This window comes from Acinetobacter sp. YH01024, from assembly GCF_013420195.1.
Taxonomy (GTDB): Bacteria; Pseudomonadota; Gammaproteobacteria; order Pseudomonadales; family Moraxellaceae; genus Acinetobacter; species Acinetobacter amyesii.
Genome location: NZ_VOYQ01000004.1, coordinates 115,343 through 157,293 on the forward strand (window position 1 = coordinate 115,343; position 41,951 = coordinate 157,293).

At 40.0% G+C, this 41,951-nt stretch carries 40 protein-coding genes and 2 pseudogenes (1 of these 42 cut by a window edge); 27 read left to right on the forward strand and 15 right to left on the reverse strand.

Features of this window, described 5'->3' with window-relative positions:
• The 4 genes from FTT88_RS03600 to yccS all read right to left on the reverse strand — a co-directional run.
• On the reverse strand, nucleotides 1–202 hold the beginning of the coding sequence (locus FTT88_RS03600; protein WP_180004993.1) for a YdcF family protein. 569 nt of this gene lie to the left of the window's left edge; only the first 202 of its 771 coding nucleotides appear in the window; its start codon is at nucleotides 200–202; its stop codon lies off the left edge, out of view.
• A gap of 104 nt (nucleotides 203–306) precedes the next feature.
• Complete coding sequence (locus FTT88_RS03605) at nucleotides 307–3,009, reverse strand: sulfite reductase flavoprotein subunit alpha (protein ID WP_180004994.1); 2,703 nt, start codon at nucleotides 3,007–3,009, stop codon at nucleotides 307–309.
• Between the two features lie 188 nt (nucleotides 3,010–3,197).
• Nucleotides 3,198–3,758, reverse strand: coding sequence for a YcxB family protein (locus FTT88_RS03610; RefSeq protein ID WP_180004995.1), 561 nt, complete (start codon nucleotides 3,756–3,758; stop codon nucleotides 3,198–3,200).
• A gap of 85 nt (nucleotides 3,759–3,843) precedes the next feature.
• On the reverse strand, nucleotides 3,844–6,012 hold the full coding sequence (yccS, locus tag FTT88_RS03615; protein ID WP_180004996.1) for a YccS family putative transporter: 2,169 nt from the start codon (nucleotides 6,010–6,012) through the stop codon (nucleotides 3,844–3,846).
• Between the two features lie 135 nt (nucleotides 6,013–6,147).
• Here yccS and FTT88_RS03620 point away from each other — a divergent pair, with 135 nt between their 5' ends.
• From FTT88_RS03620 to FTT88_RS03665, 10 genes are all read left to right on the forward strand, one after another.
• The gene (locus FTT88_RS03620) at nucleotides 6,148–7,350 is read left to right on the forward strand and encodes a multidrug effflux MFS transporter (RefSeq protein WP_180004997.1); all 1,203 of its coding nucleotides are present in this window, start codon (nucleotides 6,148–6,150) and stop codon (nucleotides 7,348–7,350) included.
• Between the two features lie 644 nt (nucleotides 7,351–7,994).
• On the forward strand, nucleotides 7,995–9,293 hold the full coding sequence (locus FTT88_RS03625; protein WP_180004998.1) for a DcaP family trimeric outer membrane transporter: 1,299 nt from the start codon (nucleotides 7,995–7,997) through the stop codon (nucleotides 9,291–9,293).
• Nucleotides 9,294–9,927: 634 nt separating this feature from the next.
• Nucleotides 9,928–11,169, forward strand: a complete 1,242-nt coding sequence (gene gltS / locus FTT88_RS03630) for a sodium/glutamate symporter (protein ID WP_168379287.1) — start codon at nucleotides 9,928–9,930, stop codon at nucleotides 11,167–11,169.
• Nucleotides 11,170–11,228: 59 nt separating this feature from the next.
• Nucleotides 11,229–12,692: a sodium:alanine symporter family protein gene (locus FTT88_RS03635; RefSeq protein ID WP_180173669.1), complete on the forward strand. Its 1,464-nt coding sequence runs from the start codon at nucleotides 11,229–11,231 to the stop codon at nucleotides 12,690–12,692.
• Between the two features lie 242 nt (nucleotides 12,693–12,934).
• The gene (locus tag FTT88_RS03640) at nucleotides 12,935–13,927 is read left to right on the forward strand and encodes a patatin-like phospholipase family protein (RefSeq protein ID WP_180005304.1); all 993 of its coding nucleotides are present in this window, start codon (nucleotides 12,935–12,937) and stop codon (nucleotides 13,925–13,927) included.
• 386 nt (nucleotides 13,928–14,313) lie between these two features.
• Entirely contained in the window at nucleotides 14,314–14,490 is a 177-nt protein-coding gene (locus FTT88_RS03645) for a hypothetical protein (protein ID WP_171262670.1), read from the forward strand.
• Between the two features lie 282 nt (nucleotides 14,491–14,772).
• Complete coding sequence (locus FTT88_RS03650) at nucleotides 14,773–15,294, forward strand: acyl-CoA thioesterase (RefSeq protein ID WP_078191431.1); 522 nt, start codon at nucleotides 14,773–14,775, stop codon at nucleotides 15,292–15,294.
• Between the two features lie 197 nt (nucleotides 15,295–15,491).
• Nucleotides 15,492–16,088, forward strand: a complete 597-nt coding sequence (locus tag FTT88_RS03655; RefSeq protein ID WP_111885574.1) for a TetR/AcrR family transcriptional regulator — start codon at nucleotides 15,492–15,494, stop codon at nucleotides 16,086–16,088.
• Complete coding sequence (locus FTT88_RS03660; protein ID WP_180005305.1) at nucleotides 16,085–17,290, forward strand: MFS transporter; 1,206 nt, start codon at nucleotides 16,085–16,087, stop codon at nucleotides 17,288–17,290. The genes FTT88_RS03655 and FTT88_RS03660 overlap by 4 nt, the downstream gene beginning before the upstream one ends.
• Nucleotides 17,290–18,183 carry a LysR substrate-binding domain-containing protein gene (locus FTT88_RS03665; protein ID WP_078192238.1) on the forward strand — a complete coding sequence of 298 codons (894 nt, stop codon included), beginning with the start codon at nucleotides 17,290–17,292 and terminating at the stop codon, nucleotides 18,181–18,183. The genes FTT88_RS03660 and FTT88_RS03665 overlap by 1 nt, the downstream gene beginning before the upstream one ends.
• Nucleotides 18,184–18,651: 468 nt before the next feature.
• On the opposite strand, the gene FTT88_RS17285 is transcribed toward FTT88_RS03665, so the two are convergent.
• Both FTT88_RS17285 and FTT88_RS17290 read right to left on the reverse strand, forming a co-directional pair.
• Nucleotides 18,652–19,203: a DUF4349 domain-containing protein gene (locus FTT88_RS17285; RefSeq protein WP_257223135.1), complete on the reverse strand. Its 552-nt coding sequence runs from the start codon at nucleotides 19,201–19,203 to the stop codon at nucleotides 18,652–18,654.
• A 224-nt stretch (nucleotides 19,204–19,427) separates the two neighbouring features.
• The gene (locus tag FTT88_RS17290; protein WP_257223136.1) at nucleotides 19,428–19,559 is read right to left on the reverse strand and encodes a hypothetical protein; all 132 of its coding nucleotides are present in this window, start codon (nucleotides 19,557–19,559) and stop codon (nucleotides 19,428–19,430) included.
• 215 nt (nucleotides 19,560–19,774) lie between these two features.
• Between FTT88_RS17290 and FTT88_RS03675 the strand changes: the two genes are divergently transcribed.
• Entirely contained in the window at nucleotides 19,775–20,383 is a 609-nt protein-coding gene (locus FTT88_RS03675; protein ID WP_180005326.1) for a glutathione S-transferase family protein, read from the forward strand.
• A gap of 175 nt (nucleotides 20,384–20,558) precedes the next feature.
• On the opposite strand, the gene FTT88_RS03680 is transcribed toward FTT88_RS03675, so the two are convergent.
• From FTT88_RS03680 to FTT88_RS03690, 3 genes are all read right to left on the reverse strand, one after another.
• Entirely contained in the window at nucleotides 20,559–21,062 is a 504-nt protein-coding gene (locus tag FTT88_RS03680; RefSeq protein ID WP_180005306.1) for a hypothetical protein, read from the reverse strand.
• Between the two features lie 298 nt (nucleotides 21,063–21,360).
• Nucleotides 21,361–22,965 (reverse strand): bifunctional 3-(3-hydroxy-phenyl)propionate/3-hydroxycinnamic acid hydroxylase, encoded by a 1,605-nt coding sequence (locus tag FTT88_RS03685; protein ID WP_180005307.1) that lies wholly within the window; start codon nucleotides 22,963–22,965, stop codon nucleotides 21,361–21,363.
• 343 nt (nucleotides 22,966–23,308) lie between these two features.
• Entirely contained in the window at nucleotides 23,309–23,530 is a 222-nt protein-coding gene (locus tag FTT88_RS03690; protein ID WP_078191424.1) for a hypothetical protein, read from the reverse strand.
• 568 nt (nucleotides 23,531–24,098) lie between these two features.
• Between FTT88_RS03690 and FTT88_RS03695 the strand changes: the two genes are divergently transcribed.
• From FTT88_RS03695 to FTT88_RS03715, 5 genes are all read left to right on the forward strand, one after another.
• A complete protein-coding gene (locus FTT88_RS03695; protein WP_180005308.1) occupies nucleotides 24,099–25,112 on the forward strand; it encodes a GTP-binding protein in 1,014 nt (337 codons plus the stop codon).
• 65 nt (nucleotides 25,113–25,177) lie between these two features.
• The gene (locus FTT88_RS03700; protein WP_078191423.1) at nucleotides 25,178–25,708 is read left to right on the forward strand and encodes a YaeQ family protein; all 531 of its coding nucleotides are present in this window, start codon (nucleotides 25,178–25,180) and stop codon (nucleotides 25,706–25,708) included.
• Between the two features lie 114 nt (nucleotides 25,709–25,822).
• Nucleotides 25,823–26,446: an MgtC/SapB family protein gene (locus FTT88_RS03705; protein ID WP_180005309.1), complete on the forward strand. Its 624-nt coding sequence runs from the start codon at nucleotides 25,823–25,825 to the stop codon at nucleotides 26,444–26,446.
• Nucleotides 26,447–26,526: 80 nt separating this feature from the next.
• Entirely contained in the window at nucleotides 26,527–26,865 is a 339-nt protein-coding gene (locus FTT88_RS03710) for an FKBP-type peptidyl-prolyl cis-trans isomerase (protein ID WP_180005310.1), read from the forward strand.
• 127 nt (nucleotides 26,866–26,992) lie between these two features.
• On the forward strand, nucleotides 26,993–28,849 hold the full coding sequence (locus tag FTT88_RS03715) for a diguanylate cyclase domain-containing protein (protein WP_373683078.1): 1,857 nt from the start codon (nucleotides 26,993–26,995) through the stop codon (nucleotides 28,847–28,849).
• A gap of 143 nt (nucleotides 28,850–28,992) precedes the next feature.
• Here the strand turns inward: FTT88_RS03715 and FTT88_RS03720 are convergent, their stop codons facing one another.
• Nucleotides 28,993–29,439: a GNAT family N-acetyltransferase gene (locus FTT88_RS03720; RefSeq protein ID WP_180005311.1), complete on the reverse strand. Its 447-nt coding sequence runs from the start codon at nucleotides 29,437–29,439 to the stop codon at nucleotides 28,993–28,995.
• Nucleotides 29,440–29,875: 436 nt separating this feature from the next.
• Here FTT88_RS03720 and FTT88_RS03725 point away from each other — a divergent pair, with 436 nt between their 5' ends.
• Nucleotides 29,876–30,364, forward strand: coding sequence for a hypothetical protein (locus FTT88_RS03725; RefSeq protein WP_168379275.1), 489 nt, complete (start codon nucleotides 29,876–29,878; stop codon nucleotides 30,362–30,364).
• On the opposite strand, the gene FTT88_RS03730 is transcribed toward FTT88_RS03725, so the two are convergent.
• The 3 genes from FTT88_RS03730 to FTT88_RS03740 are packed head-to-tail and all read right to left on the reverse strand — an operon-like array spanning nucleotide 30,346 to nucleotide 32,690.
• Nucleotides 30,346–30,909, reverse strand: coding sequence for a TetR/AcrR family transcriptional regulator (locus tag FTT88_RS03730; protein ID WP_180005312.1), 564 nt, complete (start codon nucleotides 30,907–30,909; stop codon nucleotides 30,346–30,348). The two genes, FTT88_RS03725 and FTT88_RS03730, sit on opposite strands and share 19 nt — an antisense overlap.
• 50 nt (nucleotides 30,910–30,959) lie before the next feature.
• Complete coding sequence (locus FTT88_RS03735; protein WP_180005313.1) at nucleotides 30,960–31,850, reverse strand: alpha/beta fold hydrolase; 891 nt, start codon at nucleotides 31,848–31,850, stop codon at nucleotides 30,960–30,962.
• A gap of 54 nt (nucleotides 31,851–31,904) precedes the next feature.
• Nucleotides 31,905–32,690: a crotonase/enoyl-CoA hydratase family protein gene (locus FTT88_RS03740; protein ID WP_180005314.1), complete on the reverse strand. Its 786-nt coding sequence runs from the start codon at nucleotides 32,688–32,690 to the stop codon at nucleotides 31,905–31,907.
• Nucleotides 32,691–32,912: 222 nt separating this feature from the next.
• On the opposite strand from FTT88_RS03740, the gene pnuC reads away from it, so the two are divergent.
• The 4 genes from pnuC to FTT88_RS03760 all read left to right on the forward strand — a co-directional run bounded on the left by pnuC (nucleotide 32,913) and on the right by FTT88_RS03760 (nucleotide 34,926).
• Nucleotides 32,913–33,497 (forward strand): nicotinamide riboside transporter PnuC, encoded by a 585-nt coding sequence (gene pnuC / locus FTT88_RS03745; RefSeq protein WP_180005315.1) that lies wholly within the window; start codon nucleotides 32,913–32,915, stop codon nucleotides 33,495–33,497.
• A 77-nt stretch (nucleotides 33,498–33,574) separates the two neighbouring features.
• Nucleotides 33,575–33,874, forward strand: coding sequence for a hypothetical protein (locus FTT88_RS03750; RefSeq protein ID WP_180005316.1), 300 nt, complete (start codon nucleotides 33,575–33,577; stop codon nucleotides 33,872–33,874).
• A 221-nt stretch (nucleotides 33,875–34,095) separates the two neighbouring features.
• On the forward strand, nucleotides 34,096–34,251 hold the full coding sequence (locus FTT88_RS03755) for a hypothetical protein (RefSeq protein ID WP_180005317.1): 156 nt from the start codon (nucleotides 34,096–34,098) through the stop codon (nucleotides 34,249–34,251).
• A 177-nt stretch (nucleotides 34,252–34,428) separates the two neighbouring features.
• Nucleotides 34,429–34,926 carry a DUF2505 family protein gene (locus FTT88_RS03760; protein ID WP_180005318.1) on the forward strand — a complete coding sequence of 166 codons (498 nt, stop codon included), beginning with the start codon at nucleotides 34,429–34,431 and terminating at the stop codon, nucleotides 34,924–34,926.
• 47 nt (nucleotides 34,927–34,973) lie between these two features.
• On the opposite strand, the gene FTT88_RS03765 is transcribed toward FTT88_RS03760, so the two are convergent.
• Entirely contained in the window at nucleotides 34,974–36,254 is a 1,281-nt protein-coding gene (locus FTT88_RS03765) for an MFS transporter (RefSeq protein ID WP_180005319.1), read from the reverse strand.
• A gap of 740 nt (nucleotides 36,255–36,994) precedes the next feature.
• On the opposite strand from FTT88_RS03765, the gene def reads away from it, so the two are divergent.
• The 5 genes and pseudogenes from def to FTT88_RS03795 all read left to right on the forward strand — a co-directional run bounded on the left by def (nucleotide 36,995) and on the right by FTT88_RS03795 (nucleotide 41,037).
• Nucleotides 36,995–37,477 (forward strand): peptide deformylase, encoded by a 483-nt coding sequence (gene def, locus FTT88_RS03770; protein ID WP_180005320.1) that lies wholly within the window; start codon nucleotides 36,995–36,997, stop codon nucleotides 37,475–37,477.
• 571 nt (nucleotides 37,478–38,048) lie between these two features.
• Nucleotides 38,049–38,879 (forward strand): annotated as a pseudogene (locus FTT88_RS17495) (GGDEF domain-containing protein).
• 18 nt (nucleotides 38,880–38,897) lie between these two features.
• The gene (locus FTT88_RS03785; RefSeq protein WP_180005323.1) at nucleotides 38,898–39,350 is read left to right on the forward strand and encodes a hypothetical protein; all 453 of its coding nucleotides are present in this window, start codon (nucleotides 38,898–38,900) and stop codon (nucleotides 39,348–39,350) included.
• A 64-nt stretch (nucleotides 39,351–39,414) separates the two neighbouring features.
• Nucleotides 39,415–39,876 (forward strand): annotated as a pseudogene (locus tag FTT88_RS03790) (glutaminase); the annotation flags it as partial.
• Nucleotides 39,877–39,996: 120 nt separating this feature from the next.
• Nucleotides 39,997–41,037 carry a molecular chaperone DnaJ gene (locus FTT88_RS03795; RefSeq protein WP_180173671.1) on the forward strand — a complete coding sequence of 347 codons (1,041 nt, stop codon included), beginning with the start codon at nucleotides 39,997–39,999 and terminating at the stop codon, nucleotides 41,035–41,037.
• 126 nt (nucleotides 41,038–41,163) lie between these two features.
• On the opposite strand, the gene FTT88_RS03800 is transcribed toward FTT88_RS03795, so the two are convergent.
• Nucleotides 41,164–41,640, reverse strand: a complete 477-nt coding sequence (locus FTT88_RS03800) for a hypothetical protein (protein ID WP_180173672.1) — start codon at nucleotides 41,638–41,640, stop codon at nucleotides 41,164–41,166.
• A gap of 74 nt (nucleotides 41,641–41,714) precedes the next feature.
• Here FTT88_RS03800 and FTT88_RS17500 point away from each other — a divergent pair, with 74 nt between their 5' ends.
• Complete coding sequence (locus tag FTT88_RS17500; protein WP_180005079.1) at nucleotides 41,715–41,900, forward strand: DUF559 domain-containing protein; 186 nt, start codon at nucleotides 41,715–41,717, stop codon at nucleotides 41,898–41,900.
• Nucleotides 41,901–41,951: the final 51 nt, after the last annotated feature.

A 41,951-nucleotide genomic window follows, 5' to 3' on the forward strand; every position in this document is an offset into this window, starting at 1 on the left:
ATGCAGCATGCCAGAGCCTTTCGAGTTTGGGAGATTGATCTAAAATATTGTGGATTTGCGTTGCAAATAGTCCAGATAAAAGAAAAATACACCCAATGACTAAGGGTAAAAGGATGCCTAAATGAATTTTATCTAATGTAAGTAACCAAATGGCATCTACGCAGAGCAGCAAGCCTACACAAAGCAGTAGTATTCTTTTCATGCAAAAAATTAAAGCAGTATTCGTATTTGGCCTAAGTATAGCGTGAAAAAAACCAGACACGAGGTCTGGTTTTTAGTTGGGGCTATTTACTAGTAAACATCTTATTAGTAAACATCACGGCGGTAACGTCCAGCTTGGCGCAGTTCAGCCACGACATCTTCACCTAATATATCAATTAATGCGTGGTCAACGTCCGTTGCCATACCATTGATACTACCGCAAACGTAAATCACGGCACCTTGTTCTACCCATGATTTAAATAAGGTCGCTTGGTCACGTAGCTCATGATGCACATAGCGTTTCTCCGCTTGATCACGAGAGAAGGTGAGGTCTATGCGTTGTACTAAGCCCGTGTTTTGCCATGCTTCAATGATGTCTTGATAAAAGAAATCATGTGCGCGTTGGCGCTCACCAAAAATCAGCCAGTTTTGCGTATAGTCCTGACGAACGCGTGCATGTAATAAGCTGAGTAAACCGGCAATACCGGTACCGTTACCAATACATATCACAGGACGATTATCTGCAATTAGATGGAATGATTCATTGGTGCGAATACGCAGTTGTAGTGTGCTGTTGATCGCTGCATGTTGTGATAACCAACCAGAGCCTAAGCCGAGCTCACCATCCGCATTCGATTGCTGACGCACCACTAAGCGTAATACTTGCTGACTTGGAATACTGGCAATGGAGTATTCACGAGTTGGAAGCGGTGGAAGCTGTTCGAGCAAATGATCAAGGTTGGCAAATGGTTCAACATCCGTATTTAGGTTACGATCCCATAATGCATCTTCAATGCGTTGCTGAGTAGAATCAACCACTTGCTGACTTTGAATCTGATACTTTTGCATGAAGTTTGCAATACGTTCAGCACTATTACCCGGCTGAATCTCTGCAATATCACCCGCTTGCCAGTTGGCTTCATGTTGCGGTTTTAACTCAATATTAAATGCAGGTGCACCTAAACTGTTCGGGTTGAGTAGATCACGTTTGCTCAATGTCCATGCATCAAAAGTTTTTTCAATTTGCATGTGCTGAAGTTCAAGTTTAGTCGCTTTGGCTAAAGCGCTATTCCATGCTTGAATGGCTTGGGTATCGCCATTATTGACTTCAATCGTGTCAAACAGGGGCTTTGCAGCATTGCTTTGCATCCAGCGATTAATCGCATGACCAAAACTACAGAAAGTATCCGGATATTCTTCAGAACCTAAAGCTAATACGGCAAACTGAACATGACTCAAATTGAGGCGTTGTGTCATCAGTTTACGTTCAAAGCTTGAAGCGAGGTCAGGTGCTTCGCCAGTGCCATAAGTACTTGCAACAAATAAAACCTGAGAGGCTTGCGTTAAGTCATCAGCAGAAAGTTGCTGAACAGGTTTCACTGTGACAGGCTGACGAGCCTCTTGTAAGCTTGTTGCTGTACGCCATGCCAATTGTTCAGACAGACCTGTTTGTGATGCATAGCAAATTAACCAAGGCTGTGCATTGGGATCGATGGCAACTGGTGCTAAGCTTTGACGAGCTTGCTGTGTGAGTTTTTTCTGTTTACGACGTTTGAGATAGAGCATCCATCCTGTGACAAAGAACAGCGGCATCATGAGGGATGCAATAACCACAAAGAACTGATAAATCGGTCCGAAGAAACTACCACGATGCACAGGTAACATGCTGGTCATGATTTTTTCATTCAACTTTTTATCTTCGTATAACTCGATATCGGTGAGTGCAGCCGTTTGGTAGTTATAAGTCGCTTTGTTGCGAGCACGCTCATGTTGAGGGACGGCATCGACGAAGTTAATTTCTAATTCACCATTGGCTTTTTTCGGAATATTAAAAGTGACACTTGAGTATTCACGACCAATATTTTGATTAAAGCCATTCCAACTTTGCGTAAGAGCAATATTTACTTGTTCTGGTTTTAGACCACGTTTTTCTCCGCGACCTTCAGCACCATGTTTATTTTCTTGAGCGCCGTGTTCAGAGGGACTCGACGTTGCAGGGTTTCTTTCAGAACGTGCTTGGTGTTCACCACGAGTTTGTTCTGCCTCAGTGGCTGGTTTTTCACCGCTTTGCTTTGCACCCGCTTGTTCAGCAGGTTGCCCATTGGTTTTTTGACCTTCTTGTAACTGGGGCTGTGGACGTTCAACGCCCATGACTTTAAACATGCCATTACGCCACCAGTCATAAGACCAATACAAACCTGTACAGGCCAAAATGAGATAGAAAATAATCACCCATGTGCCGACGACAGCATGTAGATCCCACAGGAAATTACGTCCTTTGAGCTTTGGTTTAACTGCAAGCCATTGTTTAACAGAATGTCTCTTTGGCCAACGCAGATATAAACCACTCAATACAAAATAAATCAGCATCAGTGTACATGCGCCGGTAATTTGTTTACCAACAGGGCCAACAGTTAAATTACGGTGTAGCTGCTGTACAAACTGGAAGAATTTTTGACCTTTGATTTCAGGTAAAACTTCGGCTGTATAGGGGTTAACCATCATGTTATAGCCACGACGAGCACCTTCTTTGACAATATTCACGGTACTTGAGGCGGTAGCATCTGAGGCAATAGAGATGCTATTAATTTTCATGTCAGGATCAGACTGACTAAAGTGCTGATAAAGCTCAGCAGGGGTTAGTTTAGACTGCTGTTGAGCCTGAACCACATAACTGTCCTGATTGATTGCTTTAAGTATTTGCTGTTCATAGGAATAAATGGCACCTGTAACCCCCATGAGCGAGAGTATTAAGCCGGCACTAATCCCCAAGAACCAGTGAATCTGGAAAAGGGTTTTCTTAAACATGATGAATTTAATATTGATAAAAGGTTGCTGAATTGCGACAAATTATAAACGATGATGTAGTAGAGAATGTGGAAAAAGTAAGTAATATTCATTCTCATTATTGTAATTATCAATAATTATTCAAAAATTAAACACATAAAAAAACCTCCAAAGAGAGGAGGCTTTTTATAAACAAATGTCTGTTAGGCTTAAATTGGTTTAGCAGGGCCTACAGTTTCATTTAAATGTTTACGAATGGTCGAAAATGGAAACTTCTTGCTATCCATACGTTTAGGCAAGATGTATGCGCCGTCTTGACCCTTTACTTTAAAGTTCAAAAGGATGAAGTCTTTGGTGTCATACCATTCATGAATGTCTTTCCAACCGACAGTCATCGTCCCCATGTTTGCGCCCATACGTTGCTGCATAGAGATCCCATGCGGCTGAACACCCATACGGATGCCTTTAATTTCTTGAACAGGAACTTCGTTCAGTTTGCGTTTCGCATACCATTCGATTCCGAATTTACGCACAAGGAAGTAAATCACGACACAGACAATAGCTACCCAGCAAAATACTGTTGAATAGTTCTTAATAAAGATGAGGCCCAAGAGTGCCAGTGCAAGAATTGCACCCATAATTAGCCATGCTTTTTTGCCAATTTTGAAGTTACTGCGAGACAGAACAAGTTGAGCATAACGTTGTTCTTCTTCAGAAATTTCATAAGCCACTGGCTCTAGCGTGTAGGCGTATAAATTTTTTGCGGTCATAGTGAAAGTAACAGATTTAAAACTGTAAAAAGTTTAGCATTATTTATACCAATTCAGTGAGTATATTGTTCCAAAATCATCCAAATTATAGCGAAGCCAGTTCAGTCGATGCTTGATCATGCTCATGACTGAGATTTTGTTTCAATTGGCTAAATTGGTTCAACACGTTAAACATCAACGAAAGCTGTTGTAGCACGATCAAGGATTTTTGATCTTCCTCACTATTTTGTGACAACCGCTGACGGATTTCTTGCAACATATTTTGCGCCGTTAAGTCCGGTACTTCGTCTCGCAGTAATGCACCTTGAATGTCATCCGTGGCTTTATCCAGCAAATTTAAGACCTGTTGATCTTGAATTTTTTCACGATGCGCACCTAAGGCTGCGATATAACTAATAAAGGTATGATTGAGACACAAAAACTCAAAGGCCAAAGCTTTTTGAGTCGGATCGGTATCGGGTTCGGTAGCTAAGGTGGAAATCAGTGAAGCTACTTCTGCATCGGTATTATGGGCTGCACGACGGACCACACGATAATTCAACCCGTTATTACGACCAGATTTGTATTGTTCAACCACTTCGGCCAAATAATCACACTGCGCTTGAATAGAACGGCTGATGGTCCGAGGTAGGCGACGAAACTTCCAGTCAGGGAAAATGAAACTCACACCAAACCATGCCAAGGCACAACCAATCAGTGTATCAATCATACGCGGCATTGCTGCGGCAAAACCCATTCCATCTAAGTTAAAGTTGATCAGCGCCAAAATGGTAATAAATGCAGTGGCTTGTGCATATTGCTTACTGCGTAATTCAAAAAACAGCACGCCACTTAAAATGAGTAGCAGTAACTGACCTTCGACAGAAGGAACAAAATATAAAATCGCATAACCTAAAATAATTCCGACCAAGGTGCCAATGATACGTAAATAGAGGCGGCGCTTGGTGGCGTTAAAGTTCGGCTGGCTGACAAACAGGGCAGTCAATAAAATCCAATAGCCATAACTGATATTGGTGACTTGGACAAAAATATAACCAATAAATAACACGGTCGATAAACGCACAGCATGACGGAACAGCACCGACTCAGGGCTCAAATGTTGTTTGAATCGAATGACGATGTCGTCCCAGCCTTTTAAATCATCATCTTTTAAACGATTTTCAATCAGGGCTTGTCGGTCAATATAACGCTCGGTTTCGACATTACGTAATTGCGCATCGATGCCTTTTAGGTTTTGGTATAAAGCAAATAAAGAATTGATCCAAACTTCATCGTATTTTTGTTCTTCACGCAGCTTTTCGAGTGACAATTTTAGATTGTGGAATGCATGTTTAAAACGTTGATTATGATGATAAGGTTTTCGCTGTAAGATACTGATACTCAAATCTTTACAAGCTTTACCTTGAATCGAAAGCACGCGTTGAAAGCGAAATAAAATATCACTATGTTCAAAAATACGGGTCAATTTTTGATAATCAATATGCGCGGAATCGGCACGTTCATGAATGTCTTGCGCGACAAAATAATATTGCAGGCTACGACGCGTATCTTTTTGTCCACGGTCACCTTTTAAACGCGTTAATAAGGCTGTTTTCATATCGTTGAAAATGCCAATTAATTTGCCATTTTCTAGCGATAGCTCGATCAAACTTTGCTGATAACTTTCTGGTGTCATATCGACATCAAACAAGTTAGATTTTGCAAATAAGAAGTCACCTAGGGACGAATAGCTTTGTGCCAATTTGTCCTGAACTTGACGCACAGGAAACAGCAGAAAGCTCAAAGTTGAAAGCAGTCCGTACCACATCGCACCGATGACCAATAAACCTGCTTGTGTATACCAATTTTCAAAAAGTTCAACCCCAAGCATGGAATACACGGAGATCACCAAACAGCCATAAGAAATGGTGGCGTAGCGACGACCCAATGAACCCAAAAGAATCCAACCGATACAAGACACAATCAGGCCCAATGCAAATAAGATCGGATGCGGGAACAACAGATAAATGGATACCGCAGTAACAAAGAACCCAATATAAGTATAAATTTGATTGAGCACGCGGACTGAAAAGCGGTCATCGATATCACTTAGACCTGCGGCAACCACACCCAAGGTGAGGGGAATGGTCATCAATTGCTGATCTAAAAAATATGGGACAAAGGCTGTTCCTGCGAAGGCAATGACCATGCGCAAGTTATACATAAAGGTCGTGTTATAGGTTGCTTGTTTCAGTCGTGCGAGCCAGGCGTTCAAAATTTTTCCTTTGCTAAAGCGATGGGGCAGTAAGCAATGTGTATCGTGTGAATTTTCACATTGAAGCCAAGAAATAATACTATGTGCAGTGTAAACTTGTCTGCAAAACTTGCTTGCAATAAATGAATTATTCTTATGAAAAGCGTCGAATCACAAAAGGAATTTTCTCAACGCTGGATCGTCTTATTGGTGTTGCTGACTGCTTTGGGGCCACTTTCAATCGATATGTATTTGCCTGCTTTACCTCAAATGGCCGACGATTTTGGTGTCACAACCCAACAAGTGGCCAATAGTCTTCCAGCGTATTTCTTGGGTTTGGCGATTGGCCAGTTAATTTATGGGCCAGTCAGCGACCGCATTGGGCGTAAAACACCGCTATATTTCGGTTTGGTTTTATATATTTGTGCTAGTTTTCTGTGTGTCTTTGCCAATAGTGAATGGAGCTTGATCGCTGCTCGTGTTTTGCAAGCGTTGGGTGGCTGTGTCGGTGTAGTGATTGCCCGTGCTGCAATTCGTGATCGCTTAAGTATGCAAGCTTCTGCTCAAGCCTTTGCCAGCATGATGATCGTGACAACAATTGCACCAATCATTGCACCTACTTTAGGCGCATGGGTTTTGCAGGTGTTTGAATGGCAATACATATTTGCGGTATTGGCGCTTGTCGGTATTTTTTGTCTTTTCTGCGTACATTTTTTCTTTCAAGAAACCCTACCTGTTGAGCGGCGCTTAAAATTAAGTCTGAAACAAGTCTTAGGCTTATATAGTGCCATTTTGCAGGATGAAAGCTTCCGTAAACCAATGCTCACAGGCTGTTTTTCTGGCGCAATTTTATTTTGTTATATCACTGGCTCATCTGCCATTTTGATGGATGGTTATGGTCTGAGCCAACAGCAATTTGCTTATGTATTTGGTGCGAATGCTTTAGGGATTATGGTGTTTTCAACCCTCAATAAGAAACTTGCAAATCGACTGGATGTTCGCCATCGTTTGCAATTGGGTAATGCACTTCAATTGTGTGGTGTGCTGATCTTATTGGCGGCAGGATTATTTAATCTTTCATCTATCGTTGTTGTAATGTTGGGCATGTTCTTATGTGTTGCATCAATCGGCTTCACTGGTCCAAATGCAATGGCTTTGGCGATGTCTGAACAAGGCTCACGAGCTGGCACAGCCAGTGCAATCATGGGAAGTATGCAATTTGCGTGTGGTCTATTGGCCGGAGTGTTTTTGAACTTTTTAGTATGGTCAGCGCTGATCAATATGGCCCTGATTATGCTGCTATTTGTGGTTGTTGCAATGTTCACCATGCGTAGTTTAAAAGCTTCAGCCATGGGGTGAACTAAATGCAGGTGATGACGTTTAGCAGGTCTGACTTAAACGTCGGTCATCAACGTACGTGTATTATTGATCAAATATCCGCGTCACTCATTATAAATGTTCATCATCCATAACGATGAATGAGGGCGCTATTTATCGCACCTTGAGCTCAATTGCTGTTTACTCGAAACATATATCTAAGTAATCATGCATTTGAAAATAAAAAGAGAAACTGTAGATCGCTGTTGTCCCACCTTTATGAAATAGAGCAACTGATAAATAAGTATTATTTGCATTAAACACAGTGCTTTATGCTGGATAAATCCATATTGAATGTCTCTATCGGCAATATGTCGGATTTTATCGTTTTTATGACATACCTATAGGGTATGGATTTTTACCTTTAAGGTATGGGGGTTGAGCTTTTTTGCCATCTGAATCGGCTAAGTCTGAATTTTAACTAAATATTTCAGTCTATTTTCAGTGATGGATTCAGCGTTTTTGCTTTTTGCTTTCAAGTATTTCGTTATTAAGGGCTGCAAGTTGGGACTTTAATGCGACTAAAGCACGGATATGCAGCTTGAAATTTGTCCGCTCAAATAGGCGAATAACAAAGCGCCCAGAGTTAGGGCATACAACAATGACAGGACAATAGAGAGCTTAGGATGAAAACTCAAACTGTATTCCACCCAATGAAAACCCTTGTTGTTGCAATGAGTTTGGCTACGGTCTCAATGGCTCATGCAGGCAGCAATACTTCTGAAATTGAACAATTACGTGCAGAAGTTGCAGAACTGAAAAGTTTGATTAAAGCGCAGCAGCAAGTTCAACAACAGCAACAAACAGAGATTCAGCAAGTTAAAGCGCGTCCTGTTGCACCACCACCGCCACCAGCTACTCCAGCTGCAAGCTTGAAATCTAAAACAGGTGCAGATGTAAGCCTTTACGGTTTTGTTCGTGGTGATGCGAACTACATTATTGAAGGTGCGGATGATGACTTTGGTAATGTTTCAAAAGTTGGTGCTGGCGGTACAAATCCAGCTTTAGTAAATGATAAATTACGTGCAACAGCAAAAACTACACGTTTTGGTTTAGATTTTACAGCACCGGTCGGTGGTGATAATAAAGTGGGTGGTAAAATTGAAGTCGACTTTGCGGATGCAAGTGGTTCAAATGATGGACTTCGCTTACGTCACGGTTATTTAACCTTTAACAACTGGTTATTTGGTCAAACGACATCTAACTTCTTGTCTAGCCATGCGCCAGAAATGATTGATTTCAATACAAACTTGGGTGGTGGTACTACACGTATTCCTCAAGTTCGTTATAACTACAAGTTAGCTCCAGATACTCAATTATTTGTTTCTGCGGAAGAAGGGGATAGTAAAGGGACTGTTGCTGCAGATCCGACTTATCGTCTTCCAAACTTAACTGCCAAAGTGACTCAAGGTTTTGCTGCAGGTAAAGGTACCGCTTCAGCTCGTGCATTGGTTGAAAACTACAAATCTAAAGTTGCAGATGATACTGAAACAGCTTGGGGTGTAGCAGCGGGTGCATCTTATGCAGTGACTGATCAATTGAAATTGAATGGTGATGTTTCGTATACAGAAGGCAACAGTAACTATTTATATGGTTCTAACTCGGCTTACTCTGTTATAGATGGCAACATCGAGCAAAACAAATTTACTGCTGTACAAGTGGGTGCAACTTATAAGTTTAATGAAAAACTACGTTCGACTTTAGCTTACGGCGCGCTATTTGCGGATGATGGCAGCGCGTATGCGAAAGATGCATCTAACTCAAATGCGAACGAAGAAGCACAGCAAGCTTGGATTAACTTTATTTACGCACCTGTAAAACCAGTTGAACTTGGCTTGGAATATGTAAACGGTAAACGCAAAAACTTTGCTGGTGAATCTTATAACGATGACCGCGTTGGCTTAATGGCTAAATATAGCTTCTAAGCTCAAATCATCGATCAGAATCGATCAAAAAAGCCTGACTTAGTTCAGGCTTTTTTTTGTTTAAACAGAGGATGTATTAACACAAATGAACTCACAGCACTAAACAGATAGATTCATTAAATCGCCTGAGTCATGATGTCGTACTGGTTAAAGCAGGCGTTGAACCACGTACAGTGTATAGATCACGCTTAAATCTTTAATATTTTATATAGATAAAAAATACGAATGCATTTAAATAAAAACAATTGGATATAACTTTAAATTATAGAAAAATTAACTTTTTGTAATAAAAAGTACTGAAATTTTATTGTTCAGGCTGCATAATGTGCGACTTTTCAGAAATAGTGCGAAACAGTACAGACATACACAATGTTCTGTCATTAAATTTGCTTCATTTGAGGCTGTTTCTCAATTTAAAACTTTTAGCGATTTGTTAGTCATTTTGAGTTGATTTTTAAAGCTCAGACTTACTTATTTGAATCAGATGATGAATATTTTTCAAACTCTTTAGCTTGAGTCGTTTAATTGCATTATTGATTTGAAATTACAAAATGTAGTTGTATTTCAGACCATAAAGGCAGCTAATGCTGATAGAAGAGCTTTAAAAATATTCAAATAATTTTGGACAAATTATATGGAATTTAGTTTTAATGCGTTTTATACCTTAATCGCAGCGGTAATTGTGCTTTTGTTGGGACGGTTTCTTGTTAATCGTATTGGTTTTTTAGGCCGATATAACATTCCAGAGCCTGTTGCCGGTGGTTTAGTTGCAGCGATTATTTCTTTAGTAGTGCACAGTCTTTGGGGCTATAGCATTACAACGAGTAGTGAATTACAAACGAGTTTCATGCTGATTTTCTTTGCATCCATTGGTTTAAGTGCAAACTTTGCCAAATTAAAAGAGGGCGGAATCGGCTTGGTCATCTTTATAGTCGCTGTTGCTTCATTCATCATGGTGCAGAACCTCGTAGGTATCAGTCTTGCGACGGTGCTAGGTATTGACCCTCTGATTGGCTTGATTGCAGGTTCTATTACCCTTACTGGTGGTCATGGTACTGCAGGCGCATGGGGTGAAATTTTAGAAGTTCAACATGGCATTCAAGGTGCATTAGCCTTAGGTATGGCAAGTGCGACATTTGGTTTGATTATTGGCGGCATTATCGGTGGTCCACTGGCTAAGCTATTAATTAACCGCTATCAACTTGCAACGCCTCGTACTCATGAACAAATTGAAAAAAGTGATAACACTCCTCTAGCAGATATTAATTCAACAGAATATGTGCCGTTTGAATATCCGCATCGAGTTCGTCTCATTACAGCAGATAATGCGATTACCACATTAGGTTTATTTGCAGGGTGTTTAGCATTTGCGGACTTCATGACCGATTTTAGTAAAGGTACTGTATTTGAATTACCGACATTTGTTTGGGCACTGGCTGGTGGTGTAATTTTGCGAAATGTACTGGAAGGTATTTTCCGTGTACAAATTTTTGACCGCGCTATCGATGTATTTGGTAATGCATCTCTATCTTTGTATTTGGCGATGGCATTGTTGTCATTAAAGTTATGGCAATTGTCCGATCTCGCTGGCCCACTTGTAGTCATTTTGGGTGCACAAACGCTGACGATGGCTTTGTATGCTGCTTTTGTGACTTTCCGTGTCATGGGTAAAAACTACGATGCTGCTGTTTTATCAGCAGGTCACTGTGGTTTTGGTATGGGTGCAACCCCGACGGCTGTGGCAAATATGCAAGCGATTACAAATATGTATGGCCCTTCACATAAGGCATTCTTAATTGTGCCGCTATGTGGTGCATTCTTTGTTGACTTAATTAATGCGACGGTTATTCAATTAATTCTCAAATTTTTCGCTTAATTCTACAAAGGCTCTAATTTAGAGCCTTTGTTTTTGTATTCGCATTTTAGGTATTGATTATGGATGAACAATTAAATGCAACTCTCATGGGCTGGGTCAAAGTTTTTAATGATCCGCTTTGGGATTTCTTAGTCGTATTCTTAGTGGCTGTTGGTATTTTCTATACTTTAATCACTGGCGCAGTCCAGATTCGTCTATTTTTTCATAGTATTAAAGTGATGAAATCTAGCCGTAAAGAAGGCGATGATGAACATGGGATTACACCATTCCAAGCCTTTGTGACGGGACTGGCCAGTCGTGTCGGCGTAGGTAATGTCGCAGGTGTTGCAATTGGTGGGCCAGGTGCAGTGTTTTGGATGTGGTTTACCGCATTTTTAGGCATGAGTTCAGCATTTGTGGAATCTTCACTTGCACAGCTCTTTAAAGTGCGTGATACGCAAAATCAGCAATTCCGTGGTGGACCAGCGTATTACATTACACAAGGTTTAAAGCAAAAGTGGTTGGGTGTGGTTTTTGCCATCGCGCTGATTTCAACCTATGGTTTTGTCTTTAATGCGGTGCAAGCCAATGCGATTACAGGTGCGACCTCACATGCGTGGGGCTGGGATAAAGCCAACATCATTTTAGACTTAGGTGGTTTCGGTTTTGAAATCTCTTGGGTGGGCTTATTCTTGGTGCTCATAACTGCGCTGATTATTTTTGGCGGGATTAAACGGATCGCCAAAGTTGCAGAAAGATTTGTGCCCTTTATGGCTTTGCTTTATCTCGCAGTTGCTTTCTATGTTGCATTTGCTAACTTTGCGATTCTCCCAGATATTTTCCAGTTAATTTTCAGTAAAGCCTTTGAATTTGATGCAGCAGCAGGTGGTTTTTTCGGTGCCATGGTTTCTATGGCAATGATGCAAGGGATTAAACGTGGTTTATTCTCCAATGAAGCCGGTATGGGTTCTGCACCCAATGCTGCGGCAGCATCAGACGTTAAACACCCAGTCAATCAAGGCTTAGTTCAAATGCTCGGTGTATTTGTCGACACATTTGTGGTGTGTACCTGTACGGCCATCATTATTTTGGCGTCCGGTTTGTATGAAAATGCAGGCTTTGAAGGCGTTGCTTTGACGCAAATGGCGCTTGAGAGTCAGATTGGTGCTTGGGGAGATGACTTCCTTGCCATTATCTTGTTCTTATTCGCTTATTCTTCAGTAATCGGTAACTATGCTTATGCTGAAGGTAATGTACAGTTTATCAATAACAATCCTAAAGTGATGTTTATATTCCGCGTATTCGTCCTCATGATGGTGTACTTTGGTTCAATCATGAGTGTGCCCCTGATTTGGAACTTAGCAGACCTCTTCATGGGCGTGATGGCGAGTATTAACCTTTTTGCGATTTTATTGCTGACTCCATTCTTATTGATGTTGATGAAAGACTACACCTCACAGTTAAAACGTGGTGTAAAAGAGCCTGTGTTTAAAATGGATGAACATCCAAAATATAAGGATCGCGTTAATTCCGATATTTGGTAAAGTCAAAAATTAACTTTAAAAAGCTCCGTTGTCGGGGCTTTTTTTGCTAGATAAGAGCTTAAATCCTGATGTGGAAATTCTGCTAGACATTGAAATTTTGACAGCCAATGACTTTCTAGGTTGTATGTCAATATAATGTGCATCGGTCAGAGGCATTAACGAATAATAACAGTGACGTGAATGCGGACTGATTAGACTACTTTTTCTCTTCAAATCTCGAGTTGCATTTGGAATATCTCTCAATGAAAAGCATAACTGTTTTGATGACTGCATTCGCAATCAGCCTTGTGGGTTGTCAAAGTGTGGGCTCAAAAACGGTCAGCGCTGAAACAACCGCACAAATTCGGACTTATACAGCAGCACCTGCACAGGTGGCGAATAACCGCATTGACTTTAAAAAAGTGAAAAAGCAGGAAAAGCGTCCGATTGTTGCTTTGGTTTTAGGGAGTGGTGGGGCACGTGGTTATGCACACATTGGCGCCATTCAGATACTTGAACAGCAGGGAATACACCCAGATTTCATTGTTGGAACCAGTGCGGGTAGCATTGTGGGTTCAATCTATGCATCAGGTAAAAGTGCCAATGAGTTAAGAGATATCGCCTTAAATATGAAAGCCAATGATGTTCGAGAAATACGCTTGGACAAAAAAGGCTTTTTTGACGGTAAAAAAGTTGAAGATTATATCAATGAGCAAGTTGATGACGTGCCTTTAGAGTTGCTAAAAACCCCAATGTATGTGGTGGCAACCGAGTTAAAGAATGGCAAAAAAGTCGTGTTCAACTATGGCAATACGGGGCAGGCTGTTCGTGCTTCGGTGTCGATTCCAAGTATGTTCATTCCCACGATTATTGAAGACACAGAATATGTTGATGGCGGATTGGTCAGCCCTGTTCCTGTGGATGTTGCACGCGATTTAGGGGCAGATATTATTATTGCAGTAGATATTTTGGCACGACCTATTCATACCGAAACGTCTAATGTTTGGGGCTTGTTTAACCAAAATATCAATATTATGCAAAATCGTTTAGCTCAAGAAGAACTCAAGCGAGCAGACATTGTGATTCAACCTGATTTACGTGAAAAAGCACATATATTTGATGTAAAAGGTCGTGAAGCGACGATGCTTGCAGGTGAAGAGGCAACCTTAGAAAAACTTGGAGAGATTTCTCGGGTTTATGCTGAACATCAATATAGCAAGGGACATCATATTCCTTATTTAGCAGCCAAAGACTAGGTTGGTACGATTCGCAAATTTAAATGCATCCTGTTCACCTAGCAGGGTGCATTTTTATTTCAGCAAAGCATTTTAATTTTTGCTCTCAGCTTTTCCCATGCTCAATAGTATCTAGTAATCATTAATATCTTGGATGTTGATTGGTTTTAGGTCTTAATCAAAAGATTTGCCAAATATAAAAATCGTAATAATACGAAAATATACAGTTAATTATTTGAAATTAATTAAAAAAATCATATTAATTGGTTTTACGTAGGTTTTAAGAGTATATACCTATATTAGCGTTTTTATTCATGTGCTTACGTTTACCAATACTGTTGAAGTGTTTAGAATATCATCAGGTTATTAATACTTAAAACCAATAAATATTTTAAAGGTGGCTGTAGATGAAAACGCTTGATGTAGGACAAAAAGTAAAGCTTGCGATGATGGAAGAGAGCGTATTTATTGTCACTCATGTACATGTAGATAACTCTTACACGCTAGAAAGTACCAATGATGGTGGACAAAAAACCAGCTATGACAACGTATCTTTCGAGATGTTAAAAGTCTTAGAAGATTAAGTTTAATGCCGTGCTATGTTGAATCGATGAACAACGCGTTTTAATGAATATGTTTTAAATATAAAACACAGCATAGCTTGGATTAAAAAAAATTGATAGATAGCGCGATAACTACTTGTTTATCGGGTGTATATCGTTATCAATATATATTTTACTGAATGATGGTATGATCACTATAAATAATAATGATGGTTTTTTTGCCGATTTGAACATTTAATTTTGATTAAAATCTATATAATAATCACATTAATCATTGTTATATCACGAGTCTAGAGAAACAAGATGTCCCCATTAGATCAAATTGCGAATGCACTAGACGACCAGTCAGAATTATCGATGTCAGTTTTAATGACTCCTGACATGGCGAATTTTTCGGGTAATGTGCATGGTGGAACGATTCTAAAATTGTTAGACCAAGTCGCGTATGCTTGTGCAAGTCGCTATTCTGGTAGCTACGTGGTGACACTATCAGTCGATAAAGTAAATTTTAAAGAACCAATTCACGTGGGTGAGTTAGTGACTTTCCTTGCAAGTGTGAACCATGTAGGTCGTACTTCTATGGAAATTGGTATTCGTGTTGAAGCGCAGAACATTCAAAAACGTACAGTGCGTCATACCAATAGTTGCTATTTCACAATGGTCGCTGTTGATGATCAAGGTAAACCAAAACAAATTCCGGCATTAAATCTAGATAATGACTGGAAACGTTGTCGCTTCGAAGCTGCGGAACATCGTAAAGTGGCGCGTTTACAGGAAAATCATCATCCTTCTTGCAGTATTTATAAAAAGTCGACACAAAGCTAATCGCTTTGGTGGCTGAATATTTGAAAAGATCGCTTAAGCGATCTTTTTTTATGCTGAAATTCGTCTGGAGAGTGCAGTAGGGATTTGAATTCCGAGTGTGCGACTAAAGTTTTTTTCTTCAAAGCTTAGTTAAAGATAGTCATTCAGTCCAATACCGTTTAATATAAAACGATACGTAGCGTTTCGTTTTTTGAATTATGAGTGAAACTGAAAAAACTTCTCGGCGTAAGCAATGTATCTTACAAGCGGTCACAGATGCTTTGGCGGAAAGTGATTATCGAAGCATGACCATTGAAGACATTGCGGCTCGTGCAGGCGTGGGAAAATCGACGATTTACCGTTGGTGGAAGCATAAGTCCGATCTGGTTTTCGATGCTTTTAAAGCGCACACCGCGTCGGTGTTTGAACTCGATTTATCACAAAGTTTAGAGTTCAATCTAAATCAACAATTGCTCAAACTATCACGGGCTTTAAATCAGCACGTAGGTCGAGCATTGCTGGTTGTATTGGCGGAGCATCGTGAAGCAGCGGGTGAGTTTTTTAAACAGTATTTATTACCTCGACGAGAAGCCACACGTGAGCTGATTCAATTGGCCATTCAACGAGGAGAAATTCGCGCAGATTATCCTTTCGAACTCATGTTGGACATGTTGTACGGCCCGATTCATTATCAGATCATTTTCTTTAATACCCAGCCAGATGAAGACTATATCAAGCGACTGGTGCAGTTGGCGCTAAACCCGATTTTTATGCAGTCCCAAGCCACGCGTAGCAGCGAGACAATGACCTCATGATTACTCAACATCAGGCATCGCTATGGAACAAGTCTTTCGTTTTTTGTCTGTGTAATAACTTGTTTTTATTTAGCTATTACTTTGCACTGCTGACAATATTGCCCATTTATATTATGAAAGAATTGGGTGGTTCGATTCAGCAAGCGGGTATGGCTTTAACGCTGTTTTTGGTGTCATCCATTGCGATTCGTCCCTTTTCCGGCATGATCATTGAGCGTTTTGGTAAAGCCAATTCTGTACGTATTTCAGGCTTTATTTTTGTCGTTTTTGCGCTGAGTTATTTGTGGATTGACAGCATGTGGTCGTTGTTGGTCATTCGTTTTTTACATGGTTTTTGGTTCAGTATATTAACCACGGTCAATGTTCCCATCGTAAATGATTACATCCCAGATCATCGAAAAGGCGAAGGCATGGGTTACTTTGTCATGTCGACCAACTTAGGAGTGGTGATCGGGCCATTTTTAGCGCTGAGTATGATTCAATCCAGCAGTTTTAGTACCTTATTTGCAGTATTAGCCTTATTGGTTGCAGTGGGCTATATTTTTACGTGGTTAGTTCAAATACAAGAATACGTACAGCATAAATCAAGTGATCAAGCGAGCCAATCCGCAGCCATCCAATGGCGTGATGTGATTGAAACACGAGTACTTGCCATCAGTTTTGTGGCACTACTAACTGCGTTTGCATATTCGAGTGTGATGAGTTTTATCACCGCTTATGCAGAGTTGAAGCATTTACTCGCTTATACCAGTATCTTTTTTATTGTCTTTGCTGTGTCGATGTTGATCGTCCGTCCTTGGGTTGGCAAAGTTTATGATCGCAAAGGCCCGAGTGCAGTCATCTATCCATCCTTTATTTGCTTTGCCATTGGTTTGGTGATTGTGAGTTTTCTCACGAATCAATGGGTGCTTTGGATATCGGCCGTTTTTATGGGCATCGGCTACGGTTCAGTTTTCCCATGCCTGCAAACGGTCGCGATTCAAACGGTAGAAAAAGCCCGAATGGGACATGCAATATCCACCTTTTTTGCCTTGTTTGATATTGGCCTTGCTGTCGGTTCGGTCATTATGGGTGTGCTGATTGCATACTTTGGATTTCAGGCAACCTATTTATTTTGTGCAGTGATGGTGCTGTTCACTTTGTGGATGTATCGTCTATTCGTGGCAAACCAATTTAAACGCAGTGCTTTAGGAGCTGAATAATGGAATTACGACATCTACGATATTTTGTTGCGGTTGCCGAAGAGCTAAATTTTACCAAGGCTGCGCAGCGGATGTGTACAGTGCAACCTTCTTTAAGTCAGCAAATTAAAGACTTAGAACAGGAAGTTGGGGTGCAATTATTGATGCGAACCAACCGAAAAGTTGAACTGACTGCAGAAGGTCAGGCCTTTTTAAAAGAAGCGCGTTTGAGTTTAGAGCATGCTGAAAAAGCCATGATAGATGCGCGTCAAATTGCGAAGCTCAGTAAAGAACAACTGAATATCGGCTTTGTTCCTGTGGCTGAAATGAAGGTCTTTCCTTATATCATGCCAAATATTCGAGCTCAGTTTCCTGAGTTAAAAATTCATTTTCATAGTTTAATGGATGTCGATCAGATCAGTGCAGTACGTAAAGGAGAGATTGATATTGCCTTTACCCGTTATGTCGAAGAAAGCCCTGATATAGAATCTGTTCAGATTTTTACTGAGCCTTTGGCGTTGATTGTACCGAAAAATTCGCCTGTAGCAGAACAGCGGCATATCAGCATTAAAAACATGAATAATCAGGATTTTATTATTAGTGATGAACATTCATCACCTGAGCTATACCGAATTATTCAAGATTTCTTTAAGCAAAATAAACTGAATGTGAACTTGGTGCAGCATTCGACCAATATTTTGTTAAATGTCAATTTGGTCGGTATGGGTGTCGGTTGGAGTTTAGTACCGTCTTATGTGATTCCATTGCTCGGTGATAAAATATTGGTTAAAAGTACCGTTGAACCTTTGCCGACCATTGGTTTGTATGCGAGCTATCGAAAAGATCGTAAAAATGATGCAATCGAATTGATTTTAAAAGTCTTAAAAGAGCAGTTCTATATGGGCTTTTTCTAAGCTTTTACATATTGCCGTAAGATCTAAATAACTGATGTTACGCAGTAACATCAGAAGCGCAATTTGATTCAAATATAAAGTACGATACGCGGTAAGGTCATCCGCAAGTGTTTGAGACAGGACAACTTCTAATCAAAAAGTTTTTGCGATACTCTGAATAATTTGACGGTAGTGAACGAGTTTTGCGGTGAGGAGCATTGCTCCGCAAGATGGTTTCCTTGCGAAGCTTCGCTTCTCATTTTGCCGAATGAGAAACAATGTTTCGTAAGAGTACCTCTAGCCGAAGGCTAATCCCTTTATTCAATCCCTAGATATAAGACTTCGTCGAATAGACTTAAAAATGCAAAATTACTTTTACGTGTGTAACATCAGTTAAATAAAAAATTCTGAATTAATAGCTTCGGGATTTTTTTAGTTATCGTATTTTTAATCAAAGACTCAATGATACATAGCCTTTGTCACTCTGATTTATTTAAACCATTTTTGTAAATAGGGTTTCATCACGCGGTAGGCAATCAAACCGATGAGTATAATCAGATAGAGTGGCCAAATCGTAATGAGAACAACCAACAGGCTCAACACAAATTGCCACCCTTTTTGTATACCGTACCATGCTCTTTGCCAGAAACTATCGCCATTTAATTGCGCTACAGCATCAAGGTTAATATCGATATGTTCACGGACAGTGGCAGGTTGAATAAATCCAATCACAATCGTGCTATAGCGGACACGATCTTGAACTTCTAAGCGGGTCAGTCGTAAGATTTCATTGACTTGCGCAGTTGCAACATGGTCGGGCACGACCTGTGTTTGTGACATTTTTTCTTCGAGTAGTTTTAGCTCATAGCGTTTTGCCGAATATTGCTGACGGTTCAAAAAATGCATAAGCGGCAACAGTTGATTGACGAAATGTGCAGCTTTTTCACTTGGCACACGAATGATCATTTCCGCTTGCGGATTTACTTTTTCAAAAATTTTAATTTTGCCGTCAGTAATCGGGTAGGATTGACTCTCTTGCACTATAAAGTCGATATTTTTCTGTTCAATAAAACCGCCTAAACTTAGCGTGAGTTTTTCAATTTCTAAGGCAGTTTAACTACATCTTTCGACTCAAAACTGACATTGGCTTCTCGTACCATTTTACGGGAGGCTTCGGCTGGGTTGACCTGCTCATTTAAAATAGTTTCAGGTTTCTGTGTTGTTGCAGGCGTGGTAGAAGGCTCATTGGATGTGCTTTCCGCTGCTTAATCTTGCTGTGTACTGACTTGAGCAGGTTGTGCATCTGCGCTGGCTTCAGTTGCCATTTCTTCGGTTTTCTTGGAACAGCCTGAAATTAAAATCACCGTTAACATGACAATTAAATATTTATTTTTCATCGATGTAGAACTCAATTGTTTGATTATCAGAAAGTCTGGGTAAATATTTTTTGCTTTAAATATAAATTCAAATTTAGCGTAATTATTAGTCGGGCGTATTGTATCGGAAAGTGTTTAAAGCAGGGATGAACGCAACATAATTCTACATAAAGCCGCGTATAGTCATAGATTGAACAACAAGGATGAAAATAAGGATATCTACAATGAACCCAGCAATGAAACTCTACAGCAATCCACGCTCACGCAGTAATACCATTCTGCCTTTATTAAAAGAATTAGACATCGAGTCAGAAGTTGACATTATTGAAGTGCCATATGAAGAGATGCATCAAGCGGCATATCTCAAGATTAACCCCATGGGCAAAGTTCCTTGCTTGGTCGATGGTACTGCCGTGATCAGTGAAACTGCAGCCATCTTTAGTTATTTAGCCGATAAATTCAGTGACAAAGGTTTAGCACCCGCCTTGGATAATCCAAAACGTGGTGAATATTTGAAATGGATGTTTTTCTGTCATGGTCCGCTGACTGAATATATGGACATGAAAAATGTCGGCATTAGCACAGAGTTGATGGATGAAAAACGTGGCAGTTTGAGTTTTGGTAATGAAAAAATACTTTTAGATTTTATTAAAACAGGGCTTGCGCAGGTCCAGCCATATCTGTTGGGGGATAAAATTAGCGCAGCAGATTTGTATTTAGCTTATTGGATGGTGTATGCAATTTCATTCAAAATATTGCCATATTTAGATGAATTTAAACCTTTTATTCAGCAGATTCAGCAACGTGAATCGGTAAAAGATGTGCATTGGTTTCAGTCGGTTTAACTTGGATGCTTATTTGATTGTTGGCTGAACGTGGTATTGCTATATGTCTATTCATATAACTCTTTCTTTGAGAATTAAAAAGAAAGAGTTTTAAATATCAATCACTAAGATGATAAAGCGATTTTAATTATTGCCTAGATAATGTATGGCATATATTGCGCTAAATTAAATAGACTCAATCGTTGTTGGGTCTATTTAAAAAATCATCGGCTTCATCATCAGATAGAGGTGGGCCTAAATCTCTTTCAAGTTTGGCATATATTTCAAGCAGTCTTTTTTGATGTGGATCCATATCTAAGGCACGATGCTGCTGATATGTTAATTGATCATCAATCCAATCATAATCCTGAATCGTAGACCCGGCGAAACTGGTTTTCAAATGGAGTTTGTAATAACCATAAAAGTTGTGTTTCTTAGTATCTAGACAGAGATAGGCGAAGGTAGACCAACCACTTTCGGGAAATTTAAGGCGAGTTCGGCAGGGCTTCTTTTCTAGTGTAAATGTGGGTGAATAGACTTGGCCTTTTAGAATGATATTTTTATCTTGACCAAAATATTGAGTTTGTAATGCAAATAAAGCAAGAATCACTGTGGTGAGAAAAAAGCTGGCAATGACTGCATAAAAAAATGAAATGTATAAATGGAAGGACAAAAAATTAGATTCTTCGTTTTTGTTCACATCTTTTTCTAAGCGTAATAAATAGCAATTCAAAGAAATAAGAAAACAGAGGCAAAAAACGAAAATAGCTAACCAACTATTGGCATGAAAATGATGTATCTCTACGAAAATGAGTGAACAGATAAAAATAAAGCCCAACAAACTATAAATGAATAATTTCTGAAATCTTTTTTGCATTTTGCGAAGCTTATAATTATGTATTGAACGATTATAGCATGCGATGTTTATAGTGATTATAGAAAAAATCACCATGCTTTATGCATGGTGATTTTTAATTCTTGCAGATCTATTTAGATTATTAAGCATGCAATTTTGCAAACAATTGTTGGCTCACGCTGTCTAAAGTTTGTGGAATTGCAATCGCTGCAACAAAACGGTCTGGGCGAAGAATCGTAACAGATTCAGTGGTTTTACCAAACCAACCACGAATATCGGTACCAATATCACCAATCGTAATCACATTGTCGTACTTGGTGCGATTTTCATTGCTAAGCTGAACAGCAGGCAATACTTGGATAAATTTAACGCCCAATTTTTGCCATTTTTTCATGGTCGCATCTGACAGACCCCATTTCGGATCGACGCCCCAAGCAATGATTGCAAAGTCGTTACCGATGACTTCATCAAGTAGGACTTTTTCACCAGATTCAAGTTGAACATGTGGCTGAATGAACATTTTACCTACAGGTGAGTCTTTAACACCGTTATTGATCAATGCACCGTCGTTGTACTTCGGCATTGGTTTGAAGCGCATTTCCAATAGATATTGCTTGATCGGTTTGATGTAATTGAGTGCATAGGCAATACCATCACGGACGAAACCTTGCCATTTTTTCGGTGGAGCAAGGACATGACCCGCCATTACAGAAAGATCAATCATCGCTTTTGCATGATCTTTACGTTCAACTTGGTACGTATCTAAAAGCGCAGGGCCAGCTTTACCTTGTACAACCATTGCAACTTTCCACGCAAGGTTGAATGCATCACGCATACCACTGTTATACCCTTGACCTTGCCATACTGGCATGATGTGCGCAGCATCGCCTGCAAGTAAAATACGGTCTACACGGAATTTATCTGCAATACGCGCATTGTGGGTATAAACACGCTGACGAATCACTTCAATACCATCAGTCGTTGGAAGCACTTTCGACAATAGTTTGGCAATGTTTTCAGGTTTGCTTAATTCTTCTTGAGTTTCACCAGGCATCACCATAAATTCGAAACGACGAATACCGTGTGGAAGCGCAGCAGATACATAAGGACGCACAGGGTCACAGCATAGGTAAATGTGTGGCGTTGCAAGTGGGTCATTATTGATGTCGATCACGATCCATTGGTTCGGTGCAGTTTTACCATCGAACCCGATGTTGAGGGTACGACGTACCACTGAGTTACCACCATCACAAGCAATCAAATACTGCGCTTGAATTATTTCAGCTTCACCGTCTTTATTTTGAATATTGAGCGTTACACCATTGGCATCTTGGCTAAAATCAGACAATTGACGAGAGAATAAAACATTTGTGGTTTCGTACTGTTTTAAACCTTGTAGTAGTACATTATCGACTTGCGGTTGAATAAAGGCATTACGACGTGAGAAACCAAATTCACGAGTGAGCGGTTGAATGTCAGCGAAACAACGACCTTTAGGGGTTAAGAAACGCATCGCGTGGTTCGGTGTTGTATGTGGTAATACTTGATCCACTAAACCTAATGATTGGATGGTACGTAATGATTCATCATCAATACCAATCGCACGTGGGTAGTCAATCAGGCTGTCCAGTTGTTCAATCACAGTGACTTTGACACCTTGCTTACTTAAGTAGTTTGCAATGGTTAAGCCGACAGGACCTGCGCCCAGAATGGCAACTTCCGTTGTGTAATTTGCTTTATTGCTCATGCGTAAACATCCAATCACTTCACATATGCCACTATTAAGTTCTAAAGCGAGGCTTTCAACAAGCTAGGCATAAGTCGAAACGATGAATCGAATTGTCGTGTTTTTTGCAGGGTTTTATTTTAAGTAAATGATATATATTTATTTATATGAAAATCATCAATCATTTTGAATGATTTATCGATCATTAAAATCTATCAATCAGTGGCTTTGAGCATAAAAAAGCCGAACCATTTTTCAATGATACGGCGACTTTAATTCATTTAGCACAACATTTTATTAGTGAGGGATAAATGTTGAGCAGCAGACTAAATGAATTTAGCGTGTGGAGTACGCTATTCGTCTATTACTGAGCAGGTTGAGCTGGTGCAGAACCTTCAGCATTTGCTTCTGAAGCAGGTTGAGCAGCAGTACCTTCAGCAGCAGTTGTTTCAGTCGCTGGCTGTTCTTGAGTGCTAACCACTACTTTTTCTTGTTCAGGCGCTTCTTGTTTATCTTTGCTCGCAGCAAAACTTGTTGCAGCTGCAGCAGCTAGAGTAGAAGCAAGTAAAATTTGAGTTAATTTCATTTTGAGCATCCTTATATATTTTAGTAAGTCCTGAAAAGATCATCACGTCCATCAGGAGAGAACTCATGCTAAATTGAGAAAACCGAGTGATCAATGCGAGCAACAAAGTGAAACAGACTGGTTAACTGGATGAATACATAACCGTCCATCCTGTGTTTTAAATGTAAAAAAATATCGGAATCTTCATTTAACTTTGCAAGAAAAAATGACCAAATCGACTTCATGATTCATTCATTGTTTACATGATGATTACATCGAAGTCGTAATTAAGCTGAATCCAGAATTTTCACTAAAATCCAAATGTAAGGATTCTTTTCGATATGGCTATTTTTTTAAATATAAGAGTTAACTTTGCCAATAAAATGTGACCAGATATGTCATGCATTCATGCAAATGGAATAAATAGGCTGTTTAACAGCCAGATCATCATTCAATGCCTCGGATACTAGGCTAATCTATGCTTTAGGAAAATGAAGACGGAGAAATGAAGACTAGGCTTGCAGCATTTTTTTGAAATCATTATGGTAAAGGCCATCAATCATTGGCTATTTATTTGAGTGACTCACTTTTGAAATTAGTTTCTACCCACGGTGCGATTCCTGTTCATATTATTTCTGGCTTTTTAGGTGCGGGTAAAACCACAGTTTTACAGCAGTTATTGAAGCAAAAGCCAGCGGGCGAAACTTGGGCCGTACTGATGAACGAGTTTGGACAAATCGGGGTCGATCAACAGATGTTGCCGCAAGATCAGGGCTTTGCGGTCAAGGAATTATTGGGTGGTTGTCTATGTTGTAGCAGTCAACTGCCGATGCAAATTGCGTTGTCACGATTATTGTCAGAGGTGAAACCCGACCGACTGTTTATTGAGCCGACAGGTTTAGGGCATCCGGGACAACTTTTGGAGCAATTGACCGAGCCACATTGGCATCCGCATTTAGCCATGCGAGCATTGGTGACCGTGGTCGATGGCTCACGCTTACATGATCAAGATTGGACGTCACAAAACCTGTATGCCGATCAACTCAAAGTGGCACAAATCGTTGTGGTGTCTCATGTCGATTGTATGAGTGATGCCGATCAAGCTGGTTTGGAACGACTCAAACAAGCATATTTACCGTATCAGCAGCAATGGATCAATGTTGTAAAAGGTGATTTAAAACTGGCAAATATTGATCTCGCCTATGTGGGAAGTCCGCGTAAAATTCAGCCTTTATTGGCGATGCAAAAGCAAACGTTGGTCGATGTACCCACAGAAATTAAACAGTTGCCTTATCATTATGTTGAATCCGCTCAGGGCTATAGTGTCGCAGGTTGGAAACTCCCAAAACGATGGATTTTCGACTTTTTTGAGCTGTTGGACTTACTCTGTGAACAGCAAGATTGGCTAAGAATCAAAGGTATTTTTCAGACAGACCAAGGATGGAAAACCTTTAACTTTAATCCCGATCAGTTTAATTATCAGTCAAGCGAGGAAAGTATCGATAATCGTGTCGAAATTATTTACCAGACTGAACGTGAATGGCTCGAATTTGAAGATCGCTTAATGCAGTGCCGGATTGATGCCGAGAAAGCGGAGAAATAAGTAAATCAGCGCAGCAAAAGCTTGCTAAATCTTATATGCTAGGCGCCAAATTTGAGGACTTTCACATGGCGCTAAAAGCTACAATTTATAAAGCAGATTTGAACATTGCCAATATGGATGTACACCAATATGGTGATTATCAATTGACGATGGCTTTGCATCCTTCTGAAACGATTGAACGTTTGATGGTACGTGTCTTGGCATATGCACGCTATGCAGATGAAGCATTAGAATTTACCAAAGATCTTTTCGAAACAGATGAACCTGCGTTGTGGGAAAAAGATTTAACAGGTCAATTGGTGAAATGGATTGAAGTCGGTTGTCCTGACGAAGACAAAGTCAAAAAAGCCAGTGCACGTTGCCCACACGTTGCTGTGATTACCTATGGTTCTTCAGTAGACGAATGGTATAAACGCAACAGCAAACTGAAAACCCTGAAGAATGTTGAAATTTGGCAATTATCTGAAGCGAGTACAGCTGCCATTCAAGAGTTATGCGAACGAACCATGTCTTTACAATTAAATGTGATGGATGGCGAATGGACTTTGATTGGTGATAAAGCTCAAGCGGTGATTGAATGGACACAATTGCAATAAGCATTTGATGTGATTTAACTCATCACGATGGATGTGAGTTCAGGCTTGCATCCTGACTATAAAATTCGGTATATCTACAAACAATGAGAAAATTTTAAAGATGGGGAGCAGCCGATGTACCCTGATTTTTATTTGTTATTTGTGGCGCTTATGATTGGCGCTGTCATTGGTGCGGAACGTGAGTACCGAAGTAAGTCGGCAGGTCTGCGCACCATGATTATGGTCAGTTTAAGTTCATGTTTATTTACTATCTTATCGTTACGTATCGGCGTTGATAGTCATGATCGAATTGCGGCCAATATTTTGACTGGCCTCGGCTTTTTGGGTGCGGGGGTAATTTTTAAAGATGAAAATCGAATTTCAGGCATTACCACAGCAACTACCATTTGGATGACCGCTGCCTTAGGCATGGCTGCGGGAGCGGGCTATGTCATGCTGAGCTTGATTGGTACGGTGATTGTGCTGATCGTTTTAATTGTTTTGATTTATATTCAAGCGTGGATTGAAGCGAAAAACCAAGCACGGAGTTATCGTATCGTTTGTCACTTTCGACAACAAACGCTGGATGACTATGAAGAGCTGTTTAAAACCTATCAAATGCAAGTGGTTCGTAGTGTGCGACATAAAACTGAACATAAAATCAGTGGGCGTTGGATCTTAATTGGCTCTGCGACAAACCATAGAAAATTAACTCAAGATCTAATGAATGATCAGGATATTCTGGAGCTCAATTTTTAACAGCGTATTTACTACGGCATCCAAAGTAATCCTGTTTATAATAGGGTTTTATTTTGATTGCGGCATTTGAGGTTGAGAGCATGAGCAAAGAATTAGAAATTATTGACTTAGTGGTAGGCGAAGGTAAAGAGGCGGTTAAAGGTGCTTTGATTACAACTCACTATACTGGTTGGTTAGAAGATGGTACTAAATTTGATTCATCATTGGATCGTGGTAATTATTTTGAAACGGTGATTGGTACTGGCCGTGTGATTAAAGGTTGGGATCAGGGCATCATGGGGATGAAAGTCGGTGGTAAACGTAAGTTAATCGTGCCATCACATTTGGCTTATGGTGAGCGTAAAATGGGTAATGTAATTCCTGCCAATTCAAATCTTATTTTTGAGATTGAATTGTATGACGTAAAAACTCGCGATTAATAGATCAATAGTTTTAGATCAATGACATGGACGTTATTGATCAATTGGATAAAATAGATGTTGTTATTTTTGTCTTTTACCGTAGATTAGAATAATTACTCGAGTATAAACGCAGGAATCAAAGCCATTGTATTTACAGTTGCCTTGTACCAGATTGTTCTGGGTTTTTACCTTTATTATTTTTACACTGGCATTTACTGTATCGACTGTTCAAGCACAGTATGAAACTGCGCCTAAATCATTTTATTTAAAGCATCAAAACGAAGTTAACCAAATCTACTTCACAGAAGATACCAGTAGCCTATTGCAAGGCAAATGGTTGTTTTATCCAAATCAATTTTTAACTTCTCCAAGTTCAGTTCTGGTCGGTCAAACGGTCTATCTGCCTACATCATTTAAAGACATCACAGGGGATAGTAAAGGCTTTGGGACATTTACTGGACATTTCCAAATCCCCAAACAATTTATTGGCCGTCGTATCGCAATATTGATTCCAAATCAGTACGGTGCGTATCGGGTATTTTTAAATGGTGATGTGATCGTCCGTTTGGGTGAAGTGGGACAAACTGAAGCAGAACAAAAAACGGAAAATGCTCCACGAATTGCCTATTTTGTGGCACAAGATGAATATTTCACTTTAACCATTCAGGCTTCAAGTTTTAACAGTATGCATGGCGGGTTTGAAAACCCGATGCGCATTGGTATCGCCAAGACAGTAAACCGCCAATTCCAACAACAAATGATGAGTATTGGGATGGTGTCGGGCGCCGTCTTGGGTGTGGGACTATTTACGATCCTATTTTCTGTTTTCCGAGGTTTACGCGGTCGCAATAGCCGAAGTAACTTGGTGTTTGGCTTATTTATTGTCTTTTTAGCACTCCATAATTTATTTTCAGCACCTTATGCCTATACCACTTTTACCGATATCAATTGGTTGTGGGGCACGCGATTAGAATACTTATTTACCTATTTGGCATCGATTTTCTTTTTAAGTTATATCCACTTGCTCAGTCGTCGCTATTTATTTACCTTAAATTATCAGATCGCGATTTTGCTGTTGTCGTTGAATATTTCAGTGACTTTTGTTTCGACGCCTGAAATTTTTCAACCTTTGGCAACTTACAGTTTTGCCTATGTGATCGTTGTTCTAAGTAATTTTGCTTATGGTTTTTACCTAACACTGAAAAAGAAAGAACCGTATTCAAAATTAAATTTAATCGCGGTTATTTTCCTGTGCATTACCTTTTTAAACGACTTTTTGCTGATGATGAATTTGATTGATTCAGTCAATTTATCGTTCATTTCAACCAGTTTGTATGCCTTGTTGATCATGTTTCAGCAATCGCACCATTATGCACAGCAGTCGATGCATACGGAACAGTTGAATAATAGTTTGCTTGAGCTAAACAGTTCACTCGATCAGAAAGTCAAAGAGCGCACCTTACAGCTCCATGAGCTGAATAAAAAATTAGAGCTACAAATTCGTATTGATGCCTTAACGGGGGCATTCAACCGCCGTGCACTGAATGCTGAAATTCAACGCTTATATTCGGAGGTCCGTTTTCATAGCCATCGAACACTGGTCTTTGCCATGTTAGATGTCGATTATTTTAAAAATTATAATGACCACTATGGACATCTCAAAGGCGATGAGGTGTTACAGCAGATCGTGAAAACCATGCAAAATACCCTGCCAAGTTCAGCCTATGTGGCTCGCTACGGTGGAGAGGAGTTTGCCATATTGATGCATGATGTTCCGTATGCGATTGCCCAAGAGCAATTACAATTGGTACTCGAAGCCATGCGTAATGAACAACTTGAACATGTTAATCGGGGTGATGAAAAAAATTACGTCACACTGAGTTTGGGCATGGCATGGATGGATAAGCAAAATGACTTCGAAAGTATCGAAGCTTTAATGAAACATGCAGACTATTATTTATATATGGCCAAACAGGCAGGACGCGATCAACTTAAGCCTTGATACCTAGTCGTAAACGGTTTAAAACTTTGTGGAGGTATCGCTAGTATTCTTTGCCAATCCTTATTTAGATTCATTTATCTTTAAATTCATCTATACAATCATCTTATTTGAAAATCTATCCCTCTACGAACTTTATCTCTCTACTAGCAGAGTTGTTTGACTAATTTAAGAGGTACATCAGCAGGCTCAAAATCCTGATGTGCGACAAAGCCATATTTTTGGTAAAAGGCGAGTGCCGTATGGGTACTTTCTAGACTGATCTCGGTAATATTCTTTTTCCGGACGCAGTGCATCATGTTTAATAATAACGCCTTACCAATGCCTTGGTACTGACGTTCAGGGCAAATATAGTTCAGTAAAATTTGTCCCTGATCACTGACTAAAATAAAGCCGACCACTCGATTGTCACTGACGTAGACCCAACTATCGTTGTAAAGCATCCACATTAAGATATTTGATTGATTTGCCTCCTCAAGCCAAGTTTGAATCACACTTTCATTACGTTGATGGTCCTGGATACATGAACGAATGCTGTTGTGAATCACGTTAATAATTTCGGGTATGTCCTGGATTTGTGCTTCACGTATCATAATTTTTTCTTTTTATAAAAAAACTCCAACAGCCTGCCATTTCAGAAGATATCGCCCTGTGCTTAAAGAGGCTTATTGTTGCGTTTTATGTTTTTTTGCTGCCATTGCGCCGTTGGGTTGGGTTTTTATTTCAAAATTGTTGCAAAATTTACAAATGTATATTTATAAATTAATCATTAAATATGGATAAATAACCACATAAATGCATCTAACTATACTGTTTTTAAAGTAATAATAGATCTTTTAGAAAAGTATACACACTTAATAATTTCAGCAGGTGTAATAGTTTGAAATAAATTAGCAAAGAAAATAGGCCAAATTTCAGCTTTAAAATAATTTTGTATGAATTTTAAACGTTATTGTGCGTTATATTAGTCCATAAAAATATTCGATGATTCAAGATGTGCATGCGCGTCATCGGCAGTAGGTTGTTATTATGGTTAATTTTCTCATTGTGATATGTATTCTGATCGCGTTGTCTGCAGCGGGCATTGTGGTCAAAAAAATCCTAAAAACAGAAAAATATCGTCAAAAATATACGCGCTACCAAGCACCAGAAAAATCGAACAGTATCTCTTTAGCATCGAATGATGATGCTATACGCCAAGTCGATCAGGTCATTGAAGTTGATGAATATGAACAGCAACTTTTTGATGATATTGCGGAAATTTTCTTTCAACAACAATACAAATTAGATTCGCTACAGGCAGCCGAGCAGTTACAAGAAGTCTTTTTACGTCGCATGCCAGTGAATTGTAAAACTCAAATTCGCCAATTAGATTTGAATGAATGGTCGATTTATTGGAATTTTTACAATCAATCACTCGAGTATTATTTAGGCCGATACGGTGAGTTTTATACACATGTCGACCGTTTTGGCGAAGAACATAAAATTGAATATCGCTATCAAGACTCCGCAAGTTGAAGCAAAATGCGATCTTGGACTAAATCGAGATAACTCAAATCATCGGTTATTCGGGCCATTAAAATAGCGCCTTCATAATCCGCCAAGCTGACTTTGGCAAGTTGAGCGGCGTGTTCGATGGTCATGCATCGCTTAAAAAACACTTCAAAGGCGAGTTGCCACTCCTGAAAGATGGACTGTAATTTTGCAAAAATCTCGGCAGGTAAATGTTGCCGCTCCATACTTAAGATCCCGACCAAACAGCCTAATCCACCTTGGCTAAAAAACTGGATGGCCTGTTGATGGATGTGCGAGAAAGCCTGTTGAGGTGATGCAGTGGATTGCTGTAATTGCTGAAAAATACTGTGCTGTAACTTTACATGCGTCAGGTTTAAAATTTCCATCAGCAAAGCGTCTTTATTCGGATAGTCATAATAAAACGCAGCTTTTGAAAGTCCACAGGCTTCAGCCAATTTCCCCATGCTGCAGCCCATATAGCCATAGCGTTTAAAGGCGTGTGCTGACTGTAGTAATAGATGTTCTGAGGTGTTTTTCCGTGGACGCATGTATCTCTCTATCCAAATAAATCACTATGATGTGTATAAAGTAAATTGGTTTAACCGACTAATAGTTCGTCAAACCTTCCAATGACTTCCTGCCATAAGGGTTCAGCACCTTTGCGGAAATATCCCATATGACCAATATGTTTTAGACCATAATCTTGCGCTTCAATATTGATATAGTGCATTGATGCTTGCGCATAATGTTGCATAAAAGCATGTCGTGAATTGGGTAATGCCCAGTCATCATCGAGCGCAGCGACCGCATAAATCGGCGTTTGAACTGCAGCATATTGTTGAGATAGCTCACTCAGCTCAGGGTCGGCAAAGAAATAGGTTGGGTTTTTACACCAACGACGCCATTGCTTATAGACATCGACAGGAAGGTCAGCGCCCATATTGAGTTTGCTCCAAGGCAAATACCCTTTGACGGCAACCATCGGCGGAAAAACGATATTCCACATCACATGAACCTTCATTTTTTCTTTAAAGGGCATATAGCCATGCCAACCTGCGCCAGTGCCAAAACAATACATGGCACGTATCTGATCATGATTTGAGGTGAGGCCTAGTGCTTGACCGCCATAGGAGTGTCCCACTAGAAAAGTTTCCTGACCGTGTTGTTGCATATAAGCTATGGCACCAGAAAGGTCATAACGTCCCCAGTCGAGGTAGGACATCTTAAAGCCTTTAAGTTTTGACGGTGCAGAACGTCCTATACCACGATAATCAAAAGTCAGTACTTGATAACCGAGTCCTGCGGCATACTCGGCAAAACGACGGTAAAATTGTTGAGGTACACCTGTAGCACTTGAAATAATAATATTGGCTTTAGCAGCAGAATTAGGCCGATATTCAACGCCTGAAAGCGTATAACCATCGGTTGCTGGGAAACTCACGGGTGTACTGTGTATTTCTTGCGTTGTTTGTTCTAAATCCGTTGGCATAATTTTTCTCTGAATAGGCAGGACGGAAAGGGTTTACTCAGTTTAAATAAAGGGTTATTTGCCCTGAAAATTGGCTGCGCGACGTTGTAGCATGGCCATCACACCTTCTTGTACATCTTGTGTTTTTAGTAGTGCTTGTAAATGCTGATCTAATTGAGCAAAGGCAGCATCGGCTCCCAAATGCACCCCTTGCTGTGCTGCAGCGAGTGTTGCCTGAACCGCCAGTGGTGCAGCCTGTGCAATTTGTTCTGCAAGTTCTATTGCACGAGATAAGGGCGCTTGGTCGGTGATTTCAGTCACCAAGTTCATGTCATATGCCGTTTGCGCATTGAAACGTTCACCTGTGAGTAAATAGCGCATGGCTTTATTCCAACCCGCTGCTTGCACAAAGCGAACTGTTGCGCCACCAAAGGGAAGAATGCCACGTTGCACTTCCATTTGAGCAAACTCCGTGTGACGCTGTGCGATCACGATATCGGCATTCAGCATGAGTTCAATACCCGCTGTAAAACAGAACCCTTGTACCGCGACCACAACTGGTTTTTTTCGTTGTCGTGAGTTGGTTCCCCACGGATTAATTTGCTGATCAGGAAAATTAAACAGTCCACTGCCAAGTTTTGGTTGTAGTTCGACCAGATCTAGACCTGCAGTAAAATGATCACCATGTGCAAAAATCACTGCACAGCGTAAATTTGGATCATCTTCATATTCAGTGAGTGCCAGTGAAAGGTCATGAATTAAATGACTGTCAAACGCATTTCGTTTATCTGCACGGTCCAAACCGATTAAATAAAGATGACCACGAATTTCTCGACTTACACGACCTTGTTGTTCTGACATTTGGATGATTCCTTCTGATTATTCTTTATGCATAGCTAAGTTTTTAAACGATTGTTAGAAAACTGTCAAAACTGATGCGTTCAAAACATCAAAATCATCGTCTGGTGGATGAGTGGTTTGATTTAAAATTTACAGAGTTGATATGAAATAGTGTGTGATATAGCTTGCCTTTGGGCTGATTTTTTCCATAATAGCTGCAGCTTTTTTAAGGCCCAATCAACCATGTCGAACTTAGAAATATTTGCAGTTATTATTAGCTTAATCGGGGTGAGTTTAACCATTAAGCGAAATATGTGGTGTTGGTGGTTTAACTTTGCAGCTTTTTTGCTGTATGCCTACTTGTTTTATACCTACAAACTTTATGGCGAAACCATTTTGCAGTTTTTCTTTGTGGTGGTGAACTTCTACGGTTTTTATCACTGGTTGAAGGGCAAACAACAAGATCATGACATCCGTATTGAACCGATTGCGACCAAACTCGTGATCTTTCAAATGCTCTTAGCAGCGGTGGGCGGTTTGATTTTTGGTTTAAGTTTGCACTATTTTACCGATGCAGCCGTACCGATTTTGGATGCACAATTGGCCGCGTTTAGCTTACTCGCAACGTATTGGACCAGCCGGAAACATATTGCTACTTGGGTGCTTTGGGTATTTGTCGATATTATCTATGTGGGTATGTTTATATACAAAGACCTGTATCTCACTGCGGCGTTGTATGCTGGTTTTGTGGGCTTGGCGGCATTTGGTTGGTGGCAATGGACACAAGTCAAAAATAAACAGCAGCAACAGGCGATGAAAGCTTTATAAGGATCATTGGGTGATGGCAAAGCTACTTTTAATAGCCGATTCCGAACCCGATGAATAAGTAAAGAGCGTGCAGAGTCATGATTATCGACTTTCAACTTGAGCAGCAACTGCGTTTTGATCGACAAGCTGGGTTTCTATTGCAGCAAAAAGCGAGCTTTTTTCAGTTTGAACAAATAGCAGATGTGTATAACGCTGAATGGCTCAATGCATTTCCACAAGGCACGCAATGTAGCATCAGCGGTTTGGATGATGGTGCAGATGAATACGGCATCCAAATCAGTTACAAACACCAAAGTATCTTGATTGATTATTCACAAGTAATCAAATTGGTACACCGTGATCGGGATGGTGTGGTGCATAGCATGCTTTTAAATTAATAAAATTTTTAAAATCAGCTCTTTAAAGATTCGTTTTAAAAAAGAAAAAAATAAGCGTAAGAAGAAATGAAAAGATATGGAACGTTATTAAAGCAATGACGCAACTTGACCCAAAAGATTCAACATTTAAAATTTTTAATCAGCTATGTTTCGAACTTTTTCATGATTATGGCTCGCACTGCACGTCTTTTGAACCAAGCGCTTTGATAAGTGCAAAACCAATGCAACAGCTTCCTGAACAAGCCAGCTTTGATATTGTAAGCCTCGACTTCGGTCATTGGTACGCAAAGTTGTCCTATGCAGGGATGTATTTAAAAATCGATGCGGGCTGGGAATTTCAGCTCGAGTTTAAAGATCAGCATGGGCAAATCTATTAAAAAGTCCTTTAAGGCAGAGTCCAATGAGTTGCAGTATGGCAATTCTGTTTTTTCAGCTTGGTTTCAGGTCAATGACAGCCATAACGCTTTTCGATTTAATTAAAAGCACAGTTTTAGCAACTGTAGACTGGGCGAAATAAAACAATAAAACCAATATTGACCTGAAGGATTACGAGAATGGCACATCAATTTACCGTCAATGCCACTATTCATGGCGTTTCAATTGAAGATTTTAAACGACTAGCCGCAGATATTAGCTTGCATGAAGCGGTGTGCAAACGCATACCGGGTGAAAATCTAGAAATTTTAGAATCAAAGAAAACAGGCGATATGTATACCTTAAAACGTGCGTATAACCTTGATGTAAATATTCCAGATATTGCCAAGAAATTTTTAAAAGATGCGTTTCGCTTAAAACGTACAGATATTAGTAATTTGGCGGCGTTAACGTCAGATGTCAAACTGGATCCAAACCTACCGCTCGAAGCCAGTTGCAAACGAAGTGTCAGTGGCGATGCGACACAAGTCAGTTTTAATTTGGACTGGACGGTGAAAGTCAAAGTTCCATTGATAGGTGGATTACTAGAAAAACATGCAGAAGGTGAAATTCGTCGTTTTAGTCAGCTTGAGATTGAAATTGTAGAAGATGAATTGCGTAAAAATTTAAAAGCCTGAATTGATTTGAAAGCGAGTTAAAAAAAGCGGTCATTGACCGCTTTTTTTTAGTGAGATGTTTTTTCAAAACGTTGACGATAGAGCATCGCAGTAAAGAAGGTCACCAAACAGACGGTCCAAATATAATACATGGCGCCAATGTTACTGTATAAACTCAACCATTGAACCAATGGCAAGGTGATACCACCAGCGATGGCATAGGCCAAATTGTATGAAAATGAAATGCCCGAGAAACGAATCTGTGCAGGGAACATTTTCACCATACTATAAGACACCATACCAACCGTGCCTGATGCCAAGCCGAGCAGCATATAGAGCGCAAACACGGTCGATGCCGCCACATGGCCCAAGCTGTTATAGAACACACCCGCGATTAGCGCGACAAGGAGGGAGCCGAACAATATCACTTTGCCCGCACCGAAGCGATCTGCCAAAAGACCTGCCAAGATACAACCGACCATTTGCATCACAATAGCGGCACTTTGCATTTTAAAGGCATCGGCACGCTCAAAACCAAAGGCGCCTGTGAGTAAATTTGGCATCGCTAAAATCAGCACAACAACACAGCCGGTTAAGAACCATGTAAACAGCATACCAATCACAACGCCTGTTTTGTGTTGTTGCAGCACTTGTTTTACTGGAAGCTCTTTAGCCAATTGTTTCTTTTCTTGCATGGCTTTAAATACAGGCGTTTCTTTTAAATAACTGCGGAGATAGAGCGCAACAAAACCAAAGATCCCGCCTAGAATAAATGGAATCCGCCATGCCCAGTCATGGATTTCTGACTCTGTAAATTGTAATGAAATAAACAAAGACATCAGTGCGCCCAATAGGATACCCAAAGATAAGCCGGCAGTGAGTAGGCCGTTGGCGATCCCAATTTTTTGCTCTGGCACATGCTCTGAAACAAAAGTCCATGCCGCAGGGATTTCACCACCAATCGCGATGCCTTGAATCACACGCATCAGTAGGAGCAAAAGTGGTGCTGCATAACCAATACTTTCAAAAGTCGGCATCACACCGATCATCAGTGTAGGTAGAGCCATGAGTAAAATAGACAAACTAAATAAACGCTTACGACCAATCAAATCGCCAAAATGCGCCATCACCACACCACCCAACGGGCGGAAAAAATATCCGGCTGCAAAAATACCGTAAGTATTCAGCATCGCCCAAAATGGACTGAGTCCAGTGGGGAAAAACAGTTCCGAAATAATTTTGGCGTAAAACACATAAATGACAAAGTCATAAAACTCGAGTGCGCCACCGAGGGATGACAGTCCGAGGGTACGTTTATCTTGACGAGTCAGGCGTGGCTGAGCTTCCATGCAAATATTTTCCAGCAGCAAATAGCATTTGAGGATTTTAGTGATTCAAATTTTTATTGAATAATCAAACTTTGTTGCCTTATTAAAAACTTATAGTTATGAAAATATCGTGAATTAAGAACAAAATAATATAGATAAAGTCGCATTAACTTAAAGAATGATTGGTGATGGATGGCGTTAAATCTTGGAATATAAATGATAAATATCAATAGTATAGGGCGGTGTGATCTGCTATTTTACTTTGTGCTCTATATAAACCATAAAAGATTCAAAGCCATAGCATGCCGTTGTTTTATACTCAGAACCGATAATAATGCATATTGCATGGTTGTTTTTTTTAAATAACTGATATTACGCAGTAACATCAGAAGCGTTATTTGATTTAAATAAATGAACGATACGCGCTAAGGTCATCCGTAAGTGTTTGAGACAGGACTCCTTCTAATCAAAAAAGTTTTTGCGATACTTTGAACAATTTGATACTAGTGAACGAGTTTTGTCGGTGAGGTGCATTGCACCGCAAGATGGTTTCCTTGCGAAGCTTTGCTTCTCATTTTGCCTAATGAGAAACATTGTTTCGTAAGAGTACCTCCAGCCGAAGGCTAATCCCTTTATTTAAATCCTAGATGTAAGACCCCGTCGAATAGACTTAAATATCATTTAAAAATTGTGAAATTACTTTTACGTGCGTAACATCAGTTAAATAATTTAAGCCCGCTAGACTTAAAAAGGATAAAAACATGAGTAATGTTGCTGCTGTTGCACAGCGTGGTGAAGCAATTTTGACGCTAACTGCCGCAGAGGTGCAAGCGTCTGAAATAGGTTCTGCATGGTTAATTGCATTGAGCGAAACACTGCATGCCACCATGCTTGAGCGTCAAGGCGTAGGCATTGCGGCGCCGCAAATTTATGTTTCTAAGCGGGTGATTATCGTGGCTTCACGTGCAAATTTACGCTATCCCGATGCGCCTGAAATGGAGGCGATCGTGATGGTCAATCCAGTGATTACATCTCGATCTACGACCACAGTTTTGGGTGAAGAAGGCTGCTTAAGTGTGCCGAATGCACGAGGACAAGTCCCGAGAGCCGAGCAAATTCACGTGCGATATTTGACCCTTCAAGGTGAATTCAAAGAGAAAACCCTGAATGGCTTTCCTTCACGGATCGTACAACATGAGGTCGATCATCTGAACGGGATCTTATTCACCGAGCGTTTAGAATAAAAACCGTGCTATTCCAAAAAGATAAAAGTGACCAATTGAGCTAAAAAAATAGCGGAAAAGTAATTTGAATAGTGGTGTAAGTGAAGTTTAAAGGCTTCAAAGGTTGCACTTTTAACTGTGAAAATAGGCTTTCTTTTTGAAGTTAAAACCTTGTATAACTAGCGAAATAATAAAATAAAAAAGAAGATTAATGGGGAAAAATTGGGGCAATGCTGTCTGTACGAAATGGGGCGTACAATGGCGTAAATTGAAGCATCTTTTGTTTGAGTCAGACTATCTCATCATCAATTGGTCTGACTACGATAAAGGGCGTTTACTTCTCATCTTTGGCATGCTGAGTCAAGTTAGCGTGTTGAAGTGGTGCATCATGAATTTTTATTATTCGACCAATCGGATTTGGTTTAATCCGAGTGAACTCAAGTTCAGGATCATCGTCGCTTGTATAGTCCTACTCAGTTATGGCGTATTGGCAGTACTCAGTCTTTATTTCAAAAAATATTTAAATTTTAGACTGTTTTTTAGCTATTTTGCGCCCGTCCTGTTTGGGATCGGCATGATCTATGGTGGCTATATGATCGGGATCTATAGTCCTGCCACTATGGCGGGGACGGTCAATCTGCTGATGGTCGGTTTGGTTTTTTATCGTCCTGCAATTATGCTCAGTATTACATTTCCGATCACACTGTTTATTGGCTACATTTGCTATCAAACTTCGATTGACCATCTAGAATATGCACCGATTTTCAGCCCAGCTTTAAAACAGAGTGAGTTTTACGACAATGCCTTTTGGCTGATGAGTATGGCGGAGTTGTATTTACCCATATTGATCGTCAGTGCAGTGTTTTTTCAGATTTTGCTTTTACAGTGGCGACACCGTGAACAAAAGATGGAAGTCCTCAGCCGTGTCGATGGGCTGACCAATGTGTTTAACCGACGTTATGTTAGTCATGAACTTGATACACTCAGCAAACAGACACAGCCTGAATTTGCAGTGGTTTTGCTTGATCTCGACCATTTTAAATTGATCAATGACCAATATGGACATGATGCAGGAGATGCCGTTTTACAACGTGTTGCTCAAATTTAAAATGACAATACTCGTGTACAAGATGTGGTTGGGCGTTATGGCGGTGAAGAATTCATTTTAATTCTAAAAAATCAGAGTTTAGAGCAGGCGATAGAGGTCGCTGAACGCTGTCGATTGGCCATTTCTGAAGCTGAAACTATGATAGCCAACCATCAAATGTTGAAGATTAGTGCAAGTTTCGGTGTGGCAACGGCGATTGAGGGGACACTGTCTGCTGTGGTCACGCGTATGGCCGATCAAGCGCTGTACATGGCAAAGCAACAAGGTCGTAACCAAGTACGCAGCTTTCGTGAGTTAAAATTGGCAGAAGATTAAATAATTTAAACGATAGTTATGCAGCAATTACAATTTCAGCTCGGATTAGCGCAGCTCGACTTTCAGACCGAGCAACAGAATATTCATTTTGATCATGGCTTAGTCGCTTTGGTGCAAAAATGTGTCCGACATCAGCGCTTCGATGCTTTAGCGATTGAATATTTGATCTATGAAATTGAAGAAATTTTAGAACGATTACAGCTCGATTATCAGACGCAGCGCTATGCTCAGTCGAATGATGCGATGCTGCATCTATTGGCGCAGAGCTTTTTTGAACATGCGACCCACATTGACCGACAAAGCCTAGAACATGGCTTTAATGAAATGATTGAACATACCGAATATTATCAAAATCTATTTGGTGAGCAGGCAATCATTCAACTCAGTTATTTCGTTTTTATTCGAGAAATGATGCACCATTTAAACCTACAGCACATACAAGTTTTAGCTCAGAATGCGTCTTCACCATAAGGACTTATACAGATGCAGCTCAATTTGTTATAAATAAAAAAGCACACAACAAAAAATAGACCTTATGAAAACGCCTGTTCCAGATTATTTACAGCATGTCTTTAATGCCTGCGATGCCAATCAGCACGGAGATTTAGCAGATTATATTCCTGAGTTAGCCCATGCCAATCCGAATAGACTGGCTTTGGCACTGTCTACCGTAGATGGCACGATTTATTCCACAGGTGATGACGAAGTCGAGTTCACCATACAGTCGATGTCTAAACCCTTTGCTTATGCCTTAGCGATTCGTCATCTTGGCTTGGATAGCGTTTTACAAAAGGTCGGTGTCGAGCCATCGGGAGAGGCGTTTAATCAAATTGCGCTCGATCCACAAAGCAATACCCCGAAAAACCCGATGATCAATTCGGGGGCAATCACCACACATTCACTTTTACCGCATGACGAACACAGCACCCGAGCTGAAAAACTCCGCGAATTTTTAAGTGAACTGGCAGGGCATGAGGTGGTTGTTCGAGAAGAGTTGAGTCAATATTTACAACGGTTTGAGCGTTAATGGATAAAAGTCCATTGTTGATTTATACAACATGCTCATAAGTTTAGTGCTTAGATCGGCTATAATTTTCTTTTTGCGTTAAATTTGCTTATGTCTTTTGAGTTAAAAGTCAGTTTACTCCCGAGAGTTGAAGCTTTATCCCCACAGCATAAAAAGCTGAATAAACTGATTGAGCAAATCGAACAGCAAAAGCTGGATTTAGATCTTTGGCAAAATGCCAAAAGTGAGATTCAGAGTTATATTCAGTTAAAACTTGTGCCGATTTATCGTGATTTGCATGCGGTGTACTACCGCCAGCTTGCACAACTTTGGCAGCACATACAGCAAGAAGACTTTGCCAAAGCCGATTTAGCACAGCTTGATGCCAAACTAACCAAATTGGCAAAGCAGTTGAAAAAATCCAATTACTTAAATACAGCCGAACTTGAAAAAGTCACTGAAGTAGATGCTTTTTATCAGCAGCACCATGCACATAATCAAAAGCTGAATAAAAAAGCCAAGTTGGCCCAAACTGAACAGAGCAAAGTAGAAGGTTATGTTGATATAGAACAAGAAACGACAGAACAAAATGAGTCTTATGAAGCGTGGGATAGCGATCAATATCAACGTGAGAAAGAAGATCATCAGCGTAAACGACTTGCGCAAAAACGTGAGCAAGCTGAAAAGTTAGTGAACCAATCACTGAAAACTGTGTATTTAAAAATCACTGCCATGATTCACCCTGACCGTGAGCCTGATGAATCGAAAAAAGCAGAAAAAACTGAGCTGCTGCAAGTGGTGAACCAAGCCCATGAAGCACAGGATTTGTTTTATTTACTGAAACTGCAATTACAGCTTGAAACCAATAAAGGTAAAAGCCCTAAAGCCTTAACTGATGAACATTTAAAGTTTTATAAAATGGCTTTAGAAGCTCAAAGCCAACGGCTAGCCAGTCAGATTGATGACATCACAGATAGTTTCCACTGGAGTGAAAATCCAAAGCCGAAAAATATGCAGGTGAAAGATGTGTATAAGGTGATTGATGGCGATGTCTCAGTGCTGAAAGAACAAGTGAAGTGGGAAAAGGAACGGCTGAAATATATGGAAAAGGTGAAAGGGTTGGAAGTGTTGTTGGCACAGAATGTACTTTGATGCTTTTCTCCCTTAAAAGCACCTCTCCATAACCCTCTCCTCGAGTTACCCTCACCCCCTTGCGAAGCAATGCTTCTCATCCCAAAGGGAGAGGGAGTTGCATCTAATTAAATACCGTCTATTGGCTTAATAATGAATTGATGTAGGCTCTAGATAAATATCAACTAGTTTTTCACCTCTTGGGGTTATTTCGAATACACCAAAATTACCGAGGTCAGTGTTTCCATCATCACTTTCATAAAAGTACACCTTATCAGAATCAGCAATACGGAACTCGAAAAGGTATTTCATACCGACTTTATTTGGATTTTTCAAAACACGAAAAGCATCAAGTTTTCCATCGCCGTTGAAGTCGATCAGTTTTGCTTGTTTTAAATGTGTGGTATCAACTTCATAGCCTTGAGGTAAAGGTGTTGGATTATTCACTAACATAGTGGATTGTACGGTTGGTGGAATCACTACAGTATCTTGTATGATAGGTTCTGATGTTGCTTGTTTTTCAGCTTTCTGCTCTATTTTTTGTTGAGGTTGCTCTGTGCAGGCAATAAGAATCAATGTTGAAGTGATGATGCATGTAAGCATTTTTTTATTTTGTTGTTTCATGTGGATTTTTTATAAGTTTTAGTGTGGGTGTGATTATACTGGTTTAATAAAAATAAAGAATATAGAAACATTGAATGTCGATAAATGTGCAATTACTCGAATTTTCTCGTCAATTGAGATCAAACTGCACCGATGCAGAAAACTTTATGTGGCAACTCCTACGTGCCAAGCGTTTTATGAACCTTGAACCGTACCGGGTTTGTCGGAGACTCAGTATTCTGAGAGAATGTTCCGATGACCAAATTAAAATATACCCCTGAAATCAGAGAAAGAGCGGTTCAATTATTGATTGAATCTGAAAAAGACTATCC

Bases quoted from the DNA above. Each gene is read 5' to 3' on its own strand.
- FTT88_RS03605 (WP_180004994.1), bottom strand. From the start codon at position 3,009: ATGTTTAAGAAAACCCTTTTCCAGATTCACTGGTTCTTGGGGATTAGT.
- FTT88_RS03610 (WP_180004995.1), bottom strand. From the start codon at position 3,758: ATGACCGCAAAAAATTTATACGCCTACACGCTAGAGCCAGTGGCTTAT.
- FTT88_RS03620 (WP_180004997.1), top strand. From the start codon at position 6,148: ATGAAAAGCGTCGAATCACAAAAGGAATTTTCTCAACGCTGGATCGTC.
- FTT88_RS03625 (WP_180004998.1), top strand. From the start codon at position 7,995: ATGAAAACTCAAACTGTATTCCACCCAATGAAAACCCTTGTTGTTGCA.
- gltS (WP_168379287.1), top strand. From the start codon at position 9,928: ATGGAATTTAGTTTTAATGCGTTTTATACCTTAATCGCAGCGGTAATT.
- FTT88_RS03635 (WP_180173669.1), top strand. From the start codon at position 11,229: ATGGATGAACAATTAAATGCAACTCTCATGGGCTGGGTCAAAGTTTTT.
- FTT88_RS03640 (WP_180005304.1), top strand. From the start codon at position 12,935: ATGAAAAGCATAACTGTTTTGATGACTGCATTCGCAATCAGCCTTGTG.
- FTT88_RS03645 (WP_171262670.1), top strand. From the start codon at position 14,314: ATGAAAACGCTTGATGTAGGACAAAAAGTAAAGCTTGCGATGATGGAA.
- FTT88_RS03650 (WP_078191431.1), top strand. From the start codon at position 14,773: ATGTCCCCATTAGATCAAATTGCGAATGCACTAGACGACCAGTCAGAA.
- FTT88_RS03655 (WP_111885574.1), top strand. From the start codon at position 15,492: ATGAGTGAAACTGAAAAAACTTCTCGGCGTAAGCAATGTATCTTACAA.
- FTT88_RS03660 (WP_180005305.1), top strand. From the start codon at position 16,085: ATGATTACTCAACATCAGGCATCGCTATGGAACAAGTCTTTCGTTTTT.
- FTT88_RS03665 (WP_078192238.1), top strand. From the start codon at position 17,290: ATGGAATTACGACATCTACGATATTTTGTTGCGGTTGCCGAAGAGCTA.
- FTT88_RS17290 (WP_257223136.1), bottom strand. From the start codon at position 19,559: ATGAAAAATAAATATTTAATTGTCATGTTAACGGTGATTTTAATTTCA.
- FTT88_RS03675 (WP_180005326.1), top strand. From the start codon at position 19,775: ATGAAACTCTACAGCAATCCACGCTCACGCAGTAATACCATTCTGCCT.
- FTT88_RS03685 (WP_180005307.1), bottom strand. From the start codon at position 22,965: ATGAGCAATAAAGCAAATTACACAACGGAAGTTGCCATTCTGGGCGCA.
- FTT88_RS03690 (WP_078191424.1), bottom strand. From the start codon at position 23,530: ATGAAATTAACTCAAATTTTACTTGCTTCTACTCTAGCTGCTGCAGCT.
- FTT88_RS03700 (WP_078191423.1), top strand. From the start codon at position 25,178: ATGGCGCTAAAAGCTACAATTTATAAAGCAGATTTGAACATTGCCAAT.
- FTT88_RS03705 (WP_180005309.1), top strand. From the start codon at position 25,823: ATGTACCCTGATTTTTATTTGTTATTTGTGGCGCTTATGATTGGCGCT.
- FTT88_RS03710 (WP_180005310.1), top strand. From the start codon at position 26,527: ATGAGCAAAGAATTAGAAATTATTGACTTAGTGGTAGGCGAAGGTAAA.
- FTT88_RS03720 (WP_180005311.1), bottom strand. From the start codon at position 29,439: ATGATACGTGAAGCACAAATCCAGGACATACCCGAAATTATTAACGTG.
- FTT88_RS03725 (WP_168379275.1), top strand. From the start codon at position 29,876: ATGGTTAATTTTCTCATTGTGATATGTATTCTGATCGCGTTGTCTGCA.
- FTT88_RS03730 (WP_180005312.1), bottom strand. From the start codon at position 30,909: ATGCGTCCACGGAAAAACACCTCAGAACATCTATTACTACAGTCAGCA.
- FTT88_RS03735 (WP_180005313.1), bottom strand. From the start codon at position 31,850: ATGCCAACGGATTTAGAACAAACAACGCAAGAAATACACAGTACACCC.
- FTT88_RS03740 (WP_180005314.1), bottom strand. From the start codon at position 32,690: ATGTCAGAACAACAAGGTCGTGTAAGTCGAGAAATTCGTGGTCATCTT.
- pnuC (WP_180005315.1), top strand. From the start codon at position 32,913: ATGTCGAACTTAGAAATATTTGCAGTTATTATTAGCTTAATCGGGGTG.
- FTT88_RS03750 (WP_180005316.1), top strand. From the start codon at position 33,575: ATGATTATCGACTTTCAACTTGAGCAGCAACTGCGTTTTGATCGACAA.
- FTT88_RS03755 (WP_180005317.1), top strand. From the start codon at position 34,096: ATGCAACAGCTTCCTGAACAAGCCAGCTTTGATATTGTAAGCCTCGAC.
- FTT88_RS03760 (WP_180005318.1), top strand. From the start codon at position 34,429: ATGGCACATCAATTTACCGTCAATGCCACTATTCATGGCGTTTCAATT.
- FTT88_RS03765 (WP_180005319.1), bottom strand. From the start codon at position 36,254: ATGGAAGCTCAGCCACGCCTGACTCGTCAAGATAAACGTACCCTCGGA.
- def (WP_180005320.1), top strand. From the start codon at position 36,995: ATGAGTAATGTTGCTGCTGTTGCACAGCGTGGTGAAGCAATTTTGACG.
- FTT88_RS03785 (WP_180005323.1), top strand. From the start codon at position 38,898: ATGCAGCAATTACAATTTCAGCTCGGATTAGCGCAGCTCGACTTTCAG.
- FTT88_RS03795 (WP_180173671.1), top strand. From the start codon at position 39,997: ATGTCTTTTGAGTTAAAAGTCAGTTTACTCCCGAGAGTTGAAGCTTTA.
- FTT88_RS03800 (WP_180173672.1), bottom strand. From the start codon at position 41,640: ATGAAACAACAAAATAAAAAAATGCTTACATGCATCATCACTTCAACA.
- FTT88_RS17500 (WP_180005079.1), top strand. From the start codon at position 41,715: ATGTCGATAAATGTGCAATTACTCGAATTTTCTCGTCAATTGAGATCA.